At 74.0% G+C, this 40,877-nt stretch carries 35 protein-coding genes; 12 read left to right on the forward strand and 23 right to left on the reverse strand.

What is annotated here, in order from left to right:
• Positions 1 to 84 precede the first annotated feature (84 nt).
• The 4 genes from ABD335_RS14290 to lipB form a co-directional block, all read right to left on the reverse strand.
• Positions 85 to 780 (reverse strand): DUF4191 domain-containing protein, encoded by a 696-nt coding sequence (locus tag ABD335_RS14290; RefSeq protein WP_344322694.1) that lies wholly within the window; start codon positions 778 to 780, stop codon positions 85 to 87.
• Between the two features lie 10 nt (positions 781 to 790).
• Positions 791 to 970, reverse strand: coding sequence for a hypothetical protein (locus tag ABD335_RS14295; RefSeq protein ID WP_344322695.1), 180 nt, complete (start codon positions 968 to 970; stop codon positions 791 to 793).
• 160 nt (positions 971 to 1,130) lie between these two features.
• Complete coding sequence (gene lipA / locus ABD335_RS14300; protein ID WP_344322697.1) at positions 1,131 to 2,069, reverse strand: lipoyl synthase; 939 nt, start codon at positions 2,067 to 2,069, stop codon at positions 1,131 to 1,133.
• Between the two features lie 75 nt (positions 2,070 to 2,144).
• Positions 2,145 to 2,927 carry a lipoyl(octanoyl) transferase LipB gene (gene lipB / locus ABD335_RS14305; protein ID WP_344322698.1) on the reverse strand — a complete coding sequence of 261 codons (783 nt, stop codon included), beginning with the start codon at positions 2,925 to 2,927 and terminating at the stop codon, positions 2,145 to 2,147.
• Between the two features lie 232 nt (positions 2,928 to 3,159).
• Here lipB and ABD335_RS14310 point away from each other — a divergent pair, with 232 nt between their 5' ends.
• Complete coding sequence (locus ABD335_RS14310) at positions 3,160 to 4,644, forward strand: NsdA family TPR-like regulatory protein (protein WP_344322699.1); 1,485 nt, start codon at positions 3,160 to 3,162, stop codon at positions 4,642 to 4,644.
• A 119-nt stretch (positions 4,645 to 4,763) separates the two neighbouring features.
• Here the strand turns inward: ABD335_RS14310 and ABD335_RS14315 are convergent, their stop codons facing one another.
• Positions 4,764 to 6,140 (reverse strand): FAD-dependent oxidoreductase, encoded by a 1,377-nt coding sequence (locus tag ABD335_RS14315; protein WP_344322700.1) that lies wholly within the window; start codon positions 6,138 to 6,140, stop codon positions 4,764 to 4,766.
• A 236-nt stretch (positions 6,141 to 6,376) separates the two neighbouring features.
• Entirely contained in the window at positions 6,377 to 7,267 is an 891-nt protein-coding gene (locus ABD335_RS14320; RefSeq protein WP_344322701.1) for a TIGR01777 family oxidoreductase, read from the reverse strand.
• 49 nt (positions 7,268 to 7,316) lie between these two features.
• On the opposite strand from ABD335_RS14320, the gene ABD335_RS14325 reads away from it, so the two are divergent.
• Positions 7,317 to 7,832: a GNAT family N-acetyltransferase gene (locus ABD335_RS14325; protein WP_344322702.1), complete on the forward strand. Its 516-nt coding sequence runs from the start codon at positions 7,317 to 7,319 to the stop codon at positions 7,830 to 7,832.
• A gap of 168 nt (positions 7,833 to 8,000) precedes the next feature.
• Positions 8,001 to 8,933 (forward strand): SDR family oxidoreductase, encoded by a 933-nt coding sequence (locus ABD335_RS14330; protein ID WP_344322704.1) that lies wholly within the window; start codon positions 8,001 to 8,003, stop codon positions 8,931 to 8,933.
• Between the two features lie 21 nt (positions 8,934 to 8,954).
• Here ABD335_RS14330 and ABD335_RS14335 read toward each other — a convergent pair whose 3' ends face one another.
• The 9 genes from ABD335_RS14335 to ABD335_RS14375 form a co-directional block, all read right to left on the reverse strand.
• Positions 8,955 to 9,917, reverse strand: a complete 963-nt coding sequence (locus ABD335_RS14335; protein ID WP_344322705.1) for a helix-turn-helix transcriptional regulator — start codon at positions 9,915 to 9,917, stop codon at positions 8,955 to 8,957.
• A 260-nt stretch (positions 9,918 to 10,177) separates the two neighbouring features.
• Positions 10,178 to 12,877: a pyruvate dehydrogenase (acetyl-transferring), homodimeric type gene (gene aceE / locus ABD335_RS14340; RefSeq protein WP_344322706.1), complete on the reverse strand. Its 2,700-nt coding sequence runs from the start codon at positions 12,875 to 12,877 to the stop codon at positions 10,178 to 10,180.
• Positions 12,878 to 13,031: 154 nt separating this feature from the next.
• Positions 13,032 to 13,655, reverse strand: a complete 624-nt coding sequence (locus ABD335_RS14345; protein ID WP_344322707.1) for a GntR family transcriptional regulator — start codon at positions 13,653 to 13,655, stop codon at positions 13,032 to 13,034.
• Positions 13,656 to 13,826: 171 nt separating this feature from the next.
• Positions 13,827 to 15,674, reverse strand: coding sequence for a 2-oxoglutarate dehydrogenase, E2 component, dihydrolipoamide succinyltransferase (gene sucB / locus ABD335_RS14350; protein ID WP_344322708.1), 1,848 nt, complete (start codon positions 15,672 to 15,674; stop codon positions 13,827 to 13,829).
• Positions 15,675 to 15,734: 60 nt separating this feature from the next.
• Positions 15,735 to 17,123, reverse strand: coding sequence for a dihydrolipoyl dehydrogenase (lpdA, locus tag ABD335_RS14355; protein ID WP_344322710.1), 1,389 nt, complete (start codon positions 17,121 to 17,123; stop codon positions 15,735 to 15,737).
• 449 nt (positions 17,124 to 17,572) lie between these two features.
• Positions 17,573 to 19,129: a leucyl aminopeptidase gene (locus tag ABD335_RS14360; RefSeq protein WP_344322711.1), complete on the reverse strand. Its 1,557-nt coding sequence runs from the start codon at positions 19,127 to 19,129 to the stop codon at positions 17,573 to 17,575.
• Between the two features lie 185 nt (positions 19,130 to 19,314).
• Positions 19,315 to 20,139, reverse strand: a complete 825-nt coding sequence (locus ABD335_RS14365; RefSeq protein WP_344322712.1) for an adenosylcobinamide-GDP ribazoletransferase — start codon at positions 20,137 to 20,139, stop codon at positions 19,315 to 19,317.
• 71 nt (positions 20,140 to 20,210) lie between these two features.
• Entirely contained in the window at positions 20,211 to 21,335 is a 1,125-nt protein-coding gene (locus ABD335_RS14370; protein ID WP_344322713.1) for a nicotinate-nucleotide--dimethylbenzimidazole phosphoribosyltransferase, read from the reverse strand.
• A 43-nt stretch (positions 21,336 to 21,378) separates the two neighbouring features.
• On the reverse strand, positions 21,379 to 22,626 hold the full coding sequence (locus ABD335_RS14375; RefSeq protein ID WP_344322714.1) for a bifunctional adenosylcobinamide kinase/adenosylcobinamide-phosphate guanylyltransferase: 1,248 nt from the start codon (positions 22,624 to 22,626) through the stop codon (positions 21,379 to 21,381).
• Between the two features lie 113 nt (positions 22,627 to 22,739).
• Between ABD335_RS14375 and ABD335_RS14380 the strand changes: the two genes are divergently transcribed.
• The gene (locus tag ABD335_RS14380) at positions 22,740 to 22,952 is read left to right on the forward strand and encodes a hypothetical protein (RefSeq protein ID WP_344322716.1); all 213 of its coding nucleotides are present in this window, start codon (positions 22,740 to 22,742) and stop codon (positions 22,950 to 22,952) included.
• Positions 22,953 to 23,016: 64 nt separating this feature from the next.
• Here ABD335_RS14380 and ABD335_RS14385 read toward each other — a convergent pair whose 3' ends face one another.
• The 4 genes from ABD335_RS14385 to ABD335_RS14400 form a co-directional block, all read right to left on the reverse strand.
• Positions 23,017 to 24,084, reverse strand: coding sequence for a S1C family serine protease (locus tag ABD335_RS14385; protein ID WP_344322717.1), 1,068 nt, complete (start codon positions 24,082 to 24,084; stop codon positions 23,017 to 23,019).
• A 57-nt stretch (positions 24,085 to 24,141) separates the two neighbouring features.
• A complete protein-coding gene (locus ABD335_RS14390; RefSeq protein WP_344322718.1) occupies positions 24,142 to 25,941 on the reverse strand; it encodes an ABC transporter ATP-binding protein in 1,800 nt (599 codons plus the stop codon).
• 165 nt (positions 25,942 to 26,106) lie between these two features.
• On the reverse strand, positions 26,107 to 26,832 hold the full coding sequence (locus tag ABD335_RS14395) for a methyltransferase domain-containing protein (protein WP_344322719.1): 726 nt from the start codon (positions 26,830 to 26,832) through the stop codon (positions 26,107 to 26,109).
• A 47-nt stretch (positions 26,833 to 26,879) separates the two neighbouring features.
• The gene (locus ABD335_RS14400) at positions 26,880 to 27,482 is read right to left on the reverse strand and encodes a DUF3043 domain-containing protein (RefSeq protein WP_344322720.1); all 603 of its coding nucleotides are present in this window, start codon (positions 27,480 to 27,482) and stop codon (positions 26,880 to 26,882) included.
• A gap of 232 nt (positions 27,483 to 27,714) precedes the next feature.
• Between ABD335_RS14400 and ABD335_RS14405 the strand changes: the two genes are divergently transcribed.
• The gene (locus tag ABD335_RS14405) at positions 27,715 to 28,527 is read left to right on the forward strand and encodes a PspA/IM30 family protein (RefSeq protein ID WP_344322721.1); all 813 of its coding nucleotides are present in this window, start codon (positions 27,715 to 27,717) and stop codon (positions 28,525 to 28,527) included.
• A gap of 108 nt (positions 28,528 to 28,635) precedes the next feature.
• Complete coding sequence (gene pspAA, locus ABD335_RS14410; RefSeq protein WP_344322723.1) at positions 28,636 to 28,935, forward strand: PspA-associated protein PspAA; 300 nt, start codon at positions 28,636 to 28,638, stop codon at positions 28,933 to 28,935.
• A 35-nt stretch (positions 28,936 to 28,970) separates the two neighbouring features.
• Here the strand turns inward: pspAA and ABD335_RS14415 are convergent, their stop codons facing one another.
• Together ABD335_RS14415 and nadA are read right to left on the reverse strand one after the other, a co-directional pair.
• Positions 28,971 to 29,897: a GNAT family N-acetyltransferase gene (locus tag ABD335_RS14415; RefSeq protein WP_344322724.1), complete on the reverse strand. Its 927-nt coding sequence runs from the start codon at positions 29,895 to 29,897 to the stop codon at positions 28,971 to 28,973.
• 59 nt (positions 29,898 to 29,956) lie between these two features.
• A complete protein-coding gene (gene nadA, locus ABD335_RS14420) occupies positions 29,957 to 31,153 on the reverse strand; it encodes a quinolinate synthase NadA (protein WP_425583631.1) in 1,197 nt (398 codons plus the stop codon).
• Between the two features lie 254 nt (positions 31,154 to 31,407).
• Between nadA and erpA the strand changes: the two genes are divergently transcribed.
• Positions 31,408 to 31,764 (forward strand): iron-sulfur cluster insertion protein ErpA, encoded by a 357-nt coding sequence (erpA, locus tag ABD335_RS14425; RefSeq protein ID WP_344322726.1) that lies wholly within the window; start codon positions 31,408 to 31,410, stop codon positions 31,762 to 31,764.
• A gap of 118 nt (positions 31,765 to 31,882) precedes the next feature.
• On the opposite strand, the gene ABD335_RS14430 is transcribed toward erpA, so the two are convergent.
• Positions 31,883 to 33,403 (reverse strand): hypothetical protein, encoded by a 1,521-nt coding sequence (locus tag ABD335_RS14430; RefSeq protein ID WP_344322727.1) that lies wholly within the window; start codon positions 33,401 to 33,403, stop codon positions 31,883 to 31,885.
• A 320-nt stretch (positions 33,404 to 33,723) separates the two neighbouring features.
• Here ABD335_RS14430 and ABD335_RS14435 point away from each other — a divergent pair, with 320 nt between their 5' ends.
• Complete coding sequence (locus ABD335_RS14435) at positions 33,724 to 34,698, forward strand: carbohydrate kinase family protein (protein ID WP_344322728.1); 975 nt, start codon at positions 33,724 to 33,726, stop codon at positions 34,696 to 34,698.
• 49 nt (positions 34,699 to 34,747) lie between these two features.
• Here ABD335_RS14435 and ABD335_RS14440 read toward each other — a convergent pair whose 3' ends face one another.
• Positions 34,748 to 36,178 carry a cysteine desulfurase/sulfurtransferase TusA family protein gene (locus ABD335_RS14440; RefSeq protein WP_344322730.1) on the reverse strand — a complete coding sequence of 477 codons (1,431 nt, stop codon included), beginning with the start codon at positions 36,176 to 36,178 and terminating at the stop codon, positions 34,748 to 34,750.
• 254 nt (positions 36,179 to 36,432) lie between these two features.
• Between ABD335_RS14440 and ctaC the strand changes: the two genes are divergently transcribed.
• The 4 genes from ctaC to ABD335_RS14460 all read left to right on the forward strand — a co-directional run bounded on the left by ctaC (position 36,433) and on the right by ABD335_RS14460 (position 40,833).
• Entirely contained in the window at positions 36,433 to 37,380 is a 948-nt protein-coding gene (gene ctaC, locus ABD335_RS14445) for an aa3-type cytochrome oxidase subunit II (RefSeq protein WP_344322731.1), read from the forward strand.
• Positions 37,381 to 37,383: 3 nt separating this feature from the next.
• Positions 37,384 to 39,126, forward strand: coding sequence for an aa3-type cytochrome oxidase subunit I (ctaD, locus tag ABD335_RS14450; RefSeq protein WP_344322732.1), 1,743 nt, complete (start codon positions 37,384 to 37,386; stop codon positions 39,124 to 39,126).
• Complete coding sequence (locus tag ABD335_RS14455; protein WP_344322734.1) at positions 39,123 to 39,521, forward strand: cytochrome c oxidase subunit 4; 399 nt, start codon at positions 39,123 to 39,125, stop codon at positions 39,519 to 39,521. The genes ctaD and ABD335_RS14455 overlap by 4 nt, the downstream gene beginning before the upstream one ends.
• Before the next feature lie 103 nt (positions 39,522 to 39,624).
• Positions 39,625 to 40,833 carry a L,D-transpeptidase gene (locus ABD335_RS14460; protein WP_344322735.1) on the forward strand — a complete coding sequence of 403 codons (1,209 nt, stop codon included), beginning with the start codon at positions 39,625 to 39,627 and terminating at the stop codon, positions 40,831 to 40,833.
• The last annotated feature ends 44 nt before the right edge of the window (positions 40,834 to 40,877 follow it).

Here is a 40,877-nt window from a genome sequence, read left to right on the forward strand (position 1 = left end):
AGGTTCCGGGCCGCCGCCGTGTTCGCCGTGTTCGCGCGTCCGTGCCGCGCCCCCTGTGTTCCCGGTGTGTTCCCGGCCGGGACCTCAGCGGCGGGTCGGGCCCTTCGGCATCCGCATGCCGCGCGGCATCGGCCCCTTGGGCAGCGGCAGGTTGCTCATCAGGTCGCCCATGGCCCGCAGCCGGTCGTTCACCTCCGTGACCTGGGGGCCCTGGAGCACGCGGGGCAGCTTGAGCAGCTTGGTGCGGAGCTTCTTCAGCTCGGTCTGACCCTCGCCGGTGCCCACGAGCACCTCGTGGACCGGGACGCCGCCGCCGACGATGCGCGCCATGCGCTTCTTCTCGGAGGCCATCAGGCCGCGCAGCCGGTTGGGGTTGCCCTCCCCGACGAGCACGATGCCGCCCTTGCCGACGGCCCGGTGGACGACGTCCTGCTGCCGGTTCATGGCCACCGCCGGGGTGACCGTCCAGCCGCGGCCGAAGTTCTCCAGCACGGCCGCCGCCGCCCCCGGCTGGCCCTCCATCTGGCTGAAGGCCGCCCGCTCGGCACGCCGTCCGAAGACGATCGCCATCGCGAGGAAGGCCAGCAGGAAGCCCAGGATGCCCAGGTAGATCGGATGACCGACCCAGAAGCCGATCGCGAGGAGAACACCGAAGGTGACGATGCCCACGCCCGCGATGACGAAGCCGACCTTCTTGTCAACGCGCCGGGTCATCTTGTACGTCAGGGCGATCTGCTTGAGCCGCCCCGGGGGATTCTCGGTAGTTTCCTTCCTCGCCATACGGCGAAGTCTACGTCGCCCGCCTGGACCGGGTCGCCGCGGCCTCCAGCACGGCGGTGGCCTCGCCGCGCGCCCGCGCCCGGCGGCGGCCCTCCAGGACCGCCGACCAGGCGTTGCGGCGTGCCACCCGCTGCCCACCGGGCAGCAGGAGCCCCTCCAGTCTCTCCAGAACCCGCAGAGTCGTGTTCATCGAGCATCCCCTCGGGACGACGGGCCTCGTGCGGCACATGACGTGAGCGATCCGCGCTCCCATCATCACCGTCCGGTGTTACCGGAGGATGACACAACGGTCAAAGGCACCGGAAAGAACCGGCCGCGAGCGGGTGAAGACGCCGGGCGGGCGCCGCGCGTCAGGCGGCGGTGGCGTCCCGGCGCTCGATCGCCTGCCGGTACAGCCGACCGGCGCGGTAGGAGGAGCGGACCAGCGGGCCGGACATGACGCCCGCGAAGCCGATCTCCTCCGCCTCCTCCTTCAGCTCCACGAACTCCTGCGGCTTCACCCAGCGCTCCACCGGGTGGTGCCGGGGCGAGGGGCGCAGGTACTGGGTGATGGTGATCAGCTCGCAGCCCGCCTCGTGGAGGTCGCGCAGGGCCTGGCTGACCTCCTCGCGGGTCTCGCCCAGCCCCAGGATCAGGTTGGACTTGGTGACCAGACCGTCCTCGCGGGCCCGGGTGATCACCTCCAGGGAGCGCTCGTAGCGGAAGGCCGGACGGATGCGCTTGAAGATCCGCGGGACCGTCTCGACGTTGTGCGCCAGCACCTCCGGACGCGAGGAGAAGACCTCGGCGAGCTGCTCGGGCACCGCGTTGAAGTCGGGGATCAGCAGCTCGACGCCGGTGCCGGGCACCATGGCGTGGATCTGGCGGACGGTCTCGGCGTACAGCCAGGCACCGCCGTCGGGCAGGTCGTCGCGCGCGACGCCGGTGACCGTGGCGTACCGCAGCTCCATCTGCTTCACGGACTCGGCCACGCGACGCGGCTCGTCGCGGTCGAACTCGGCCGGCTTGCCGGTGTCGATCTGGCAGAAGTCGCAGCGCCGGGTGCACTGTTCGCCACCGATGAGGAAGGTCGCCTCGCGGTCCTCCCAGCACTCGAAGATGTTGGGACAGCCCGCCTCCTGGCAGACCGTGTGCAGGCCCTCGCGCTTCACCAGGGACTGGAGGGCGTTGTACTCGGGGCCCATTTTCGCCCGGGTCTTGATCCACTCGGGCTTGCGCTCGATGGGGGTCTGGCTGTTCCGGACCTCCAGGCGTAGCAGCTTCCTACCGTCGGGTGCGACAGCGGACACGTCCGGCACTCCCCTTTTGTTGGTACGGCCTTCGATTCTTCGGCACGGACAAGCGTACGCCTCGGCTTGTCCGGGTCAGACGGCGCGGGGGAGGGGCTCCTCCGACTCCAGCACCGCCCGCAGGTGCTTCTCCATCACCGGCAGGACCTCCGCGACCGTCACCTCCCTGCCCAGCTCCCGCGAGAGCGAGGTGACGCCGGCGTCCCGGATGCCGCACGGCACGATGCGGTCGAACCAGGTGGTGTCCGAGTCGCAGGTGAGGGCGAAGCCGTGCATGGTGACGCCCTTGGCGACGCGGACGCCGATCGCGCCGAGCTTGCGGTCCTCGCCGCGCTGGCCGGCGTTGGAGGGGGCGTACTCGGGACCCCGCAGCCGGGCGTCGTACTCGCCCTCCTCGCGGAGCGCGGGATCGAAGTCGAGCCGCAGCCCGCCCAGGTCGGGCTTCTGCTTCGGATCGCCCAGCACCCACACCCCGCTGCGGCCCTCGATCCGGGTGGTCTCCAGGCCGAACTCGGCACAGGTGCGGATCATGGCCTCCTCCAGGCGCCGCACGTGGGCGATGACGTCCACCGGGTCGGGCAGCCTGACGATCGGGTAGCCGACGAGCTGACCGGGACCGTGCCAGGTGATCTTGCCGCCGCGGTCCACGTCCACCACGGGGGTGCCGTCCAGCGGCCGCTCGCTCTCCTCGGTGCGGCGCCCGGCGGTGTAGACCGGCTGGTGCTCCAGCAGCAGGCAGGTGTCGGGGATCTCGTCGGCGACGCGCGCCGCGTGGACCTCGCGCTGCTTCCGCCAGGCCGCCAGATACTCCACGGCGTTCTCGCCGAAGCCCAGGTGCACAAAGCGCAGCTCGCTCACGCGGCTCCTCCTCGGGTCGTCGCGGGCCTCTCCCACGTCCCGGCAGCCACTGTACGGCGCGGTGCGGGGTGGCCGTCGGGCGGCCGGAACCCGCCCCGGTCTCACACGTACGGATGAAACCTGGGCGCAGGCCTCCGGAAGAGCCGTCCGGACCGCTACATTCGCGCCGTTCCAGCAGGGCGCCCCGGCGTCTGTCGTAGGGAAAGCCGTGAGGCAGGAGACCGCAAAGCCGATGTCGACGGAACGACCTGGGAAACCTTCCCAGCGCACCCCCAACCGCCAGCTCGCAGCCCTCATCGCCGAGGCCGGGTTCTCCAACGCCGGCCTGGCGCGACGGGTCGACCAACTCGGGTTGGAGCACGGGCTGGACCTCCGCTACGACAAGACCTCGGTGACGCGCTGGCTGCGCGGCCAGCAGCCGCGCGGCACGACCCCCGCGCTGATCGCCGAGGTCTTCACCCGCCGCCTCGGACGCAGGCTCACCGCCCAGGACCTGGGTCTGGACGCGTGCGCCCCGGTCTACGCCGGACTGGAGTTCGCGGCCACGCCAGGCGAGGCGGTGGACATCGTCGGCGGGCTGTGGCGCAAGGACACCGGCAGCCACGCCGAACTGCGGAAGATCGCCTTCACCCCCGCCGGGCTGGTCGTGCCCAGCCGGGACTGGCTGATCGGCCGCCCCGACGAGCGCGTCGCCCGCGGCGAGCCGGCGCCGGAGGCCCCGCGGGTGCCCCCGCAGGGCCGCGGGCCCGCCGCCGTTCCGCCGCCCCGCGCGGGGCAGGCGGCCCGCGTCGAGCGGGTCGAGCGCGGCCCCGGCCAGCGGGTCACCGCCGGGGACATCGCCGCGCTGCGCTCGGTCGGCGAGCTGTTCCGCACGCTCGACCACGCCTACGGCGGCGGCCACGCCCGGCAGGCGCTGGTGCGCTACCTGGAGCACGAGGCCGAGCCGATGCTGCGCGGCACCTACGGGGAGCAGACCGGCCGCCGCCTGTTCGCGGCGGTGGCCGACCTGACCCGCCTGGCGGGGTGGACGGCGTACGACATCGCGGCGCACGGGCTGGCACAGCGCTACTTCGTCCAGGCGCTGCGGCTCTCCCAGGCCGCGGGGGACCGGGCGTACGGCAGCTACGTCCTGGTGACGATGAGCCGGCAGGCGGTGTACCTCGGGCACGGTCGGGAGGCGGTGCAACTGGCGCGGGTCGCCCAGCAGGGCGTGGGCTCCTCGGTCCCCCCGGTCGTCCAGGCGCTGCTCCACGCGGTGGAGGCGCGCGGGCACGGGGTGCTGGGCGAGGTACGGGCCTGCGCGGCGTCGCTGGCCCGCGCCGAGCGGGCGCTGGAGCAGGCGCGACCGGGCGACGAGGTGCCGCACTGGGCGCGGTTCTTCGACGAGGCGCAGCTCGCCGACGAGTTCGGCCACTGCCACCGGGACCTCCAGCAGTACCGGGCGGCGGCCCAGCACGCGGAGCGCTCCCTGCAACTGCGGGGCGCGGGCTACGTCCGCAGCCGGCTGTTCTGCAAGGTGGTGCTGGCCACGGCCCGGCTGGGGCTGGGCGACGTGGAGCAGGCGTGTGCCCTGGCCGCGGAGGCGGCGCAGCAGGCGGCGGAGATGCGGTCGGTGCGGGCGCACGAGTACGTGAAGGACTTCGAGCGCCGGCTGGAGCCCTACCGGGACGCCACGCCGGTGCGCACCTACCGCGAACGCGTCGCCGCCCTGAACTGACGGACCCGGATCGACGGCCCCGAACCGACCGTGCCGAACCGATCCGCCGGGCCGGCACGGTCCCGTCGGCGGGGGCGCGAGGCGGCCGTGGGGGAGCCCGTGAGCGCGGCCGTACGGCGTCAGGCGACGGCGGAGAGCGCGTCGCCCTCCTCCTCGGGGAGCGGCCGGATGCCGAAGTCGCGGCGGATCGCGTCCGCGGCGCGGCGGGCCGAGCGCAGGGCGCCCTGGGGGCTGGAGGTGTCGCGGTGGTCCCCGCAGACGTACAGGCCGTCCAGCACGCGCACGGGGCGCCTCGGGTCGTGCGGGGCGGGCATCGCGGGGACGGCCCGCGCGTCGTGGTGGGCGGCCAGCAGGTGCCAGCGGCCGGTCGGCGCGCCGTACAACACGGCGAGCTGGGCGCGGGCCGCCCGGTCCAGCTCGCCGACGGGCTCGGCCGCGGCGGGGCCGAGCACCACGGAGGTGACCAGGGCGCGGCCCGGCCGGACGCGCGAGGGGTCGACGGCGCTGGTCACCATGGTGTACGCCACCGGGCCGCGCCGGTCGGCGTCGATCAGCAGGTGGGGCTCGGCGGTCGGCGCCCGCTCGTCCACCGCGTGGTGGAGCACGGTGATCGGGTGGAAGTCCGGCACCCGCAGGCCCGGCAGCAGCTCCGCCGCGTCGTGCGCGCCGGTGGCGATGAGCACCGCGCGGCAGCGGACGGTGCCGTGCTCGCGCGTCACCACGGCGTTCGTGGAGACCGAGACCGCGCGCACCCCGGTGCGGACGGTGCCCGCCGGCAGCCCCTCGGCCAGCAGCGCGGGCACGGCCGCCGCGCCGCCCGCGGGCAGGCACAGGCCGCCGCGGGCGAAGCCGCGCAGCGCCAGGTCGCCGACCCGGCTGGAGGTCGTCAGGTCCGGGTCGCACAGCAGCGCGCCGAGCAGGGGCCGCAGCAGGCCCTCGACCGTGCGGGCCGGGACGCCGCGGGCGGCCAGGGCCTGGGCGACGGGCAGTTCGGGCCTGGCCCGCAGCCGCTCCGCGGGGGTGACGGCGAGCCGGGCGAGCTGTGCGCGCAGCCGCGCCAGGTCCAGGGTGCCGCTCAGGGGGCGCCGGGCACCGGCCAGGGCGCTCGCCGCGGCGCGTGCGCCCGCCCGTCCGCCCGCCTTCGCGCCTCGGGCGCTCCGCGGTGCGCGGGGCGGGCCGACGCGGAGCGCCCGGTCGCCGCTGTGGAGCAGGACCCCGGAGGCGAAGGGGCGCAGGGAGAGCCGCTCCAGGCCGGGGCAGCGGCTCAGCTCGGGCCAGTCGGAGGAGAGCAGTCGGCCGCTGCGGTCCATCCGGTAGCCGTCGACCTCCTCGGTGGTCATCCGGCCGCCGATGGTCCCGGTCGCCTCCAGCACGGTCACCCGCAGCCCGGCGGCGGTCAGGTGGTGTGCGGCGGCCAGGCCCGCGAGTCCCGCGCCGATGACGGCGACGTCGGCGGTGTCCCGGTCGGAACTCGGACGGAGTGCGCTGCCGAGCATGGACCCTCCCCTGGTTGACGCGTCGGCGCGAGGTGCGCGTCCTGGAGGTTCCTGCCCGCTGGAAACGCGTCCGACTCGCGCACCGGTTCGACCTCGGGGATCGGCGAGGTCGTGGACAGCGCGTACGGAGCGGACACGGTCGCACGACGGTCGCGCAAGGGCGCGCGGGAGGCGCACGTCGGGGAGCGCGGTCGTACGTCCCCCCCCGGCGTGCCGGGCGCGTGCGGCCGGCGGGGTCAGCGCAGAGCCGCCCGGATGGCGTCCTCGATGCCGGGGAAGGCGAACGTGAACCCGGACTCCGACAGCCGCCGCGGCAGCACCCGTCGACTGCCGAGCACGTCCACGGAGAGTTCCCCGAGCACCGCCCGCAGCACGGGCGCGGGCACCGTGAGGACCGTCGGACGGTGCAGCACCCGCCCCATCGCGGCGGCCACCTCGCGCTGGGTGACCGGCTCGGGCGCGGTGAGGTTGACGGGCCCGGACAGCTCCTCGTTCTCCAGCAGGTGCCGCAGCGCGGCGATGTGGTCGTGCAGCGCGATGTGGCTCCAGTACTGGCGGCCGCTGCCCAGCCGTCCGCCGAGCCCCGCCGTGAAGATCGGGAACAGCCGTCCCCACGCGCCGCCGTGCCGGGCCACCACCAGGCCGGTGCGGGCGTACACCGTCCGGACGCCCGCCTCCTCGGCCGCCGCCGCGGCCTCCTCCCACTCCTGGCAGACGTCCGCGAGGAAGCCGCTGCCGGGCGGCGCGCTCTCGTCCACGGCGCGGTCGCCGGTGTCGCCGTAGTACCCGACGGCGCTGCCGACGATCAGCGTCCGCGGCGGGGTGTCCAGCGAGGCGGCGGCCTCGGCGATCGCGGCCGTGCCCAGGACCCGGCTGTCGCGGATCGTCCGCTTGTACTCCTCCGTCCAGCGCCTGTCGCCGATCCCCGCGCCCGCCAGGTGCACCACGGCCTCGCAGCCGACGAGCCCGGCGGCGTCCACGTACTGCCGTATCGGGTCCCACTCCACCTCGTCCCCGGCCCGGGCGGGGCGCCGTACCAGGCGTACGACCTCGTGGCCGTACGCGCGCAGGGAGGTGACGAGGGCCCGGCCGATGAGACCGGACGAGCCGGTGACAGCGATGCGCATGGGGCAATCCTGATGGACGCCGCGCCCGATGGCGAGGCACAGTGACCGCATGTCAGCACAGCCCGTCATACGCGCCGCCGACTCCGACGACGGAGAGGCCCTCGGAGAGCTCGACCGGCGCACCTGGTCGCCGACGCACGCCGTGACCCCCCGGCCGCGGCCCCCGTACGACCCCTTCTTCGACTCCACCCACCGCCCCTGGCAGTTCCTCGTCGCCGAACTGGACGGGCGGCTCGCGGGCTACGTCCGACTGGTGCGGCCCACCGAACTGGCCTGCAACGCCCACGTCCGCCAGATCCAGGGGCTGGTGGTGGACGATCGGGCGCGCGGCAGGGGAGTGGGCCGGGCGCTGCTGCGGGCGGCGATGGACGAGGCGCGGCGGCAGGGCGCCTCCCGGATCACCCTGCGGGTGCTGGGCCACAACGCGCCCGCGCGGGCCCTCTACGAGTCCGAGGGCTTCCGGGTGGAGGGCGTGCTGCCCGGGGAGTTCCTGCTGGAGAACGGCTACGCGGACGACGTGCTGATGGGGCGTTCCCTGGAGCCCCTCGCCCCGCCGGCCCCCTGAACCGCCCCCACGGCCGCGAGGCCGGAGGGGCCGGCGGGGACCCCGGGGAGAAACCCGGCGCGAATCCGACGGAAAACCCGGCGGAAATCCCGACGGAAATCCCGACGGAAGGTGTCGGGTATCGCCGGCAGCGTGCCCGGCGTACGCATCCGAAGGAGGAGCACGCACGTGAGCACAGCAGCGGTGGAGAAAACCCTGGCGGGCAAGGTCGCCCTGGTGGCGGGGGCGACCCGGGGCGCGGGCCGGGCGATCGCCGTGGAACTGGGCCGGGCGGGCGCGACGGTGTACGTCACCGGCCGCACCACCCGGGAGAGCGTCAGCGAGGTGGGCCGCCCGACCGAGACGATCGAGGGGACCGCCGAGCTGGTCACGGCGGCCGGGGGCACCGGCGTCGCCGTGCCGACCGACCACCTCGAACCGGAGCGGGTGCGCGCCCTGGTGGAGCGGATCGACCGCGACCACGGGCGGCTCGACGTCCTGGTCAACGACGTCTGGGGCGGCGACCACCTGCTCGACTTCGACACGAAGGTGTGGGAGGTCGACCTGGCCAAGGGGCTGCGCATGCTCCGCCTCGGCGTCGAGACCCACCTCGTCACCAGCCACCACGCGCTGCCCCTGCTGGTCCGCCGGCCGGGCGGCCTGGTGGTGGAGGTCACCGACGGCACGGCCGAGTACAACGGCGACCGGTACCGCGGCAACCTCTTCTTCGACCTGGCCAAGAACGCCCCGATCCGGATGGCCTACGGTCTCGCCGAGGAGCTGAAGGGGTACGGCTGCACGGCGGTCTGCATCTCCCCGGGCTTCCTGCGCTCGGAGGAGATGCTCGACCACTTCGGGGTGACCGAGGAGAACTGGCGCGACGCCGTCGCCAAGGAGCCCCACTTCGCCATCGCCGAGTCGCCCGCCTACATCGGCCGGGCGGTCGCGGCCCTGGCGTGCGACCCCGAGGTGGCGCGCTGGAACGGACAGTCGCTCTCCAGCGGACAGCTCGCCCGGGAGTACGACTTCACGGACACCGACGGCTCGCGGCCCGACGGCTGGCGCTACTTCATCGAGGTCGTCCACGGCGGCAGGCGGGCGAGCGCCGAGGACTACCGGTAGGCGCGCCGCCCCTACGGGGGCCTACCGGTAGAGCGCGGCCGTGCGCTCGGCCGCCTCCGCCATCCGCTCGCGCAGCTCGGGCGGGCCCAGCACCTCGCACTCCGGGCCGAGGGAGAGGAGTTGGGTGTAGGCGACGTCCGGGGACTCGACGGGCAGGGTGACGGTGATCCGCCCCTGCCCGTCGGTCTCCCCCCGCGCCAGCGCCTCGTCGGCCGCCGTCCGGTCGGTGACGTACCGCAGCGCGCGGGCCCCGGCCTCCGTCAGCCGCACCACCGCGCTCTCCCGCAGGATCGAGCGGGCGAAGGCGGCGGAGCGCTCCTCCCAGAAGCCGGACAGGTCGAACCCCTCGTCCCGCGCGAAGCCCTCGTCGAGGGGGCGGACCGAGGCGAAGCGGTCCACCCGGTAGACGCGGTGGTCGCCCTCCACGCGGGCCACGAGGTACCAGACGCCCGCCTTGAGCACCAGGCCGTACGGCTCCAGCGTCCGCTCCACCTCCCCGTCCCGGCGGCGGTAGCGCACGGCCAGGCACCGGTCGTCCCACACGGCCTCGGCGATCGCCGGCAGCTCCTTCGGGCTCTCCGGCGGCTGCCACCAGCCGGGGGCGTCCAGGTGGAACCGCTGCGCCGCGCTGTGCGGGGCGTCGGCCAGCTCGGGCGTGAGCGCCGCCGCCACCTTCAACCGGGCCGCCGACGCCGCGTCCTCCAGCCCCATGTCCCGCAGCGCGGAGGGCACCCCGGACAGGAACAGCGCCTCCGCCTCGTCGCGCCCCAGCCCCGTCAGCCGGGTGCGGTAGCCGCCGACCAGCCGGTATCCGCCGGCCCGGCCGCGGTCCGCGTAGACGGGGATGCCGGCCTCCGACAGCGCCAGCACGTCCCGGGCCACCGTCCGCTCGGAGACCTCCAGCCTCTCGGCCAGCTCGGCGGCGGTCATGGACCGACGGGTCTGGAGGAGCAACACCATCTTGATCAGCCGGGCAGCGCGCATGGGGCCATCATCCCGCCGGAGCGCGCGGCTCCGGAGCCGCTGTCGACGTGCGGTCGGGTCGACCGGGGTGGGGGAAACGTCGGGGAACGTCGGGGAACGCCGCTTACGGCCTCCTCTCCGCCGCCGGCGGCACACTGCCGGTCTCCCCGATCCCGTGGCGGCGGGCCCTGCTCCCCGCCCGGAGAGGGCCCGTGACGGCCGCCGGCCGGAGCCTCGGGGCACCCCCGAAGGCTCCGGCCGGGCTCCGGCCGCGGGGGACGTCAGGCCAGGCCGTAGCGCTCGGCGGCCTCGCGCACCGTCTCCCGCTTGACCTCGCCGCGCCGGGCCAGCCGGTCCAGGGCCGCGACCGTGATCGACTCGGCGTCCACGCCGAAGTGGCGGCGGGCGGCCTCGCGGGTGTCCGACAGGCCGAAGCCGTCGGTGCCCAGCGAGGACCAGTCCTGCTCGACCCACTGGCTGATCTGGTCCGGGACGGCCCGCATCCAGTCGCTGACGGCGAGGACCGGACCGGGCGCGCCCTGCAGAGCGCGGGTGACGTACGGGGTCCGGTCCTCGCCCCTGAGCTGCGCCGCGTCGCAGGACAGGGCATCACGGCGCAGCTCGCTCCAGGAGGTGGCGGACCACACGTCGGCGGCCACGCCCCAGTCGTCGGCGAGCATTCGCTGGGCGTCCAGCGCCCAGTGGATCGCGGTGCCGGAGGCCAGCAGCTGGATGCGCGGGGCGGCGTCCCCGGACGGGGACGCGGGCACGGTGCCCTCGCGGAAGCGGTACAGCCCCCGCAGGATGCCCTCCTCGACGCCCTCGGGCATCGGCGGCTGGACCTTCGGCTCGTTGTAGACGGTCAGGTAGTAGAAGACGTCCTCGTGTCGGGACGGGTCCGGCCCGTACATCCGCCGCAGGCCGTCCCGGACGATCACGGCCACCTCGTAGGCGAACGCCGGGTCGTACGCGATCGCCGCCGGGTTGGTGGAGGCGATCAGCGGGGAGTGGCCGTCGGCGTGCTGGAGGCCCTCGCCGGTCATCGTCGTGCGGCCCGCCGTGGCGCCGATGAGGAAGCCGCGGCCGAGCTGGTCGGCGAGCGCCCACATCTGGTCGGCCGTGCGCTGCCAGCCGAACATCGAGTAGAAGATGTAGAACGGGATCATCGGCTCGCCGTGCGTGGCGTACGCGGTGGCGGCGGCCGTGAACTCGGCCATCGAACCGGCCTCGGTGATCCCCTCGTTGAGGATCTGACCGTCGACGGCCTCCTTGTAGTACAGGAGTTGGTCGCGGTCGACCGGGTCGTAGGTCTGGCCGAGGGGCGAGTAGATCCCGGCGGTCGGGAACAGCGACTCCATGCCGAAGGTGCGGGCCTCGTCCGGGACGATCGGCACCCAGCGCGCGCCGGTGCCCTTCTCCCGCATCAGGTCCTTCACCAGCCGGACGAACGCCATCGTCGTGGCGATCTCCTGCTTGCCGGACCCCTTGGCCAGGGCCGCGAAGGGCTTCTCGGACGGCGTGGGCAGCCCGACCGCGTGGAACCGGCGCTCCGGGGCGGGACCGCCCAGCGCGGCGCGGCGCTCCTTCAGGTACCGCACCTCGGGGGAGTCGGGACCGGGGTGGGCGTAGGGCACCAGCTCCTCGCCCAGGGCGCTGTCGGGGATGGGGAGGTCCAGCCGGTCGCGCATCGCGCGGAACTCCTGGCCGGAGAGCTTCTTCATCTGGTGGTTTGCGTTGCGCGACTCGAACCCCGGACCGAGCGTGTGGCCCTTGACCGTCTGGACCAGGATCACGGTCGGCGCGCCGGAGTGCTCCACGGCCGCGCGGTAGGCGGCGTACACCTTGCGCGGCTCGTGGCCCGCCCGCGAGGAGCCGAAGCACTCGACGATCCGTTCGTCGGTCAGCGACTCGGCCATCCGCCTCAGCACCGGGTCGGCGCCGAAGAAGTGCTCGCGGACGTAGGCGGCGTCGCGGGTGGCGTACGTCTGGAGCTGTGCGTCGGGGATCTCGCGCAGCCGCCGCAGCAGCGCGCCCTCGGTGTCCCTGCGCAGCAGGTCGTCCCAGGCGGTGCCCCACAGGGCCTTGACCACGTTCCAGCCGGCCGCGCGGAACCGGGCCTCCAGCTCCTGCACGATCTTGAAGTTGGCGCGGACCGGGCCGTCCAGCCGCTGGAGGTTGCAGTTGACGACGAAGACGAGGTTGTCCAGGCCCTCGCGTCCGGCCAGCGACAGCGCGGCGGTCGACTCCGGCTCGTCCATCTCGCCGTCGCCGAGGAACGCCCACACCCGGCTGCCGGAGGTGTCCTTGATGCCGCGGTGCGTCAGGTAGCGGTTGAAGCGGGCCTGGTGGATCGCGGCGAGCGGGCCCAGCCCCATGGAGACGGTCGGGAACTCCCACAGCCAGGGCAGCCGGCGCGGGTGCGGGTAGGAGGGCAGCCCGTTGCCGCCCACCTCCTGCCGGAAGTTGTCCAGGTGCTCCTCGGTGAGCCGGCCCTCCAGGAAGGCGCGGGCGTAGATGCCGGGGGAGGCGTGGCCCTGGATGTAGAGCTGGTCGCCGGAGCCGGGGGCCTCGGGGGCGTCCTTGCCGCGGAAGAAGTGCTGGAAGCCGATCTCGTACAGCCAGGCCGCCGAGGCGTAGGTGGCGATGTGGCCGCCCAGGCCGTAGCGGCTGCCGCGGGTGACCATGGCGGCGGCGTTCCAGCGGTTCCAGGCGGTGATCCGCCGCTCCATCTCCTCGTCACCGGGGAAGGCCGGCTCGGCGGAGGTGGGGATGGTGTTGACGTACTCCGTCTCCAGCAGCGAGGGCAGGGCGATGCCGGCGCGCTCGGCGTGCTCCAGGGTGCGTCGCATCAGGTACGCGGCGCGTTGCGGGCCGGCCGCGCGGGTGACGGCGTCGAGGGACGCGGCCCACTCGGCGGTCTCCTCGGGGTCGCGGTCCGGGAGCTGGTCCAGCTCGCTCGGACGGCGTTCGGCACTGGTCATGGTGGCCGCCTTCCGGACAACGGGTCGGTCGAACGTCGGTGGAACAGGGGCGGGGTGTGGCCCGACGGAACTGTACGCCCACGATCGATGATCGATCAAAGGGAAGGGGGCGGAAAAATGCCCGGAGAACAAAATTGGCATTCAGTGCCACTAATCAGACACGGGGTGCACACCCCAGGACGTGCTCCTTGACCAGCTCGCCCACCCGCGGATCACGCCCGCGGAACGCCTCGACGACCGCCTGGTGCTCCTCGGCGTACGACTGCTGCCGGGTGCCCAGCCAGCGGATGGCGAGCGTGGTCCACACCCCGATGCCCAGCGACTCCCAGGTGTGCAGCAGCACGCTGTTGCCGGCCGCCCGCACCAGCTCCCGGTGGAAGGCGACGGTGTGCCGCACCTGCGCCTCCGAGTCCCCGACGCGGTCGGCCTCGTACAGCCGCGCCACGTGCGGCTCCAGCGCCGAGACGTCCTCGGCCAGCCGGGGGGCGGCCAGCTCGGCGGCGATCTGCTCCAGCCCGGCCCGCACCGGATAGATCTCCTCCAGGTCGGCGGCGGTCAGATTCCGCACCCGCGCCCCCTTGTTGGGGGCCGACTCGATCAGCCGCAGCGCCTCCAACTCGCGCAGCGCCTCCCGCACGGGGGTCTGGCTGACCTCCAGCTCCACGGCGATCCTGCGCTCCACGATCCGCTCGCCCGGCTTCCAGCGCCCGCTGACGATCCCCTCCACGATGTGCTCGCGGATCTGCTCGCGGAGGGAGTGGACGACGGGAAGGGACATGGGCGCTCCTCGCGGGGGGGTCGGGACCATCGACGATACGGCGACCGCCCGGCCGCCGGGACCTCGTGGAGAGGCCGGGCCCGGACCGGTCGGGAAGAGACCGGTCGGGAAAAGACGGTGCCCCCGCCCGGAAACTCCGGACGGGGGCACCGACGACGTGGGACGAACCGCTCAGAGTCCCAGTTCGCCCTCGAACTCGCCGGCCTCCAGACGGGCCTTGACGTCCGTCAGGTAGCGGGCGGCGTCCGCGCCGTCGACCAGCTGGTGGTCGTAGGACAGGGTCAGGTAGACCATGTCCCGGATGGCGATGGTCTCGCCCAGCTCCGGGTGGTCGATCACGACCGGGCGGCGCACGGTGGCGCCGATGCCCAGCTCGGCCACCTGCGGGTAGTTCACGATGATCGTGTCGAACAGCGCACCGCGCGAACCGGTGTTGCTGATCGTGAACGTGCCGCCGGACATGTCGTCCGGGCTGAGCTTGCCGGTGCGGACCTTGCCCGCCAGCTCCGCGGTCTTCTTGGCGATGCCGGCGATGCTCAGGTCGCCCGCGCCCTTGATGACCGGGACCATCAGGCCCTTCTCCGAGTCCACCGCGATGCCGATGTTCTCGACGTCGTGGTAGGTCACGGTGCCGTCGTCGTTGATCTTGGCGTTGATCGACGGGTGGGCCTTCAGCGCCTCGGCGGCCGCCTTGACGAAGAACGGCATCGGGGAGAGCTTGACGCCCTCGCGCGCCAGGAACTCCTCCTTGGCCCGGGCCCGCAGCCGCATGATCTTCGTGACGTCGACCTCGACCACGGTGGAGAGCTGCGCCTGGTTGTGCAGCGCCTTCATCATGTTCTCGGCGATGAGCTTGCGGATGCGGGTCATCGGGACCGTCTGACCGCGCAGCGGCGACGGCGTGACCGGAGCCCGTCCGGCCGACGGCGCGGCCTGCGCCGGGGCCTGGGCGGCCTTGGCCTTGGCGGCCTCGGCGGCGGCGACGACGTCCTGCTTGCGGATGCGACCGCCCACGCCGGTGCCCTTGACGGTGGAGAGGTCGACGCCGTTCTCGGCGGCGAGCTTGCGCACCAGCGGGGTCACGTAGGCACCCTCGCCACCGGCGGCCGGAGCCGGAGCCGGGGCGGGCGCGGGAGCCTGCGGGGCGGCCGGGGCCGGGGCGGGCGCGGGAGCCGGAGCCGCCGGAGCCGGAGCGGGGGCGGGAGCCTCGGCCTGCGGAGCCGGAGCCGGGGCGGGCGCCGGAGCGGGCTCGGGCGCGGGCTCGGGCGCGGGCGCCGGGGCGGGAGCCGGAGCCTCGGCCTGCGGGGCCGGGGCGGGCTCGGGCCGGGCCGGCTGCTCCGGCTGGGCCGGGGCGGCGGCCGGAGCGGCACCCGGAGCGCCGATGACGGCCAGTCGGGCGCCGACCTCCGCCGTCTCGTCCTCGCCCACCAGGATCTCCAGCAGAGTGCCGGACGTGGGGGCGGGGATCTCGGTGTCGACCTTGTCGGTCGAGACCTCCAGCAGCGGCTCGTCCGCCTCGACCTCCTCGCCGACCGACTTCAGCCAGCGGGTGACGGTGCCCTCGGTGACGGACTCGCCGAGCGCCGGCAGCACCACGTCGGTGCCCTCGGCCGCACCGCCCTGCGGCGCGGCCTGAGCCGGGGCCGGGGCGGGAGCCGGAGCCTCGGCCTGCGGGGCCGGGGCGGCCGGCGCGGGCTGCGGCTCGGGCTGGGGGGCGGGCGCCGGAGCGGCCTCGGCGGCCGGGGCCTGCTCCTGGGCGGGGGCCTCGGCCGGAGCGCCGCTGCCGTCGTCGATGACGGCCAGCTCGGCACCGACCTCGACCGTCTCGTCCTCGGCCACCTTGATGGAGGACAGGACGCCGGAGGCGGGGGCGGGGATCTCGGTGTCGACCTTGTCGGTCGAGACCTCCAGCAGGGGCTCGTCGGCCTCGACGCGCTCACCCTCGGCCTTCAGCCAGCGGGTGACGGTGCCCTCGGTGACGCTCTCGCCGAGCGCCGGCAGGGTTACGGAAACCGCCATGGTTTCGGTTGCTCCTAACGAAAAGTGCGGATGTCGTGCAGCTGTCGCGCCCGGGGAGTGTCAGTCGTGGGAGTGCAGCGGCTTGCCGGCCAGGGCCAGGTGGGCCTCGCCGAGAGCCTCGTTCTGCGTCGGGTGGGCGTGGATGAGCTGCGCGACCTCGGCGGGGAGGGCCTCCCAGTTGTAGATCAGCTGGGCCTCGCCGACCTGCTCGCCCATCCGGTCGCCGACCATGTGGACGCCGACCACGGCACCGTCACGGACCTGGACGAGCTTGATCTCGCCCTGCGCCTTGAGGATCTTGCTCCTGCCGTTGCCGCCGAGGTTGTACTTCAGCGTCACGACCTTGTCCGCGCCGTACTTCTCCTTGGCCTTGGCCTCGGTGAGGCCCACGGAGGCGACCTCCGGGTGGCTGTACGTCACGCGCGGCACACCGTCGTAGTCGATCGGCACGACGTTCAGCCCGGCGAGCCGCTCGGCGACCAGGATGCCCTCGGCGAAACCGACGTGCGCGAGCTGGAGGGTGGGGATCAGGTCGCCGACGGCCGAGATGGTCGGCACGTTCGTGCGGCAGTACTCGTCGACGAGGACGTAGCCGCGGTCCATGGCGACCCCGGCCTCCTCGTAGCCCAGCCCCTGCGAGACCGGGCCCCGGCCGATGGCGACGAGCAGCAGCTCCGCCTCGTACTCCTTGCCGTTGGCGAGGGTGACCTTCACGCCGTTCTGGGTGTACTCGGCCTTGTCGAAGAAGGTCCCGAGGGAGAACTTGATGCCGCGCTTGCGGAAGGCGCGCTCCAGCAGCTTGGAGCTGTTCTCGTCCTCGGCCGGCACCAGGTGGGGCAGGCCCTCGACGATGGTGACGTCGGTGCCGAAGGACTTCCAGGCGGAGGCGAACTCGCAGCCGATCACACCGCCGCCGAGGATGATGGCGGACTGCGGCACGCGGTCCAGGGTCAGCGCGTGCTCGGAGGTGATGATCCGGTTGCCGTCGATCTCCAGACCCGGCAGCGACTTGGGGGTGGAGCCGGTGGCGAGCAGGATGTGCCGGCCCTCGTAGCGCTGCCCGTTGACGTCCACCGAGGTCGGGGAGGACAGCCGGCCCTCGCCCTCCACGTAGGTGATCTTGCGGGAGGCGATCAGCCCCTGCAGACCCTTGTACAGGCCGGAGATCACGCCGTCCTTGTACTTGTGCACGGCCGCCATGTCGATGCCCTCGAAGGTGGCCTTGACGCCGAAGTCGGCGCTCTCCCGGGCCTGGTCCGCGATCTCGCCCGCGTGCAGCAGGGCCTTCGTCGGGATGCAGCCGTAGTGCAGACAGGTACCGCCGACCTTGTCCTTCTCGATCAGGGCGACGTCCAGACCCAGCTGCGAAGCGCGAAGGGCAGCGGCATAACCGCCGCTACCGCCTCCGAGGATCACTAGGTCGAAAACGGTGCTGGCGTCGTTCGCCACGTCACGTCCTCCATGCATGGGTACGCCGGAGCCGGTCCGTCGGAGACCGGGCGGCTGTATGTTCGGCCGCTTTCTGCTCGGCCCTGTGGGTTAAGCGGGCCCTGTCCTGCCGAGACAACATCTTTGCACTTGTTGGCGAGCGGTGGGACGCGGGGCCGGCGCCCGGACCGCTCATACCGCCCTGAACAGGAGGATTGCGAGCTGCCACGCGTGTCTACCGATGAGTAGCCCTTCGGTGATCGCTGTGAGCGAACACCGGCGGGCGCGGCACGCGCCGCCGGGCGGGGCGGCGGGGACCGGCGTCGGGCCGGGGTCCGGATGTTCGAACGCGCCCCGGGACGCCGGGGACGGGGAGCGGCGGGCCCGTCGGACCCGGCCGCGGAGGGACGGCCCCGGACACCCGCGTGCCCGGGGCCGTCGCGGACGTCGGGCGGTACCCGGACCCACCGCTACGGCAGGTCCCCCGCCGCCGCGCGCTCGGCGAGGCGGACCAGGGTGCGCACCGCGGAACCGGTGCCGCCCTTGGGGGTGTAGCCGAAGGGGCCGGACTCGTTGAAGGCCGGGCCCGCGATGTCCAGGTGCGCCCAGGGGGTGCCCTCGGCGACGAACTCCTTCAGGAACAGCCCGGCGACCAGACCGCCGCCCATCCGCTCGCCCATGTTGGCGATGTCGGCGACGGGGGAGTCCAGGCCCTTGCGCAGGTGGTCGGGGAGCGGCATCGGCCACGACTGCTCGCCCGCCTCCTCGGCCAGTTCGTGGACGGCCGTGCGGAACGCGTCGTCGTTCGCCATGACGCCGAACGTGCGGCTGCCCAGGGCCAGCATCATGGCGCCGGTCAGGGTCGCCACGTCCACCACCGCGTCCGGCTTCTCCTCGCACGCCCGGGTCAGGGCGTCGGCCAGCACCAGACGGCCCTCGGCGTCGGTGTTGAGCACCTCGACCGTCTTGCCGCTGTACATGGTGAGCACGTCGCCCGGCCGGGTCGCGGAGCCCGAGGGCATGTTCTCCGCCAGCGCCAGCCAGCCGGTGACGTTCACCGTCAGGCCGAGCCGGGCGGCGGCGACCACGGCGGCGAAGACGGCGGCGGCGCCGCTCATGTCGCACTTCATGGTCTCGTTGTGGCCGGCCGGCTTGAGGGAGATGCCGCCCGAGTCGTAGGTGATGCCCTTGCCGACCAGCGCCAGGGTCTTCTTGGCCTTGGCGTGCTTGTACGCGACCCGCACCAGGCGCGGCGGGTTGGTCGAGCCCCTGCCGACGCCGAGGATGCCGCCGTAGCCGCCCTTGGCGAGGGCCTTCTCGTCCAGCACCTCCACCTCCAGCCCGTGCTCCTTGGCGACGGACTGGACGGTGGCGGCGAAGGACTTCGGATTGAGGTCGTTGGGCGGGGTGTTGACGAGGTCGCGGGTGCGGTTGACCTCGGCGGCGACGACCTCGGCGCGCTCGGCCGCGGCCTTGTGCGCCTTGTCGCGCGGCTTGGCGCCGAGCACGACGACCTCGGCCAGCGGGGCGTTGCCGTCCGCGCCGCTCTTCCGGCCGCCCTTCCCGGCGCCGCCCTTGCCCTTGCCCTCCTTGCCGCGGTAGGCGGTGAACGCGTACGCGCCCAGCAGCGCGCCCTCGCAGACGGCGGCCACCGACGCCTCGTCCCCGGCGGGCAGCGCGAAGCCGGCCTTCTTGCGGCCGGTCAGCGCGCGGGCGGCCGCACCGGCGGCGCGGCGCAGCGCCTCCGGCGCGTACGAGCCGTCCTCCGCGGGGGCGTCGCCGAGTCCGACCGCCAGCACCAGGCCCGCCTTCACGCCGTCGGGCGCCGGCAGCTTGGTGACCTCGCCCTCGCCGCCCGAGGCGCCGAGGGTCTCCAGGGTGGCGGCCAACGCGCCGCCGAACGCCTGGTCGACGGTCTCGCCACCCGGGGCGACCACGGGCCCGTCGGGGCCCTTGGCGACGCCGACGACAACGGCGTCCGCGCGCAGCGTCGCGGCGGACGAGGTACTGAGAGTCAGAGCAGACACGGTGGTGGGAATCCCTCTTCCGGTTGGAAAGCCGAGTGGATGTGCACGGCTTCGGGCACGAGCCGAGCCTACGTCGCGGCCCGCGCGGTCGCGGTGCCGGCTCGGGGCGGACGCGAGAGGCCGCCCGCCGGAACGGGAACGGGGCGATCGCACGGGCCGTCCGCCCCGGAATTCTCCGAGGGGCGCTAACCCAGCGCAAGCACCACCAGGGCCGTGGTGAGGGAGGTCTCGGCCAGGGCGCCGAAGACGTCGCCGGTCACCCCGCCCAGCCGGCGGCGGCAGCGGGACAGCAGCAACTCCGCGGCGCTCAGCGCCAGTACGACCGCCGCGGCGTACGACACCGCGCGGTACGGGCCCTCCCACGCGCCCGCACAGGCCGCCGCGAGCACCACCGCCGCGCAGACCGCCACCGCGGACCGGACCGGCACCGCACCGGCGACCGCCGCGCCCAACCCCTCCGGGCGGGCCGCCGGAACGCCCTCGCGGGAGGCGAGCGTCAACGCCGTCCGGGCGGTCACCGCGGCCACGGCCACCGCGACGGCGCCGTGCGCGAGGCCGCCCGCGTACAGCTCCGCGACGGCCGCGACCTGCGCGAGCAGGACCAGCAGGAGGGTCACCACCCCGAACGGGCCGATGTCCGAACGCTTCATCACGGCCAGCGCGCCCTCGGCGGGCTTGCCGCTGCCCAGCCCGTCGGCGACGTCCGCCAACCCGTCCAGGTGCAGCGCCCGGGTCAGGACGGCGGGCACGGCGACGGTGACGACCGCCGCCGACAGCGGGGAGAGGCCGAGGAACAGGGCGACGGCACCGGCCGCCGCCGCACACCCCCCGACCACCAGCCCGGCCAGCGGCGCGCACTCCATCCCGCGCCGGGCGGCGGCCCGGTCCCAGCGGGTGCAGGGCACCGGCAGCACGGTGAGCGTGCCGAGGGCGAAGCGCACACCGTCCGACGCTCCGGCGGGCGGCGGGGGAGCGGACGGGTCCTGGGGCGGTCGCGAGGTGGTGTCCATCGCGCCGCAGGCTACCCGGCGCACCGCGATGGTGGACGCGGGCGGTCGGACGGCCCCGGTCCGACGACCCGTCAGGTCACGTCCATCATCTCCGGGGAATCCGCCGACCCCGGGGCGTCCCGGCCGTCCGCCCCGGCCGGCTCCTCCGCCCGCACCGGCAGCTCCGCCGCCAGCGCCGCCGCGGCCTGGACCAGGGGGAGGGCGAGCAGGGCGCCGGTGCCCTCGCCCGCGGTGACGCCGTGGTCCAGCAGCGGATCGAGCGCCATCCGGTCCAGCGCCTTGGCCTGCGCGGGCTCGCCGCTCGCCTGCCCCGCCAGCCACCAGTCCGGCGCCCGGAACGCCACGCGCTGGGCCACCAGCGCGCACGCGGCGGAGACGACGCCGTCGAGGATCACGGGCGTGCGGCGCACGGCCGACTGGAGCAGGAAGCCGGTGATCGCGGTCAGGTCCGCCCCGGCCACGGCCCCCAGGAGCCTCAACTGGTCGCCCAGGACGGGCCGGGCCCGGCGCAGGCCGTCGCGGATGGCCGCGCACTTGCGCATCCAGGCGAGGTCGTCGATCCGTCCTCCGCCGCGTCCGGTGACCACGGAGGCGTCGGTGCCGCACAGGGCCGCGATCAGCACCCCGGCGGCGGTGGTCCCGCCGACGGAGACATCGCCCAGGACGACCAGGTCGGTGCCGGCGTCGGCCTCCTCGTCGGCGACCGCCATGCCGGCCCGGAAGGCGCGTTCGGCCTCCTCGGGCGTGAGGCTGTCCTCGACGTCGAGCCGGCCGCCGGAGCGCCGCACGCGCCGGCGGACGACCTCCTCGGGCAGCTCGCCCGGATCGCAGTCCAGCGACATGTCGACGATCCGCAGCGGCACCCCGAACCGGCGCGCCAGCACCGCTACCGGACTCGTCCCCTCCAGCGTGGCCCGCACCAGGGCGTGCGCGCCGCCCGCGGGCCGGGCGGAGACGCCCAGTTCGGCCACCCCGTGGTCCCCGGCGAACAGCACGACCTTCGGCCGCGCGACGGGCTCCACGGGGACGCGGGCCTGCGCCGCGGCCAGCCACTCGCCCAGCTCGTCCAGCCGACCCAGCGCCCCGGCCGGCAGTCCGGTCCGGGCGCGCCGGTCCTCGGCGTCCCGGCGGACACCGCTGTCGGGGCGTTCGATGAGGTCCCCGAAGTCGTCGAGATTCAGGCTGCCGTCGCTCATGGAGCCCGACACTACCGCCCCGCGCCCGGCTCCCGACCGGGACTCAACCGCGCAACGGCAGGGCCGTGCCCGCCACGACCAGCAGGACGTGTTCGCACTCCGCCGCCACCGCCGCGTTCAGCCGTCCCAGCTCGTCGCGGAAGCGGCGGCCGGAGGCGGTGGCGGGCACGACGCCCGAGCCGACCTCGTTGCTCACCGCGACCACCGTGCGGCCGGTGGAGCGGAAGGCCGCCGCCAGGGCGTCGACGCGCTCGGCGAGCGCGCGCCGGGCCTCCCCGGACCGCCAGCGGTCGTCGTCCCAGGCGCCGACGGCGTCCATCGCGTCGGTCAGCCACAGGGACAGGCAGTCGATCAGCATCGGCGGGGCCTCGGCCTCGGCGAGCAGCGGAACCAGGTCGCAGGTCTCGGCCGTGCGCCAGGAGGCCGGCCGGCGCCCGCGGTGGGCCGCGACCCGGGCCGCCCACTCCGCGTCGCCCTCCCGCGTGCCGCCCGTCGCGACGTACAGCACCTCGGGGAAGGAGGCCAGCCGGCGCTCGGCCTCGGCGGACTTGCCCGAGCGGGCACCGCCCAGGACCAGCGTGCGCCGGGGCAGGTCGGGGACCGCCCGGTAGTCGCCGACCATCAGCGTGGTGCCGTCCGGCACGGTGCGCGCCCCCGCCGCGGCCAGCCGGCGGTGCAGCTCCGGGCCGGGCGGCACGTCGTGGTCGACGTGGACGGCCAGCACGTCCGTGGTCGGGCCGACGGACCCGGCCGCCCGCAGCCGGGCGAGCGCGTCGGGACGGCCCAGGACGTCCAGGAGCACCAGGGCGTACGGCTCGGGCGGCGCCGCCGTCTGCCGGTCCGGTCCGGTGTCCCGGCTCCCTCCGGGGGGAAGGCCTGCCGGGCCCGCGCCCGGCGGCAGGTACAGCAGGCGCCGGCCGTCCGGCCCGCCGACCTCGTACCCGGTGCCCGGGGAGTCCAGCGCCACCGCGCGCACCCGGTGGCCGCTGATCAGCGCCAGTTCCCGGCCGTCGGGCACCCGGGCCGGGGCGGGCAGCCCGGCCGGGATCTCCAGGGCGGGACCGTCGTGCGGGTGCGACAGCAGCACCTGCCGCACGCCGTGCAGGGTGCGGCCCGCGCGGGCGGCGGCCAGGGCGGGACCGGGGGTCAGGTCGAGCAGCAGGACGCCGTCCACGAGCAGCGCGGTCGCCGCTCGCGCGTCCGCGCCGACGGCGGTCGCGCAGGCCGCGCAGGGGCAGCCGGGCCGGGGGAGACCGGCGGGCGCGCCGGTACCGAGCAGAGTGAGTTCCACGGCACGATCGTCTCGTGTCCGTCGGCCGATCGCGCGAGCGGCACTAGTCTGCGGACAGTTGGACAGGATCATGGAAGACACGGCAACCGGACCCGGGGACAGGGGAGGCGCACATGGCGTGGACGTGGCGGTTCGAGAAGGCCGACGGCACGGAGACGGAACCGGCCGTCCGGCCGGAGGAGTTCTCCACCCAGGGCGACGCGGAGAGCTGGATCGGCGAGACGTGGCGGGAGCTGCTGGAGGGCGGCGTGGAGCAGGTGACGCTCTTCGAGGACGACACCAGGATCTACGGCCCCATGAGCCTGCGCGCGGCCGAGGAGGGCTGACCGCCCGGCCGTCCCCCGTCCCCGGCCGCCGCGCCCGGGACGGGGGACGGCGCGGCGGCGCGTCTCAGCGCTCGCCCAGGGTGACCGTCGCGGTCCGCTCCTCGCCGCCGCGCCGGTAGACGACGTCCACCCGATCGCCCGGCTCGTGGGAGGCCAGCGCCTCCGCCAGCGCCGTGGTGTCCGGGACCGCGAACCCGCCGAGCTCGGTGATCACGTCGCCCGACCGGAGCCCGGCGTCGTCCGCCGCGCCGCCGTTCTCCACCTCGACGACGGCGACCCCGGCGGGCCGGTAGTCGTCGCCGAGCACGGTGCGCACCGTCGCCTCGATCGCCGCCTCGTCGGAGTCGCGCACCTCGCCGTACTCGATCATCTGGTCCGCCAGGTGGCGGACCGTGTCGGAGGGGATGGCGAAGCCCAGGCCCGGCGCCGTGCCCCCGTCCCCGCTCGGGGACCGGGCGGCCAGGGTGGGGACGCCGATGACCCGGCCGGAGAGGTCGACCAGGGCGCCTCCGCTGTTGCCCGGATTGATCGGGGCCGAGGTCTGGATCAGGTCGCCGATGGTGGTCTCGGCGCTGCCCTCGCTGATCGAGCGGTCGGTGGCCGAGACGATGCCGTCGGTGACGCTGGAGGACAGCCCGAGCGGGTTGCCCATGGCCAGCACGATCTGGCCGACGTCCACCCGGTCGGACTCGCCGAAGGTGGCCGGGCGGAGGTTGTCGGGCGGATCGGTGAGCCGCACGACGGCCAGGTCCTCCTCCGGGTAGCTGGCGACCAGCTCCGCCGTCTGCTCCTGCCGACCGGTGGCGAGGGTGATCCGGAACCGCTCGGCGTCGCCCACCACGTGGGCGTTGGTGACGATGTGGCCCCGGTCGTCGTAGACCACGCCCGAGCCCAGCCCCTCGTCGGTGGTGACCTGGACGACGGACGGCAGGACCCGGTCCACCACCTCCCGGTACGCCTCCTGCAACTCCACGGCTCCCCCGGGGACGGGGACGGAGGCGCTGGGGGAGGGCGAGGCCTCGGGGTCCCGGGGCGAGTCCGAGCCGGTGCACCCGGCGAGCAGGACGGCCGTCGCGCACAGGGCGGCGGACCCCGTGCGGCGGGGTCCTGCGCGCCGGTGGGAACGGGTCATGGCAGCGGGTCCCCTTTCGCCGGCCCTCGTCGACGGCGTCGGCGCCCCGCCGGGACGTCACGCCTTCGGGGCGTCCGCGTTCCCCGCCGGGGCCGCCAGAAACTGCGTCGCCGCCAGCTCGCCGTACAGCGGGTCGCCCGCCACCAGCTCCTCGTGGGTGCCCACCGCCCGCACCCGGCCGGCCTCCATCACCACGATCCGGTCCGCGAGCGTCACCGTGGACAGCCGGTGGGCGACGACCAGCACCGTCGTCGTGCGGGCCGCCTCCGCCACCGTGTCCCGCAGCGCCAGCTCGTTGACCGCGTCCAGCTGCGAGGTGGCCTCGTCCAGCAACAGCAGCCGGGGGCGGCGCAGCAGCGCCCGCGCTATCGCCACCCGCTGCCGCTCGCCGCCGGAGAGCTTGCTCCCCCGGTGTCCGACGACCGTCTCCAGCCCGTCCGGCAGCCGCTCCACCAGCGCGGTCAACCGGGTGCGCGCCAGCACCTCGCGCACCTCCTCCTCGGTGGCGTCCGGGGCGGCGAACAGCAGGTTCTCGCGGAGCGTCCCGGCGAGCACGGGCGCGTCCTGCTCCACGTAGCCGATCGCGGCGCGCAGCTCGTGCAGCGGCCAGTCGCGCACGTCGCGCCCGTCGACCAGCACCCGGCCGCCGCTCACCTCGTGGAAGCGCTCCAGCAGCGAGAACACCGTGGACTTGCCCGCCCCCGAGGGGCCGACGAACGCGGTCGTCCCGCCGCCGGGCACGGAGAAGGACACTCCGTGGTGGACGTACGGCAGCTCCGGCCGGTAGCGGAAGGCGACCCGGTCGAAGACGACCGAGGCGGGCGGCCCCTGCGACCGCGTCGGACCGTCGTGCTCGGGCTCGGTCTCCATCCGCTCGGCCTCGGCGATGCGGGCGATCGCCGCCGCGCCCACCTGGTACTGCGCGGCCGCCTCGACCAGCCGGGAGACCGGGTCGATCAGGTAGAAGAGGAGGAGCAGGAAGGCGACCAGCGTCGAGATCGACACGGCGCCCGAGGCCACCCGGGCCCCGCCGACGCCCAGCACCGCCAGGAACGACACCTGGACGGCCAGGCCGATCGACGACGCCGCCACCGCGTGCCACCCGGCGGCCCGCACCCCGTGCCGCCAGGCCGTCCGCGCCGCCTCCTCCACCACACGCGTCTCGCGGGCCTCCGCGCCCGACGCCTTGACCGTGCGGAACGCGCCGAAGACGCGCTCCAGCACCGAGGAGATCTCCCCCACCGACTCCTGCGCCCGCTTCGCCGCCTTCGATATCCGCGGCATCACCAGCCCCAGCGAGCCGCCGACCAGCACGATCACCCCGAGGGTGACGCCCAGCAGCACCGGGTCCAGCCGGGCCATCAGCACGATCGTCGCCACCAGCGTGAGGGAGCCGGTGGCGGCCGAGACCATGGAGGTGGTGGCGACCTGCCGCAGCAGCGTGGTGTCCGAGGTGACCCGCGACATCAGGTCGCCGGGCCGGCTCCGCTCCACCTCCGGTATCCGCAGCCGCAGCAGCCGGGCGACGAGCTGCCGGCGCGCGGCCAGCACCACGGACTCGGCGGTGCGGTTGAGGAGGTACGTGCCGACCGCCTCGATCGCCGTGCCCAGCACCACCAGCGCGGTCAGGAGCAGCAGGACGGAGGTGATCGACTCGCCGCCGCCCAGCCGTTCCACCAGCTCCTTGGCGGCCAGCGGTTGCGCGAGCCCGGTGACGGCGCCGATCAGCGCCAGCAGGGCGCCGAGCGCGATCGGCGCCCTGTGCGGGCGGATGTGGGCGTACAGCGCGCGCCAGGTCTCCCGGGCGGGGAGCCGGTCGCCGGCGGCGGGCGCGGGGTGCGCGGGGGTGGCGGACACGGGGGCCTTCCTGTTCGCGGCCTGTTCACGGCTTGCTCGCGGGCCTGCTCGCGGACGTGTTCTCGCGGGCCTGTACGGCCTGTGCGCACGGCCGGTCGAGGGCCCGTCGTGGAGCAGGACGCACGACCGCCCCCGGACGCCTGAGCGCCGGGGGCGGTCACACGGTCAGTCGCGCACGGCGCACAGGTGCAGCGCGTCCGCCACCGCGCGGTAGGGGTCGGTGCGCCCGGCGCGCTCCTCGACGGCCAGCAGCCGCTCGCCCTCCTCGCCCTCCGGCAGGGTGGCGCCCTCGGAGGTGAAGACCTGCACGCCGTACCACCGGCGCAGCGGGGTGCTCATCCCGGTGAGGGCGGCGGTCAGGGCGTCCAGGCGCAGGGCCCGCTCGGCGGGGTCGGTGGGATCGGAGGCGGCGAGCCCGGCCAGGGCGGCGTCCCAGTCGCCGGCCAGCCCCGGCCGCAGGGCCTGGGCCCCGGTGTTGGGCACCAGCAGCGACAGCAGTCCACCGGAGGCCAGCACGCGGCCCAGCCCGGCCAGCAGCGGGCCCGGTTCGTCACCGGGCGCGAGCGCCCCGTGGCAGAGCACCACGTCGAAGGAGCCGGGCAGGAAGTGGGCGCCGGTGCTGCGGCTGTCCCCGGAGACGACGCGCGTCCGCTCCCGTATGCCCTCGGGCTCGTCCGCCAGGACCCGGCGCACCGCGGCGGCCAGGTCGGGATCGGACTCCAGTCCGGTCACCTCGTGTCCGGCCCGGGCCAGCCGCAGCGCCTGGTAACCGTCGCGCAGCGCCACGTCCAGGACCTTCAGCCGCCGCCCCACGGGGAAGCGGGCCGTGATCTGCTCCTCCACCTGCCGGGCCACCAGGGCCTGTCGTACGGCTCGTACGGCGTTGTCCATCGATGGTTCGTCGTCGGTCGGCGGTCCGTCGGCGGTCCCTCGTCCCCTCAGCGGCGCGGTGCCTCGCCGCGGGCGACCTGCGGCTTGGGCAGCCGCATGCGGCGCATCTGGAGGGTGCGCATCAGCGCGTAGGCCACGGCACCGCGCCGGTTCTCGTCGGGGAAGCGCTCGCGCAGGGCCTTCTTCAGCTTGAACCCGGTGAGGAACGAGTCGACGACGATCATCACGATGACGCCCAGCCACAGCAGCAGGGAGGCGTTCTTCACCTGCATCGACGGCACCATGCTCATGATCAGGATGATCACGGCCAAGGGCAGGAAGAACTCCGCCACGTGCCACTTGGCGTCCACGAAGTCGCGCGCGTAGCGCCGCACCGGACCCCGGTCGCGCAGCGGGAGGTAGCGCTCGTCGCCACCGGCCAGGGCCTCGCGCTGCCGCGCCAGCTCGGCGCGGCGGGCCTCGCGGGCGCGCCTGGCCGCCTCCTTGCGGTTCGCCGGGGGCTTGGCCACGGCGCGGCGGAGCGCCTCGGCCTCGCTGCGCTTGGGGGTGGGGCGCCCCTTGGGGGCCTGCGGGTCGCGGCGCTGCTTGGTCGGCTCCGCGGTCTCCTGGGGAGCCGCGGTCTGCTCATCACGGGAACGGCTTCGGAACACACTGCAAGAGTACGGGGCCGCCAGGTGTGGACCCCACCCCCACGGGGAACGATCCGGCAACGGTGGGTCGCGGGACTCCCTACTTCCTGGGCGGGAGAAGGCCGCGCACCGATCGTCCTGGAGGAGGAGCGCATCGGGGCCCGAACAGTGCGGTAATGGAAGCGGGGCCCGTAGGGTGGGACCTGTTCGATGTGCGAGGCTCAGTCCGTTACGAAGGGGGCGCGCGAGGCCCATGAGCGGTGTCATGAAGCGTATGGGGATGATCTTCCGCGCGAAGGCCAACAAGGCCCTGGACCGGGCCGAGGACCCGCGCGAGACGCTGGACTACTCCTACCAGAAGCAGCTCGAACTGCTGCAGAAGGTGCGCCGCGGCGTCGCCGACGTCGCGACGTCCCGCAAGCGCCTGGAACTCCAGCTCAACCAGCTCCAGTCGCAGTCCGCCAAGCTGGAGGACCAGGGCCGCAAGGCGCTCGCGCTCGGCCGTGAGGACCTGGCGCGCGAGGCGCTGACCCGCCGCGCCGCCCTCCAGCAGCAGGTGACGGACCTGGAGCAGCAGCACCAGACCCTTCAGGGCGAGGAGGAGAAGCTCACCCTCGCGGCCCAGCGCCTCCAGGCGAAGGTGGACGCCTTCCGCACCAAGAAGGAGACCATCAAGGCCACCTACACCGCCGCCCAGGCCCAGACCCGCATCGGCGAGGCGTTCTCCGGCATCTCCGAGGAGATGGGCGACGTCGGCCTGGCCATCCAGCGGGCCGAGGACAAGACCGCCCAGCTCCAGGCCCGTGCCGGGGCGATCGACGAACTGCTCGCCTCCGGCGCGCTCGACGACCCCACCGGCCTGGCCAAGGACGACATCGCGGCCGAGCTGGACCGGATCTCCGGCGGCTCCGACGTCGAGCTGGAGCTCCAGCGGATGAAGGCCGAGCTGGCGGGCGGCACCGGCGGCGAGCGGCAGGCCATCGAGGGCGGTCAGGACCAGGACCGGCAGCAGACGCAGGCCCGGCAGCAGCCGGACCGGCAGACCCCCGGGTTCGACAAGCAGTAGTCTCCGGCGGGCGGGGTGCGCCGGGAATGCGGCGCACCGGTCGCGGGAAGCCGGCAGGGGGGAGCACCCCGGCAACCGGCCCACCGGGCCCTTCGGAAGGAGAGCGCCGTGATCGTACGGATCATGGGGGAGGGGCAGGTCAGGCTGGACGACAGCCACCTGCCCGGCCTGAACGAGCTGGACGACGAACTGCTCGCCGAGATGGAGAACGGCGACGAGGCCGGCTTCCGCCGTACGCTGGCCGCCCTGCTGGACGCCGTACGGTCCCTGGGCACGCCCCTGCCCGACGACTCCCTGGAGCCCTCGGAGCTGATCCTGCCCGCGCCCGAGGCCACCCTGGACGAGGTGCGCGCCATGCTCGGCGAGGACGGGCTGTTCCCCGCCGACATGCCCGCCGGCCCCCGCTGACCCGTGCGCCCGTGCGTCCCGCGGGGCGCACGCCGTCACGGGAACGCGTCGGAGGGGATGTACGGCGACGGCGGCCGCATGCCGCGCAGCCCCAGCCAGCCCGCCGGGGCCGGTTCCAGCCCGGCGGCCAGCCCGACGTCCAGGGCCCACTGCTGCTCGGCGGTCAGGTGGTCGATCCGCACGGGCCGCCCCTCGCCGACGGCGCCCAGGGCGGCGGTCAGCAGCCGGCCGGCCAGCCGCCGGGTGGTGGCGGCCAGCGTCTCCACCCGGCCCTCGCGCACGTAGCAGTAGCCGCTGCCGGTGAAGTCGTCGGTCACCAGCAGCCGGCAGTGGCGCAGCAGCTCCTCGTGGTCGGGCCCGTGGGCACCGCCGCGCAGCCGCCGGTCCACCGAGTCCATCAGGTCCCGGTCTCCGGGGCCGCCCTCGGCCACCACGCCGTCCGGGGCGGCGAGGCGGGCCAGGGAGACCGTCCCGGACAGGCGCATCGTCGGGTGGAGGTCGAAGCCCGCCCGCCGCTGGACGCGGGCGGCCGCCGGGTGGCGCGAGCCGCGGGTGATGCCGCGCAGACAGCCCCGGCCGTACGCCATGGCCCACCGCAGCAGCTCCGTGCCCACCCCGCGGCCCTGTGCCTCGGGGAGGACGGCCAGCAGGGACAGGGCCCAGGTGCCCTCCCGCCGGCAGGACAGCACGACCCCGACCGGGCGGCCCGCGGCGTCCTCGGCCAGCCGGCAGCCCTCCGGGTCGGTGCGGGCCAGGTGGCGGGCGTGGTGGAGGTGCCGTTCGGCCGGGACGGGCAGCGGCGCGCGCGGCCCCGAGGGGGAACCGGGGGAGTCCGGCGGGAACCCCGGGGAGAAGGCGTCGGGGCCGTTCCGCACGGCGGGCGGGGAGGCGAGGGCGGCGTCCACGACGAACCGCACGGCCTCGGCGTCCTCGTCACTGTCGCGTACCGGGCGCAGCAGCATGTCGACCATCCTGGCCGAACGCGCCGCGCCCGGTCATGCCGTTGAAGACTCCCGCCGGATCACGGCAGGGCGAGCATCCGCTCCAGGGCCAGCTTGGCGAACTTCTCGGTCTCCGGGTCGACCTGGATGCGGTTGACGACCTTGCCGTCCACCAGCGACTCCAGGGCCCAGACCAGGTGGGGCAGGTCGATCCGGTTCATGGTCGAGCAGAAGCAGACCGTCCGGTCGAGGAAGACGACCTCCTTGCCCTCGGGGGCGAAGCGGTTCGCCAGCCGGCGCACCAGGTTCAGCTCGGTGCCGACCGCCCACTTCGAGCCGGCCGGGGCCGCCTCCAGGGTCTTGATGATGTGCTCGGTGGAGCCCACGTGGTCCGCCGCCGCGACGACCTCGTGCCGGCACTCGGGGTGCACCAGCACGTTGATGCCGGGGACGCGCTCGCGCACGTCGTTCACCGACTCCAGCGTGAAGCGGCCGTGCACCGAGCAGTGGCCGCGCCACAGGATCATCTTCGCGGCCCGCAGCTCCTCGGCGGTCAGTCCGCCGTTCGGCTTGTGCGGGTTGTAGACGACGCAGTCCTCCAGGGACATCCCCATGTCCCGCACGGCGGTGTTGCGCCCCAGGTGCTGGTCGGGCAGGAAGAGCACCTTCTCCCCCTGCGCGAACGCCCAGTCCAGGGCCCGCTTGGCGTTGGAGGACGTGCAGATGGTGCCGCCGTGCCGCCCGGTGAACGCCTTGATGTCGGCCGAGGAGTTCATGTACGAGACCGGCACCGTGACGTCGGCGACGCCCGCCTCGGTCAGCACGTCCCAGCACTCGGCGACCTGCTCGGCGGTGGCCATGTCCGCCATCGAGCAGCCGGCGGCCAGGTCGGGGAGGACGACCTGCTGGTGGTCTCCGGTGAGGATGTCGGCGGACTCGGCCATGAAGTGCACGCCGCAGAAGACGATGTACTCGGCCTCCGGGCGGGCCGCCGCGTCGCGCGCCAGCTTGAAGGAGTCGCCGGTGACGTCGGCGAACTGGATGACCTCGTCGCGCTGGTAGTGGTGACCGAGCACGAAGACCCGATCCCCGAGCTTCTCCTTCGCCGCGCGGGCGCGCTCGACCAGGTCCGGGTCCGACGGGGCGGGCAGGTCGCCGGGACACTCCACACCGCGCTCGCTCCTGGGGTCGGCCTCGCGGCCGAGGAGGAGAAGGGCGAGCGGCGTCGGCTGGACGTCGTCCGGGTGGAGGGCGGCAGAGGGCTGGGCGGTGGTCACGGCACGCACCCTTTCGTCGGATTCAGCGGGCCTTTTCGTCGGATTGACGTTATTCATGATAACTGCTTCATGTCACTTTGACGATGGCCATCGCGTCAGTGTGACGCATCCCCGTCCGCACGCCGTGGAGTGACCTCCGGGGGCGGGTTGTGCGAGCATGAAGTCCACGAGAACGTGCCCGGCCTGGAATGAAACCGGGAGGCCGCTTGTTTGTCAGGCGGCAGAGCAGTCCGTACAACCCGGGAGAGAAGCAGATGTCCGTATCGGACCAGACCGCCGTGACGACCGACGGAGTCATCCTGTCCGAAGCCGCCGCGGCGAAGGTCAAGAGCCTGCTCGAACAGGAAGGCCGCGACGACCTGGCCCTGCGCGTCGCCGTCCAGCCCGGCGGCTGCTCCGGCCTGCGGTACCAGCTCTTCTTCGACGAGCGGTCGCTCGACGGCGACGTCGTCAAGGAGTTCGACGGCGTCAAGGTCGTCACCGACCGGATGAGCGCCCCGTACCTCAACGGCGCCTCCATCGACTTCGTCGACACCATCGAGAAGCAGGGCTTCACCATCGACAACCCGAACGCCACGGGCTCCTGCGCCTGCGGCGACTCCTTCAGCTGATCCGCCCCGCCGCCGCGGCACGGCGGCGGCGAGACGCGAACACGCAACCGAAGGCGGGGGGTCCCGGCACCGGGAACCGCCGCCTTCGGCGTGTCCGCGCGTCCGCGGCGCCGCCGCGTTACCCGCGCGGCTTCTCCGGCAGCCGCTCGCCCTCCTCGTCGAGCACCTTCCGGTCCCCGACGGGCTCGTCCAGCGTCACCTTCGCCGTCATCTCCTCGGCGACGAGCACGCAGGCCCTGCCCGGGTCCTTCGCCCTCTCGGAGATCCGGACGGTCACCGCCTCCCCGCTCTCCTCCGCGGTCGCGGTGTGGTCGCTGCACACACCGCCCCAGAAGTGGACGGTGAGCGTGCGGTCGTCGGGCTCGTACGGGTCGACGTGCGTCGCCGTGCGCACCGGCTCCTTCGGCCCCGGACCCGGGTTCGCCGGCGCGGAACCGGAGCCGGAGCCGGGACTGGAATCGGAATCGGAGCCGTCGCCGGCGGCGGAGGACGGCGCCAGGTACTCCGGCTCCACCGCCGGGTGGGCCACGGTGTGCGTGCCCCCGCCGCCCTCCGCCACCTCGAACAGCCAGGACGGCACCAGCAGTTCACGCCCCCGGGACGGGTAGGGCGAGAGCCCGAACGACGCGCCCGTCACCTCCACGGTCTGCCGCTTCCCGGAGGGGCCGCAGGGCTCGGGGCTCCCCGGCTCGCCGTCCGCGGGCGGGACGACGTCCGGCTTCCCGGCCCCGGGCTTCCCGGCGCCCGGACCGGCGGTCTCCGGCGTCGCGGCCCCGTCGTCCGGGCCGCCGCCCGGCTTCCGGCCCGAGGGCTCGGAGCACAGCAGGCCCAACTCCACCCGGCCGCTGCGCGCGTTGAGCGCCGCGAGGGTCTCCTCGGCGCTCATCACCGGGTACTTCGCGCCCCCGCCGGCCTCCGCCGACTCGGTCAGCCTTCCGCCGCCGCTCGCGAGCGCCCCCTGCCGGCCGACCCCGATCTCGGTCGTCCGGCCGGCGACGGGCAGCCCGTCCCGCCGCGGATCGACCCGGACGATCCGCAGCCCGTCCCGCGTCCGCCCGGCGTCCACCTCGGCGCCCTCCAGGCCGAGGGCCTCGACCACGGGCGCGACCGCCTCCTCGGCCTCCCGCTCGGAGACGTCCCCGGCCTCCAGCGGGACCGCCCCGGTGAACGACCACACGCCCGTGGCGTCGTCCACCGTCAGCGTCCTGCCCTCGCCCTCGTCGCCGCCGACCGTCCAGGTGCCGTTCTCCTCGCGGACCTCGCCGGGGACCTCCAGCGCCTTCGCCAGCCCGGCGACCTCCTTCCGGTCGACGTCGACGACGGACCGGAGGGCCGGCGCCGACTCCGGCCCCTTCGGCAGCGGCTTCGCCGCCTTGTACACGGGTCCTCCGCCGGGAGCCGGCTCACCGGGCGCGATCCCGCGCTCGGCCGCCGGGTGCTCGCCGTAACCGTCCAGGACCAGCGGGGACGGCCTGCCGTCCGCGCCGTCCCGGGCCGCGTCCGCCGACCCGCCGCCGGAGGCGGTCGAGGCCCAGTACGCGCCGCCGCCCCCGGCCAGCAGGACGGCGAGGGCCACCGAGACGGTCGTCAACCCGCGTCGCCGCGGTCGGGTGGGTTCCGGGGTGTGGTCGGCACTCACCGCATCGCTCCTTCGGTCCGAGTACCCGCTGCTCGGGTACTCGTCGTCGCCTGTCGTGCGTCGTGGCGCGCCTCTCGGCGCCCGTCCTCCGCCGTACGCCCCCGCGCACGGGGGAGGACGCCGATGGGACGGGCCCGGGGCGCGGACGGTTCCCGGCGGTGGGGGGACGGTGGGGGGACGGCGGAAGGAGGAGCCCGCGTGGACGGCCGGCCGCGGCCCGCGGCGACCGGCCGATCCGCCCGCCGCGCGGCGGGCGACCGGACCGAGGAAGTAGCGTGGTGCTGTTTGCCGTCCGACGTCTCTCCCAGGAGCAGTCCCCCGTGCGTATCGCTGTCACCGGCTCCATCGCCACCGACCATCTGATGACCTTCCCCGGCCGCTTCGCCGACCAGCTCGTCGGCGACCGGCTCCACACGGTCTCGCTGTCCTTCCTGGTCGACACCCTCAACGTCCGGCGCGGCGGGGTCGGGGCGAACATCTGCTTCGGCATGGGCCAGCTCGGAGTGCGTCCGATCCTCGTCGGCGCGGCCGGCGCCGACTTCGGGGAGTACCGCGCCTGGCTGGAGCGGCACGGCGTGGACACCGCCTCGGTGCGCATCTCCGAGGTCCTGCACACCGCGCGCTTCGTGTGCACCACCGACGCCGACCACAACCAGATCGGCTCCTTCTACACCGGCGCGATGAGCGAGGCCCGGCTGATCGAGCTGAAGACCGTCGCCGACCGGGTCGGCGGGCTGGACCTGGTGCACATCGGCGCGGACGACCCCGAGGCGATGATGCGCCACACCGAGGAGTGCCGCGCCCGCGGCATCCCCTTCGCCGCCGACTACTCCCAGCAGCTCGCCCGGATGGAAGGCGAGGAGATCCGCGGCCTGACCGAGGGCGCGGCCTACCTGTTCACCAACGAGTACGAGGCGGCCCTCGTCGAGACCAAGACCGGCTGGAACGCGGAGGAGGTCCTCCGGCGCGTCGGCACCCGCGTCACCACGCTGGGCTCGAAGGGCGTGCGCATCGAGCGGGAGGGCGAGGAGCCGATCACCGTCCCCTGCCCCCAGGAGGAGGCCAAGGTCGACCCGACGGGCGTCGGCGACGCCTTCCGCGCCGGGTTCCTGTCGGGCCTGGCCTGGGAGCTGGGGCTGGAGCGGGCCGCCCAGCTCGGCTGCATGCTCGCCACCCTGGTCATCGAGACGCTGGGCACCCAGGAGTACGAACTGCGGCGCAGCCACTTCCTGGAGCGCTTCACCAAGACGTACGGCGAGGACGCGGCGGCCGAGATCCGGACCTGCCTGTCCTGACCCGCCCCCGGGGCACGGACGCGCGGGGACGGACGGGTGCGCGGGCGGGTCAGGCGCGGCGGCGCACGCGGTGGGTGTGGCCGTCCGCGCCCAGGTACTCGTGACCGCGCATCTCGCACCAGGCCGGGACGTCCAGCCGGGCCGCCTCGTCGTCGGCGAGCAGCACCACCGTGCCGCCCACCGGCACCCGGTCGATGACCTTCGCCAGTTCGATGACCGGGATCGGGCACCGCTTGCCCAGGGAGTCGACGGTGAGCGAGGGCGCCTCGGCGTCCTCCTCCGGCGCCGGACCCGCCGCCGGCTCGGCCGCCCGCACGGGCTCCGGGCCGGACCCGGACCGCGGCGGCACGGCCGGCGCGTCGAGGTGGGCGCGCACCCGCCGCACCGCGTCCGGGAGCACCGCCAGGAAGGCGTCGACGTCCTCCTCCGTCGTGCCCGGCGGCAGCGAGACCCGGATGTTGCCCTCCGACAGCACCCCCATCGCGCGGAGCACGTGACTGGGGGTCAGCGTGTCGGAGGTGCAGGAGGAGCCCGAGGAGACCGAGAAGCCCGCCCGGTCCAGGGCGTGGAGCAGGGCCTCGCCGTCCACGTACAGGCAGGAGAAGGTCACCACGTGCGGCAGCCGCCGCACCGGATCGCCCACCACCTCCACGTCCGGGACCAGTTCGGGCACCCGCGCGCGGATGCGGTCCACCAGGGCGCGCAGCCGGGCCGCCTCGTCCGCCGCCTCCGCGCGCACGGCCCGCAGGGAGGCCGCCGCGGCGACGATCGCGGGGAGGTCGGCGAAGCCGGGGGAGCGCCCCGACTCCCTCTCGTCCGCCGGGGACGGCGGGGCGAACCGCACCCCCTTGCGCACCGCCAGCAGCCCGACCCCGCCCGGACCGCCCCACTTGTGCGCGCCGGCCGCCAGCAGCGACCACCCGCCGGCCACGGGGCCCCACCCCAACGACTGGGCGGCGTCCACCAGCAGCGGCACCCCGGCCTCCGCGCAGAGCTCCGCCACCTCGGCCACCGGCTGCTCGGTGCCCACCTCGTGGTTGGCCGACTGCAGACAGGCCAGCGCGGTGTCCCCGCGCAGCGCCGCGCCGAACCCGTCGACGCCCACCCGCCCCGTGCGGTCCACGGGGACCTCCTCCACCACGCCGCCGTCGGCCTCGTGGGCGCGCGCCGCGTGGAGCACGGCGGAGTGCTCCACCGCGGAGACCACCAGACGACGGCCGACCCGCCGGCGCCCGGCGAGCGCGCCCGCGATGCCGATGTGCAGGGCCCGCGTGCCGGAGGAGGTGAAGGAGAGTTCGTCCGGCCGGCACCCCACCGCCTCGGCCGCGGCCTCGCGCGCGGCGTCCAGCAGGAGCCGGGCCCGCCGTCCCTCCCGGTGCAGCCGGGCGGGATCGGCCCACCCCTCGTCCAGGGCCGCGAGCAGCGCCTGCCGGGCGACGGGGTGCAGGGGAAGGGAGGAAGCGGCGTCGAAGTAGGGCACACCTGCACGCTAGCGCGCGTTCCCGCGCCCTGCCCCGAGGGCCCGGACAACCGCGGAGACAACCACGGAGCGGGCGATTCCACCCCAACGGAGGGCCGCGCGGCGCGTTGGGCACCCTCCCCGCGCGACCCCAAATAGCGTCCAGTAGGGTTTGGTCCGCATAAACATCCAAACCCCTGCCCGCGCCAGGGCCGGCGCCCGACCTCAACGGCCGAGCCCGGGCCGAGCGGGCGAGACTCTCGGGAAGGCGCTACGTGAGTCCCAACGGCTCCGACCGCTCGTCGCGGCGCCCGATGCGGCGGAAGCTGCCGCAGGCGCTGGCTGCGGGCCTGGTTTTGGCGACCGCCACCGGTTGCACATACGAGGACTTCCCCCGCCTCGGCATGCCCACCCCCGTCACGGAGGAGGCGCCGCGCATCCTCTCCCTGTGGCAGGGCTCGTGGGCGGCCGCGCTCGCGGTGGGTGTCCTGGTGTGGGGCCTCATCCTGTGGTGCGTCATCGTCTACCGGCGCACCAGGACCAAGGTCGAGGTACCCCCGCAGACCCGGTACAACATGCCCATCGAGGCGCTGTACACGGTCGTCCCGCTCATCATCATCTCGGTGCTCTTCTACTTCACGGCTCGTGACGAGTCGAAGCTCCTGGAGCTCACCGAGAAGCCCAAGCACGTGATCAACGTGGTCGGCTACCAGTGGAGCTGGGGCTTCAACTACATGGAGGACGTGGACGGCGACGCCTCCACCTCCAACCTGGACGCCGCGGAGCTGGCCAATCTCCCCGACAACGTCTTCGAGGCCGCGCCCGAGGGCGCCGAGGGCGTGCACGTGGTCGGCACGCCGGGCGAACGGAACCCGCAGAACGGCAACCCGGGTCCCACGCTCTGGCTGCCGAAGGGCGAGAAGGTCCGCTTCGTCCTGTCCTCCAGGGACGTCATCCACTCCTTCTGGGTGGTGCCGTTCCTGTTCAAGCAGGACGTCATTCCGGGCCACGTCAACCAGTTCGAGGTGACACCCACCAGGGAGGGCACCTTCCTGGGCAAGTGCGCCGAGCTCTGCGGCGTGGACCACGCCCGGATGCTGTTCAACGTCAAGGTCGTCTCCCCCGAGCGTTACCAGAAGTACCTGGAGGACCTGGCGGAGAAGGGCCAGACCGGCTACATCCCGGCGGGCGGCGACGCTCGCCAAGAACGCGAAGGCCAGTAACCCGTGAGCATCCTCAATGAATCCCAGGGTGCCGTCGCCTCGACGGACGGGCCGGCGGCGACCCCCGCGCCCCTGCGCCGAAAAGAGCGCGGCAATCGTGTGATCCAGTGGCTGACCACCACCGACCACAAGACGATCGGCACGCTCTATCTGGTCACCTCGTTCGCCTTCTTCTGCATCGGCGGTGTCCTGGCGCTCGTCATGCGCGCCGAGTTGGCCCGGCCGGGTCTGCAGGTGATGTCGAACGAGCAGTTCAACCAGGCGTTCACCATGCACGGCACGATCATGCTGCTGATGTTCGCCACCCCGCTGTTCGCCGGGTTCGCGAACTGGATCATGCCGCTGCAGATCGGCGCGCCGGACGTGGCGTTCCCGCGGCTGAACATGTTCGCCTACTGGCTCTACTCCTTCGGCTCGCTGATCGCGGTGGCCGGGTTCCTCACCCCGGGCGGCGCCGCCAGCTTCGGTTGGTTCGCCTACTCGCCGCTGAGCGACGCGGTCCACAGCCCGGGCGTCGGCTCGGACATGTGGATCATGGGCCTGGCCCTCTCCGGCTTCGGCACGATCCTGGGCGCGGTCAACTTCATCACCACGATCATCTGCATGCGCGCGCCGGGCATGACGATGTTCCGGATGCCGATCTTCACCTGGAACGTCCTGCTGACCGGTGTGCTGGTGCTGCTGGCCTTCCCGGTGCTGGCCGCCGCCCTGTTCGCGCTGGAGGCGGACCGCAAGTTCGGCTCCCACATCTTCGACGCCTCCAACGGCGGCGCGCTGCTGTGGCAGCACCTGTTCTGGTTCTTCGGCCACCCCGAGGTCTACATCATCGCGCTGCCGTTCTTCGGCATCGCCTCGGAGATCATCCCGGTCTTCTCCCGCAAGCCGATCTTCGGTTACATCGGCCTGGTGGCCGCGACGATCGCCATCGCCGGTCTGTCGGTGACGGTCTGGGCGCACCACATGTACGTCACCGGTGGCGTGCTGCTGCCCTTCTTCGCCTTCATGACCTTCCTGATCGCGGTGCCGACGGGCGTGAAGTTCTTCAACTGGCTCGGCACCATGTGGAAGGGCTCGCTGAGCTTCGAGACCCCGATGCTCTGGACGATCGGCTTCCTGGTCACCTTCCTCTTCGGCGGTCTGACCGGCGTCATCCTGGCCTCCCCGCCGCTGGACTTCCACGTCTCGGACTCGTACTTCGTGGTGGCGCACTTCCACTACGTGGTGTTCGGCACCGTGGTGTTCGCGATGTTCGCCGGCTTCCACTTCTGGTGGCCGAAGTTCACCGGCAAGATGCTCGACGAGCGGCTCGGGAAGATCACCTTCTGGACGCTGTTCATCGGCTTCCACGGCACCTTCCTGGTCCAGCACTGGCTGGGCGCCGAGGGCATGCCGCGCCGGTACTCCGACTACCTGGCCGTCGACGGCTTCACCGGGCTGAACACCTTCTCGACGATCAGCTCGTTCCTGCTCGGCCTGTCGATCCTGCCGTTCTTCTACAACGTCTGGAAGACGGCCAAGTACGCGCCGAAGATCGAGGTGGACGACCCGTGGGGCTACGGCCGCTCGCTGGAGTGGGCGACCTCCTGCCCGCCGCCGCGGCACAACTTCGTCTCCCTGCCGCGGATCCGGTCCGAATCCCCCGCCTTCGACCTGCACCACCCCGAGGTGGCGGCCATGGACCAGCTCGAGAACACCGAGGGTCCCGAGGGCAAGGTCCTCTCCGGCGCCAAGGAGGCCGGTAAGTGAAGATCCAGGGACGCATGTTCATCTGGCTGTCGGTCTTCCTGCTGGCAGTCGCCGTCATCTACGGCCTGTGGTCGAAGGAGCCGGCCGGCACCACGGCCCTCTTCCTGGCCTTCGGCCTGTCCCTCATGGTCGGCTACTACCTGGCCTTCACGGCTCGCCGGGTGGACACCGGAGCGCAGGACAACAAGGACGCGGACGTCGCCGACGACGCCGGCGAGCTGGGCTTCTTCAGCCCGCACAGCTGGCAGCCGCTGCTCCTGGGCGCGGGCTGCGCCTTCGGTTTCCTGGGCGTGGCCATCGGCTGGTGGTTCCTGCTGATCTCCACCCCGCTGATCCTCGTCGGCCTGTTCGGCTGGGTGTTCGAGTACTACCACGGGGAGAACCAGAACCAGTAACCCTTCCCCACCACGCACGGGTCATCTCCGGACACGCTCCGGAGATGACCCGTTCGTACGTATCCGGCTCGTCCGCTCCGGGCGGCGTTCCTACCGTGACAGCATGAGCCGAGGATCACGCGGGACAGCACTGATCTGCTTCCTGATACTCGTGCCGCCGGCGGTGGGACCCGCCGCCTGCGGCAACGACCAGCCTTCGGACGCGGCCCCCCGGGACGCCACCGCGCAGGTCGCGCTGAGCGTCGGCGAGGACGGCCGCGCTGTGGACCCGGACAAGCCTCTGGAGATCACCGCGCGCGACGACAGCCGGATCACGGCCGTCCGCGTGGTCGACGCGGCGGGCCGCCGGCTGGACGGCGAGCTCTCCGCCGACGGCACCCGCTGGCGCAGCACCACCCCGCCGGCCGCCGCGACGCGCTACACCGTGGTCGTCGGCACCGAGAAGGACGGCGTCCCCGGCCGCCGCACCGCCGACCTCGCCACCCGTCCGGCCGACGGCGACCGGAAGCTCGGCATCGTCTTCGGCCCGGCCCGCGGCGTCTACGGGGTGGGCCAGCCCCTCACGGCCGAACTCGACCGGGCGGTCGAGGACCGGAGGGAACGCGCGACCGTGGAGCGCGCGCTGAGGGTCGAGTCCTCCCCCGCGGCCGGCGAGGGCTCCTGGCACTGGGTGGACGACAGGACGCTGCACTACCGTCCGCGCACCTACTGGCCCGCGCACGCCACGATCGTGGTCCGCAGCGCCCTGGAGGGCGTGTGGATCCGGGACGGGTTGCGCGGGGGGAAGACGAAACCCCTGAGCATCCGGACGGGTGACCGCGTCGAGGCCGTCGTGGACATCGACGACACCGAGATGACCGTCCGGAAGAACGGCAAGACCCTCAAGACCCTCCCGGTCACCACCGGCAAGGCCGGGTTCCGCACCCGAGAGGGCGTCAAGGTGGTCCTGGGGCGGCAGGCCAACGTACGGATGACCGGCACCAGCATCGGCATCCCCGCCGGCAGCCCCGAGTCCTACGACCTGCCCGTCCAGTGGGCCACGCAGCTCACCGAGAGCGGCGAGTACGTCCACGCCGCCCCCTGGTCGGCCGGATCGCACGGCCGGGACAACGTCAGCCACGGCTGCACGGGGATGAGCGTGGAGAACGCCCACTGGTTCTTCACCACCGTCCGGCAGGGCGACATCGTCCGGTACGTCGACGGCGTGGCGGACTCCCCGAAGATGCCCGCCTTCGGCAACGGCTTCGGTGACTGGAACCTGTCGTGGGAGAAGTGGAAGGAGGGCAGCGCCCTGAACTCCCCGCGGAACTGACCCCTTCGACGGCGGACGGGCCGCCGCGGGCCGGAGAGCCCGCG

The sequence above is a fragment of the Streptomyces macrosporus genome (genome assembly GCF_039533145.1).
Classification (GTDB): domain Bacteria; phylum Actinomycetota; class Actinomycetes; order Streptomycetales; family Streptomycetaceae; genus Streptomyces; species Streptomyces macrosporus.

Excerpts from the sequence above, each read along its gene's own strand:
- ABD335_RS14335 (WP_344322705.1), bottom strand. The coding sequence starts at position 9,917 with ATGCGCGCTGCCCGGCTGATCAAGATGGTGTTGCTCCTCCAGACCCGT.
- ABD335_RS14315 (WP_344322700.1), bottom strand. The coding sequence starts at position 6,140 with ATGCTCGGCAGCGCACTCCGTCCGAGTTCCGACCGGGACACCGCCGAC.
- ABD335_RS14325 (WP_344322702.1), top strand. The coding sequence starts at position 7,317 with ATGTCAGCACAGCCCGTCATACGCGCCGCCGACTCCGACGACGGAGAG.
- ABD335_RS14385 (WP_344322717.1), bottom strand. The coding sequence starts at position 24,084 with ATGACCCGTTCCCACCGGCGCGCAGGACCCCGCCGCACGGGGTCCGCC.
- aceE (WP_344322706.1), bottom strand. The coding sequence starts at position 12,877 with ATGACCAGTGCCGAACGCCGTCCGAGCGAGCTGGACCAGCTCCCGGAC.
- ABD335_RS14380 (WP_344322716.1), top strand. The coding sequence starts at position 22,740 with ATGGCGTGGACGTGGCGGTTCGAGAAGGCCGACGGCACGGAGACGGAA.
- ABD335_RS14395 (WP_344322719.1), bottom strand. The coding sequence starts at position 26,832 with ATGGACAACGCCGTACGAGCCGTACGACAGGCCCTGGTGGCCCGGCAG.
- ABD335_RS14460 (WP_344322735.1), top strand. The coding sequence starts at position 39,625 with ATGAGCCGAGGATCACGCGGGACAGCACTGATCTGCTTCCTGATACTC.
- ABD335_RS14320 (WP_344322701.1), bottom strand. The coding sequence starts at position 7,267 with ATGCGCATCGCTGTCACCGGCTCGTCCGGTCTCATCGGCCGGGCCCTC.
- ABD335_RS14365 (WP_344322712.1), bottom strand. The coding sequence starts at position 20,139 with ATGGACACCACCTCGCGACCGCCCCAGGACCCGTCCGCTCCCCCGCCG.
- ABD335_RS14290 (WP_344322694.1), bottom strand. The coding sequence starts at position 780 with ATGGCGAGGAAGGAAACTACCGAGAATCCCCCGGGGCGGCTCAAGCAG.
- ABD335_RS14310 (WP_344322699.1), top strand. The coding sequence starts at position 3,160 with ATGTCGACGGAACGACCTGGGAAACCTTCCCAGCGCACCCCCAACCGC.
- ABD335_RS14405 (WP_344322721.1), top strand. The coding sequence starts at position 27,715 with ATGAGCGGTGTCATGAAGCGTATGGGGATGATCTTCCGCGCGAAGGCC.
- ABD335_RS14415 (WP_344322724.1), bottom strand. The coding sequence starts at position 29,897 with ATGCTGCTGCGCCCGGTACGCGACAGTGACGAGGACGCCGAGGCCGTG.
- ABD335_RS14345 (WP_344322707.1), bottom strand. The coding sequence starts at position 13,655 with ATGTCCCTTCCCGTCGTCCACTCCCTCCGCGAGCAGATCCGCGAGCAC.
- ABD335_RS14295 (WP_344322695.1), bottom strand. The coding sequence starts at position 970 with ATGAACACGACTCTGCGGGTTCTGGAGAGACTGGAGGGGCTCCTGCTG.
- sucB (WP_344322708.1), bottom strand. The coding sequence starts at position 15,674 with ATGGCGGTTTCCGTAACCCTGCCGGCGCTCGGCGAGAGCGTCACCGAG.
- ABD335_RS14370 (WP_344322713.1), bottom strand. The coding sequence starts at position 21,335 with ATGAGCGACGGCAGCCTGAATCTCGACGACTTCGGGGACCTCATCGAA.
- erpA (WP_344322726.1), top strand. The coding sequence starts at position 31,408 with ATGTCCGTATCGGACCAGACCGCCGTGACGACCGACGGAGTCATCCTG.